57 protein-coding genes, 2 tRNA genes and 4 pseudogenes (2 of these 63 running past the window's edge) are annotated in these 57,671 nt (G+C 34.6%); 37 read left to right on the top strand and 26 right to left on the bottom strand.

Annotated features, from left to right (window positions below; all coding sequences use genetic code 11):
- On the bottom strand, positions 1-176 hold the start of the coding sequence (gene miaA / locus AAGD90_RS06020; protein WP_264329657.1) for a tRNA (adenosine(37)-N6)-dimethylallyltransferase MiaA. Its footprint begins 718 nt before the window's first position; only the first 176 of its 894 coding nucleotides appear in the window; its start codon is at positions 174-176; its stop codon lies off the left edge, out of view.
- 75 nt (positions 177-251) lie between these two features.
- Between miaA and AAGD90_RS06015 the strand changes: the two genes are divergently transcribed.
- From AAGD90_RS06015 to AAGD90_RS05980, 8 genes and pseudogenes are all read left to right on the top strand, one after another.
- Entirely contained in the window at positions 252-722 is a 471-nt protein-coding gene (locus tag AAGD90_RS06015; RefSeq protein ID WP_341821822.1) for a hypothetical protein, read from the top strand.
- Between the two features lie 122 nt (positions 723-844).
- A protein-coding gene (locus AAGD90_RS06010; protein WP_156518142.1) for an IS630 family transposase occupies positions 845-1,704 on the top strand; the annotation gives its coding sequence in 2 pieces (ribosomal slippage) (positions 845-1,169 and positions 1,169-1,704; 861 coding nt in all).
- A gap of 89 nt (positions 1,705-1,793) precedes the next feature.
- Positions 1,794-2,381, top strand: a complete 588-nt coding sequence (locus AAGD90_RS06005) for an L-threonylcarbamoyladenylate synthase (RefSeq protein WP_006280292.1) — start codon at positions 1,794-1,796, stop codon at positions 2,379-2,381.
- 17 nt (positions 2,382-2,398) lie between these two features.
- Complete coding sequence (locus AAGD90_RS06000) at positions 2,399-3,220, top strand: AAA family ATPase (RefSeq protein WP_038199127.1); 822 nt, start codon at positions 2,399-2,401, stop codon at positions 3,218-3,220.
- 73 nt (positions 3,221-3,293) lie between these two features.
- Positions 3,294-3,923: pseudogene (locus AAGD90_RS05995) on the top strand (hypothetical protein); the annotation flags it as partial.
- A 61-nt stretch (positions 3,924-3,984) separates the two neighbouring features.
- Positions 3,985-4,817, top strand: a protein-coding gene (locus AAGD90_RS05990; protein ID WP_341821644.1) for an IS5-like element ISWpi1 family transposase whose coding sequence is annotated in 2 segments (ribosomal slippage) — positions 3,985-4,354 and positions 4,354-4,817 — 834 coding nt in all. Because the reading frame shifts where the segments join, the coding sequence is not laid out codon by codon here.
- Positions 4,810-5,007, top strand: coding sequence for a hypothetical protein (locus AAGD90_RS05985; RefSeq protein WP_138264771.1), 198 nt, complete (start codon positions 4,810-4,812; stop codon positions 5,005-5,007). Before AAGD90_RS05990 ends, AAGD90_RS05985 begins: the two co-directional genes overlap by 8 nt.
- Positions 5,008-5,075: 68 nt before the next feature.
- Positions 5,076-5,738, top strand: coding sequence for a hypothetical protein (locus tag AAGD90_RS05980; RefSeq protein WP_010082435.1), 663 nt, complete (start codon positions 5,076-5,078; stop codon positions 5,736-5,738).
- Here the strand turns inward: AAGD90_RS05980 and AAGD90_RS05975 are convergent.
- The 6 genes from AAGD90_RS05975 to AAGD90_RS05950 all read right to left on the bottom strand — a co-directional run bounded on the left by AAGD90_RS05975 (position 5,735) and on the right by AAGD90_RS05950 (position 11,638).
- Positions 5,735-7,231, bottom strand: coding sequence for a proton-conducting transporter membrane subunit (locus AAGD90_RS05975; protein WP_341822192.1), 1,497 nt, complete (start codon positions 7,229-7,231; stop codon positions 5,735-5,737). The two genes, AAGD90_RS05980 and AAGD90_RS05975, sit on opposite strands and share 4 nt — an antisense overlap.
- 114 nt (positions 7,232-7,345) lie before the next feature.
- On the bottom strand, positions 7,346-7,531 hold the full coding sequence (locus tag AAGD90_RS05970) for a hypothetical protein (RefSeq protein ID WP_187470113.1): 186 nt from the start codon (positions 7,529-7,531) through the stop codon (positions 7,346-7,348).
- 80 nt (positions 7,532-7,611) lie between these two features.
- Positions 7,612-7,989, bottom strand: a complete 378-nt coding sequence (locus tag AAGD90_RS05965; protein ID WP_341820479.1) for a holo-[acyl-carrier-protein] synthase — start codon at positions 7,987-7,989, stop codon at positions 7,612-7,614.
- Entirely contained in the window at positions 7,986-9,254 is a 1,269-nt protein-coding gene (gene proS / locus AAGD90_RS05960) for a proline--tRNA ligase (protein WP_341821820.1), read from the bottom strand. Before proS ends, AAGD90_RS05965 begins: the two co-directional genes overlap by 4 nt.
- A gap of 102 nt (positions 9,255-9,356) precedes the next feature.
- Complete coding sequence (locus tag AAGD90_RS05955; RefSeq protein WP_341821819.1) at positions 9,357-11,051, bottom strand: hypothetical protein; 1,695 nt, start codon at positions 11,049-11,051, stop codon at positions 9,357-9,359.
- A gap of 452 nt (positions 11,052-11,503) precedes the next feature.
- On the bottom strand, positions 11,504-11,638 hold the full coding sequence (locus tag AAGD90_RS05950) for a hypothetical protein (protein ID WP_010962846.1): 135 nt from the start codon (positions 11,636-11,638) through the stop codon (positions 11,504-11,506).
- Positions 11,639-11,849: 211 nt separating this feature from the next.
- On the opposite strand from AAGD90_RS05950, the pseudogene AAGD90_RS05945 reads away from it, so the two are divergent.
- The 3 genes and pseudogenes from AAGD90_RS05945 to AAGD90_RS05935 all read left to right on the top strand — a co-directional run bounded on the left by AAGD90_RS05945 (position 11,850) and on the right by AAGD90_RS05935 (position 14,836).
- A pseudogene (locus tag AAGD90_RS05945) lies at positions 11,850-13,105 on the top strand (IS4 family transposase).
- Positions 13,106-13,545: 440 nt separating this feature from the next.
- On the top strand, positions 13,546-14,073 hold the full coding sequence (locus AAGD90_RS05940; RefSeq protein WP_010082469.1) for a c-type cytochrome: 528 nt from the start codon (positions 13,546-13,548) through the stop codon (positions 14,071-14,073).
- Between the two features lies 1 nt (position 14,074).
- Positions 14,075-14,836, top strand: a complete 762-nt coding sequence (locus AAGD90_RS05935; protein WP_012673268.1) for an alpha/beta hydrolase — start codon at positions 14,075-14,077, stop codon at positions 14,834-14,836.
- 175 nt (positions 14,837-15,011) lie between these two features.
- Here the strand turns inward: AAGD90_RS05935 and trpS are convergent, their stop codons facing one another.
- The 5 genes from trpS to AAGD90_RS05910 all read right to left on the bottom strand — a co-directional run bounded on the left by trpS (position 15,012) and on the right by AAGD90_RS05910 (position 20,186).
- On the bottom strand, positions 15,012-16,010 hold the full coding sequence (trpS, locus tag AAGD90_RS05930; RefSeq protein WP_006280207.1) for a tryptophan--tRNA ligase: 999 nt from the start codon (positions 16,008-16,010) through the stop codon (positions 15,012-15,014).
- A gap of 17 nt (positions 16,011-16,027) precedes the next feature.
- Positions 16,028-16,597 carry a nucleotide exchange factor GrpE gene (locus tag AAGD90_RS05925; RefSeq protein WP_012673267.1) on the bottom strand — a complete coding sequence of 190 codons (570 nt, stop codon included), beginning with the start codon at positions 16,595-16,597 and terminating at the stop codon, positions 16,028-16,030.
- A 61-nt stretch (positions 16,598-16,658) separates the two neighbouring features.
- On the bottom strand, positions 16,659-17,645 hold the full coding sequence (locus AAGD90_RS05920; protein ID WP_341821818.1) for a polyprenyl synthetase family protein: 987 nt from the start codon (positions 17,643-17,645) through the stop codon (positions 16,659-16,661).
- Between the two features lie 10 nt (positions 17,646-17,655).
- On the bottom strand, positions 17,656-17,976 hold the full coding sequence (gene rpsP, locus AAGD90_RS05915; RefSeq protein ID WP_006279266.1) for a 30S ribosomal protein S16: 321 nt from the start codon (positions 17,974-17,976) through the stop codon (positions 17,656-17,658).
- A 401-nt stretch (positions 17,977-18,377) separates the two neighbouring features.
- On the bottom strand, positions 18,378-20,186 hold the full coding sequence (locus tag AAGD90_RS05910) for a peptidylprolyl isomerase (protein ID WP_095742751.1): 1,809 nt from the start codon (positions 20,184-20,186) through the stop codon (positions 18,378-18,380).
- Between the two features lie 331 nt (positions 20,187-20,517).
- On the opposite strand from AAGD90_RS05910, the gene AAGD90_RS05905 reads away from it, so the two are divergent.
- Both AAGD90_RS05905 and rho read left to right on the top strand, forming a co-directional pair.
- On the top strand, positions 20,518-21,120 hold the full coding sequence (locus tag AAGD90_RS05905; RefSeq protein ID WP_010082495.1) for a cell cycle transcriptional regulator TrcR: 603 nt from the start codon (positions 20,518-20,520) through the stop codon (positions 21,118-21,120).
- Between the two features lie 199 nt (positions 21,121-21,319).
- A complete protein-coding gene (gene rho / locus AAGD90_RS05900) occupies positions 21,320-22,723 on the top strand; it encodes a transcription termination factor Rho (RefSeq protein ID WP_341821817.1) in 1,404 nt (467 codons plus the stop codon).
- Positions 22,724-22,889: 166 nt separating this feature from the next.
- On the opposite strand, the gene AAGD90_RS05895 is transcribed toward rho, so the two are convergent.
- Together AAGD90_RS05895 and AAGD90_RS05890 are read right to left on the bottom strand one after the other, a co-directional pair.
- Positions 22,890-23,366 (bottom strand): RDD family protein, encoded by a 477-nt coding sequence (locus AAGD90_RS05895; protein ID WP_006279800.1) that lies wholly within the window; start codon positions 23,364-23,366, stop codon positions 22,890-22,892.
- 22 nt (positions 23,367-23,388) lie between these two features.
- A complete protein-coding gene (locus AAGD90_RS05890) occupies positions 23,389-23,931 on the bottom strand; it encodes an RDD family protein (protein ID WP_155969099.1) in 543 nt (180 codons plus the stop codon).
- 145 nt (positions 23,932-24,076) lie between these two features.
- Here AAGD90_RS05890 and icd point away from each other — a divergent pair, with 145 nt between their 5' ends.
- Both icd and AAGD90_RS05880 read left to right on the top strand, forming a co-directional pair.
- Entirely contained in the window at positions 24,077-25,495 is a 1,419-nt protein-coding gene (icd, locus tag AAGD90_RS05885; protein ID WP_010082497.1) for an isocitrate dehydrogenase, read from the top strand.
- A 166-nt stretch (positions 25,496-25,661) separates the two neighbouring features.
- A protein-coding gene (locus tag AAGD90_RS05880) for an IS630 family transposase (protein ID WP_156518142.1) occupies positions 25,662-26,521 on the top strand; the annotation gives its coding sequence in 2 pieces (ribosomal slippage) (positions 25,662-25,986 and positions 25,986-26,521; 861 coding nt in all).
- A 55-nt stretch (positions 26,522-26,576) separates the two neighbouring features.
- On the opposite strand, the pseudogene AAGD90_RS05875 reads toward AAGD90_RS05880, so the two are convergent.
- A pseudogene (locus AAGD90_RS05875) lies at positions 26,577-27,409 on the bottom strand (IS5 family transposase).
- A 58-nt stretch (positions 27,410-27,467) separates the two neighbouring features.
- Here AAGD90_RS05875 and AAGD90_RS05870 point away from each other — a divergent pair.
- Both AAGD90_RS05870 and AAGD90_RS05865 read left to right on the top strand, forming a co-directional pair.
- A pseudogene (locus AAGD90_RS05870) lies at positions 27,468-27,755 on the top strand (phage BR0599 family protein); the annotation flags it as partial.
- A gap of 31 nt (positions 27,756-27,786) precedes the next feature.
- Positions 27,787-27,873 (top strand) — tRNA-Ser (locus AAGD90_RS05865).
- Between the two features lie 106 nt (positions 27,874-27,979).
- On the opposite strand, the gene AAGD90_RS05860 is transcribed toward AAGD90_RS05865, so the two are convergent.
- From AAGD90_RS05860 to AAGD90_RS05850, 3 genes are all read right to left on the bottom strand, one after another.
- The gene (locus AAGD90_RS05860) at positions 27,980-28,231 is read right to left on the bottom strand and encodes a hypothetical protein (RefSeq protein ID WP_022626339.1); all 252 of its coding nucleotides are present in this window, start codon (positions 28,229-28,231) and stop codon (positions 27,980-27,982) included.
- Positions 28,201-28,350: a hypothetical protein gene (locus AAGD90_RS05855; protein ID WP_285520262.1), complete on the bottom strand. Its 150-nt coding sequence runs from the start codon at positions 28,348-28,350 to the stop codon at positions 28,201-28,203. Before AAGD90_RS05855 ends, AAGD90_RS05860 begins: the two co-directional genes overlap by 31 nt.
- Before the next feature lie 262 nt (positions 28,351-28,612).
- Positions 28,613-28,906, bottom strand: coding sequence for a transposase (locus tag AAGD90_RS05850; RefSeq protein WP_080717625.1), 294 nt, complete (start codon positions 28,904-28,906; stop codon positions 28,613-28,615).
- Positions 28,907-29,265: 359 nt separating this feature from the next.
- Between AAGD90_RS05850 and AAGD90_RS05845 the strand changes: the two genes are divergently transcribed.
- The 3 genes from AAGD90_RS05845 to AAGD90_RS05835 are packed head-to-tail and all read left to right on the top strand — an operon-like array spanning position 29,266 to position 32,673.
- On the top strand, positions 29,266-30,375 hold the full coding sequence (locus AAGD90_RS05845) for a PQQ-binding-like beta-propeller repeat protein (protein ID WP_264707350.1): 1,110 nt from the start codon (positions 29,266-29,268) through the stop codon (positions 30,373-30,375).
- Entirely contained in the window at positions 30,368-31,747 is a 1,380-nt protein-coding gene (gene lpdA, locus AAGD90_RS05840) for a dihydrolipoyl dehydrogenase (RefSeq protein WP_341821815.1), read from the top strand. Before AAGD90_RS05845 ends, lpdA begins: the two co-directional genes overlap by 8 nt.
- Before the next feature lie 2 nt (positions 31,748-31,749).
- Entirely contained in the window at positions 31,750-32,673 is a 924-nt protein-coding gene (locus AAGD90_RS05835) for a tyrosine recombinase XerC (RefSeq protein ID WP_341821814.1), read from the top strand.
- On the opposite strand, the gene AAGD90_RS05830 is transcribed toward AAGD90_RS05835, so the two are convergent.
- The 5 genes from AAGD90_RS05830 to grxC form a co-directional block, all read right to left on the bottom strand.
- A complete protein-coding gene (locus tag AAGD90_RS05830; RefSeq protein WP_341822191.1) occupies positions 32,618-34,159 on the bottom strand; it encodes an ankyrin repeat domain-containing protein in 1,542 nt (513 codons plus the stop codon). The two genes, AAGD90_RS05835 and AAGD90_RS05830, sit on opposite strands and share 56 nt — an antisense overlap.
- A 323-nt stretch (positions 34,160-34,482) precedes the next feature.
- On the bottom strand, positions 34,483-35,430 hold the full coding sequence (trxB, locus tag AAGD90_RS05825; RefSeq protein ID WP_264329504.1) for a thioredoxin-disulfide reductase: 948 nt from the start codon (positions 35,428-35,430) through the stop codon (positions 34,483-34,485).
- On the bottom strand, positions 35,417-36,016 hold the full coding sequence (locus tag AAGD90_RS05820) for a peroxiredoxin (protein WP_012673206.1): 600 nt from the start codon (positions 36,014-36,016) through the stop codon (positions 35,417-35,419). The genes trxB and AAGD90_RS05820 overlap by 14 nt, the downstream gene beginning before the upstream one ends.
- A gap of 874 nt (positions 36,017-36,890) precedes the next feature.
- A complete protein-coding gene (locus AAGD90_RS05815; RefSeq protein ID WP_341821813.1) occupies positions 36,891-37,763 on the bottom strand; it encodes a hypothetical protein in 873 nt (290 codons plus the stop codon).
- Between the two features lie 115 nt (positions 37,764-37,878).
- Positions 37,879-38,217 (bottom strand): glutaredoxin 3, encoded by a 339-nt coding sequence (gene grxC, locus AAGD90_RS05810; RefSeq protein ID WP_007550037.1) that lies wholly within the window; start codon positions 38,215-38,217, stop codon positions 37,879-37,881.
- A gap of 68 nt (positions 38,218-38,285) precedes the next feature.
- Here grxC and ribF point away from each other — a divergent pair, with 68 nt between their 5' ends.
- Genes ribF through AAGD90_RS05790 form a run of 4 tightly spaced genes read left to right on the top strand, consistent with a single transcriptional unit; the run spans position 38,286 to position 42,367 of the window.
- Complete coding sequence (gene ribF / locus AAGD90_RS05805; protein WP_010082493.1) at positions 38,286-39,218, top strand: riboflavin biosynthesis protein RibF; 933 nt, start codon at positions 38,286-38,288, stop codon at positions 39,216-39,218.
- On the top strand, positions 39,215-39,691 hold the full coding sequence (lspA, locus tag AAGD90_RS05800) for a signal peptidase II (protein ID WP_006279329.1): 477 nt from the start codon (positions 39,215-39,217) through the stop codon (positions 39,689-39,691). The genes ribF and lspA overlap by 4 nt, the downstream gene beginning before the upstream one ends.
- A 29-nt stretch (positions 39,692-39,720) precedes the next feature.
- Positions 39,721-41,061, top strand: coding sequence for a pitrilysin family protein (locus AAGD90_RS05795; RefSeq protein WP_341821812.1), 1,341 nt, complete (start codon positions 39,721-39,723; stop codon positions 41,059-41,061).
- Positions 41,048-42,367, top strand: a complete 1,320-nt coding sequence (locus tag AAGD90_RS05790) for a pitrilysin family protein (RefSeq protein WP_341821811.1) — start codon at positions 41,048-41,050, stop codon at positions 42,365-42,367. The genes AAGD90_RS05795 and AAGD90_RS05790 overlap by 14 nt, the downstream gene beginning before the upstream one ends.
- On the opposite strand, the gene purN is transcribed toward AAGD90_RS05790, so the two are convergent.
- Positions 42,361-42,927, bottom strand: coding sequence for a phosphoribosylglycinamide formyltransferase (purN, locus tag AAGD90_RS05785; RefSeq protein WP_341821810.1), 567 nt, complete (start codon positions 42,925-42,927; stop codon positions 42,361-42,363). The genes AAGD90_RS05790 and purN overlap by 7 nt on opposite strands.
- Positions 42,928-43,231: 304 nt before the next feature.
- Between purN and AAGD90_RS05780 the strand changes: the two genes are divergently transcribed.
- Positions 43,232-43,648 carry a hypothetical protein gene (locus AAGD90_RS05780; protein WP_006279382.1) on the top strand — a complete coding sequence of 139 codons (417 nt, stop codon included), beginning with the start codon at positions 43,232-43,234 and terminating at the stop codon, positions 43,646-43,648.
- Here AAGD90_RS05780 and AAGD90_RS05775 read toward each other — a convergent pair.
- Positions 43,641-44,171 carry a Na+/H+ antiporter subunit E gene (locus tag AAGD90_RS05775; protein ID WP_006280659.1) on the bottom strand — a complete coding sequence of 177 codons (531 nt, stop codon included), beginning with the start codon at positions 44,169-44,171 and terminating at the stop codon, positions 43,641-43,643. The two genes, AAGD90_RS05780 and AAGD90_RS05775, sit on opposite strands and share 8 nt — an antisense overlap.
- A gap of 68 nt (positions 44,172-44,239) precedes the next feature.
- On the opposite strand from AAGD90_RS05775, the gene AAGD90_RS07255 reads away from it, so the two are divergent.
- The 11 genes from AAGD90_RS07255 to dapA all read left to right on the top strand — a co-directional run bounded on the left by AAGD90_RS07255 (position 44,240) and on the right by dapA (position 54,455).
- Positions 44,240-44,776: an ankyrin repeat domain-containing protein gene (locus tag AAGD90_RS07255; protein ID WP_410529977.1), complete on the top strand. Its 537-nt coding sequence runs from the start codon at positions 44,240-44,242 to the stop codon at positions 44,774-44,776.
- The gene (locus AAGD90_RS05770; RefSeq protein WP_410529976.1) at positions 44,718-45,794 is read left to right on the top strand and encodes an ankyrin repeat domain-containing protein; all 1,077 of its coding nucleotides are present in this window, start codon (positions 44,718-44,720) and stop codon (positions 45,792-45,794) included. Before AAGD90_RS07255 ends, AAGD90_RS05770 begins: the two co-directional genes overlap by 59 nt.
- 120 nt (positions 45,795-45,914) lie before the next feature.
- Positions 45,915-46,364 (top strand): SsrA-binding protein SmpB, encoded by a 450-nt coding sequence (gene smpB / locus AAGD90_RS05765; protein ID WP_007548863.1) that lies wholly within the window; start codon positions 45,915-45,917, stop codon positions 46,362-46,364.
- 6 nt (positions 46,365-46,370) lie between these two features.
- Positions 46,371-47,162, top strand: a complete 792-nt coding sequence (lgt, locus tag AAGD90_RS05760; protein WP_010962823.1) for a prolipoprotein diacylglyceryl transferase — start codon at positions 46,371-46,373, stop codon at positions 47,160-47,162.
- A gap of 794 nt (positions 47,163-47,956) precedes the next feature.
- Positions 47,957-49,702 carry a type I secretion system permease/ATPase gene (locus tag AAGD90_RS05755; protein WP_015589192.1) on the top strand — a complete coding sequence of 582 codons (1,746 nt, stop codon included), beginning with the start codon at positions 47,957-47,959 and terminating at the stop codon, positions 49,700-49,702.
- A 361-nt stretch (positions 49,703-50,063) separates the two neighbouring features.
- Entirely contained in the window at positions 50,064-51,503 is a 1,440-nt protein-coding gene (locus tag AAGD90_RS05750) for a hypothetical protein (RefSeq protein ID WP_341821809.1), read from the top strand.
- 4 nt (positions 51,504-51,507) lie between these two features.
- The gene (locus AAGD90_RS05745) at positions 51,508-52,116 is read left to right on the top strand and encodes a hypothetical protein (protein ID WP_065094800.1); all 609 of its coding nucleotides are present in this window, start codon (positions 51,508-51,510) and stop codon (positions 52,114-52,116) included.
- 4 nt (positions 52,117-52,120) lie between these two features.
- Entirely contained in the window at positions 52,121-52,927 is an 807-nt protein-coding gene (locus AAGD90_RS05740) for a hypothetical protein (protein WP_264329850.1), read from the top strand.
- Between the two features lie 13 nt (positions 52,928-52,940).
- Positions 52,941-53,014: transfer RNA gene (locus AAGD90_RS05735), tRNA-Arg, on the top strand.
- A gap of 67 nt (positions 53,015-53,081) precedes the next feature.
- The gene (ssb, locus tag AAGD90_RS05730; protein WP_155969077.1) at positions 53,082-53,564 is read left to right on the top strand and encodes a single-stranded DNA-binding protein; all 483 of its coding nucleotides are present in this window, start codon (positions 53,082-53,084) and stop codon (positions 53,562-53,564) included.
- Positions 53,565-53,573: 9 nt separating this feature from the next.
- Complete coding sequence (gene dapA / locus AAGD90_RS05725; RefSeq protein ID WP_341821808.1) at positions 53,574-54,455, top strand: 4-hydroxy-tetrahydrodipicolinate synthase; 882 nt, start codon at positions 53,574-53,576, stop codon at positions 54,453-54,455.
- 38 nt (positions 54,456-54,493) lie between these two features.
- On the opposite strand, the gene ligA is transcribed toward dapA, so the two are convergent.
- Complete coding sequence (gene ligA, locus AAGD90_RS05720; RefSeq protein WP_341821807.1) at positions 54,494-56,482, bottom strand: NAD-dependent DNA ligase LigA; 1,989 nt, start codon at positions 56,480-56,482, stop codon at positions 54,494-54,496.
- 214 nt (positions 56,483-56,696) lie between these two features.
- Between ligA and gltX the strand changes: the two genes are divergently transcribed.
- A protein-coding gene (gltX, locus tag AAGD90_RS05715; protein WP_015589198.1) for a glutamate--tRNA ligase crosses the window boundary here: on the top strand, positions 56,697-57,671 show its 5' portion. 348 nt of this gene lie beyond the right edge of the window; 975 of the gene's 1,323 nt are visible here — the first part of the coding sequence; the start codon lies at positions 56,697-56,699; the stop codon falls past the right edge of the window.

Below are 57,671 nucleotides of genomic sequence, written 5' to 3'. Positions count from 1 at the left end.
TTATAAAATTCTTCTTGCTTTAGTGGTTGAGCAGTAATTATGGGAATTTCTTTGTATACCTGCTTTGAATCACAATTTATTATACTAATATTTCCATATTTTTCTCTCAGGTTATCGCATAATTCTGATTTACCTGAGGCCGTAATTCCTGTAATAATTACTATATTATTTTTCATTTATATTAATTTAATTAACATATGATAAAGTGTAGTAAAAGTTTGGATTCTACAATCTAAAGTTTGGAGATTTTTATGGCAGAAAACAACGACAATAATTCATTTACTAAGCGTTTCACAAACAGGACTCCTGGCGGTACAGGGGAAGGTTTTTCCAGTAAGTATTCGTCTCAAAACACCAAAGAACGGGCATTAGGGGAAAAAGGAAAAATTTCTGAATTAGCAGGCAAAAAAACCGAATCCAAGGAAGCTTTTTCTGAAAGTGGCGGCATAAAAAGTAAAAGCAGAACTGTCAATGAAAGATCTTTTGCTGATGCAACAAAAAGAAGTAGGTCAGATCTTATATACTTAGTCCGTGGTAAAGATCGTGGAAAATCAGCGTGGCATTATGTATTAGTTGATAAAGAGAAAAGAGGAATGTTTCTAGCAAAAAGCAGAACTGGCTCTATAGATGTTGGAGACTATGGAGAGATTTTGTATTCAGGATGGGGAGAGGATCCACCACAGGCAATAATTGATAAAGTCAATGAAGAGTTTGGGTTGTAGCAAATCTGCATAACAAATGGTAAGCTGCGTTGCATTACGTTTACAAAAACTAGCAGTTATAGCTCTTTCCACAGAAGTCCGGATATGATAAGATTAAGGATAGATGGCGATAAGGAGGTTGGATGCCGGCAGCATATAGTTATGATTTAAGAAAAAAAGCAATGGAAGCACTAGACGAAGGGGAAAGCAGAGAAGCAGTGGCAGCAAGATTTAAAATTGGACGAACTACTTTGTGGGAGTGGCAGCAAAGAAAAAAAGAAACAGGCGACTTTCAGTCAAAAAAACTCGGTAATGGAGGTTACAATCAGAAAATTATCGACTGGAATAAGTTTATCGAATTTGCTAAAAAACACGGTAGAAAAACTCTGTCGGAAATGGCTAAACTTTGGGGCAACGTTAGTATCCAAACGATCCACCGAGCTCTCAGAAAAATTGGATTTACGCGCAAAAAAAGACATATGGATACAAGGAAAGGAACGAAGAAAAACGTGCTGAATTCTTAAAAATTATAGCAACAAAAGAACCAGAAAACTTAGTGTATATAGATGAGTCTGGGATTGATAACACGGAGGACTATCCATATGGGTATTGCCAGAAAGGACAGCGATTTTATGCCCTAAAATCTGGAAAAAAAACTCAACGAATCAGCATGGTTGCAGCCTTAAGTAGAAGAAAGATAGTTGCTCCATTAACATTTGAAGGCCACTGTAATATGGATATTTTTAATGGATGGTTTGAGCAATTTTTGGCACCGATCTTAGAACCTGGACAAACTGTCATTCTTGATAATGCTACTTTTCATAAGTCTGATAAGCTTATCAAGCTCGCTAAAGGAGTCGGTGCAGAAATTTTGTATCTGCCGCCTTATTCTCCAGATTTTAACAAAATTGAGCATCATTGGTTTGCTATAAAAAACAGAGCCAGGAAAAACATTCCTCTATTCGAATCCTTTCGTCGTGCTGTTGATTCTGCCTTCCTATGACCTATTCGGACTATTATGAGAAATGCTATACTATATAAGATACAGTGCAACAAAACTGATCTAGTTGTTATGAATAAGTTTTTAGCTATATGGTATCTAAAATAATAAATGCAATACAGAACAATTTATTAGTGTGTTTTCCAACAGAAACAGTGTATGCTCTTGCTTGTAATGCACTAGATAATGAATCTATAGGAAAAATATATCAGATAAAGAAACGCTCTCAAAATAAACCACTGTCTATATTTGTTAGTGATATTTACAATTTGACAAAAATAGCAAAGGTAAAGGAAAGATATATTGATTTAATAAACCACTTTTCTCCTGGACCAATTACCTATATTTTACCACTTAAAAACAACAACATATTGCCAAACGAATTCTTTAAAGATAGTATAGGTATCAGAATTCCTGAGCATCCTATTGCAATTTCAATACTAAACAAACTGAAAGTTCCAATAGTTGCAACTAGTACAAATATTTCAGGAAAAGAAAGTGTATGTAAGGCAAACGATATACCACAATCCATTAAGCAACATTTATCTGTAGTGATTGAAGATGACGAACTAGTTTCTGGTATAGAATCTACTATTATTGACTTAACCGAAGATAAGATTAAGGTTTTAAGGGAAGGTGCAATTTCATTACAAACAGTAAACAACGCATTTTCAAACTAAAATCTATAGGAGAAAGAATGAAAAAAGTAATAGGCCACAACCAAGCCAAAAAAAAAATAATGAACAACTTATCTGTTCAGTCTTGGCTGATCTGTGGTAAAAAAGGTATAGGAAAAGCAACACTTGCAAAATCCTTCTCTAATTGGTTACTCATAAAAAACTATAATGAAGTAGCATTGGACTTACACATTGTTGAAGGTGATACTATCGGAATAGAAAAAGTCAGAGAAATGAAAAACTTTCTACACTTAAGTCCCATTCAATCAGAACACAAAATAGCTATAATAGATAGCTTAGAGGCAATGACTAATAACGCTAAAAACGCAATATTGAAAATATTAGAAGAGCCGCCAAAAAATTCTAAGATATTTATAATTAGCCATAAGCCATATGATATACAAACCACTATCCGGTGTAGGTGCTTTCAGCTAAATTTACTCCCATTAACTTATGATGAAACAAAGCAAGTTGCTTCATCTCAATGTAAATTTGATAATCAAACGTTTGACGAAATGATTACTTTATTTCCTGGAATGCCAGGAATGATAATAAATACAATAAGTAGTGATGCTTATGAAGCATACAAATGCTTTTATAAATTTCTTCATGATTTAAAGAATCCCAATATGATTAATAAAGTAATTAATAGCGAAATCGAACTAGAACTAGCATCATATATAATTCAGGCCTTCATTTTAGAAAGCATAAAGAGAGAAGTAAATGGTGTTGAAATTCTGCTAAGTCAGTGGAAAAAAATAGATGAACTTTTCGTTGCCGCAAAGCAACTCCACTTAGATAAAAAGCATGTTTTAGCTAATGTAGTTAATATCATGACATAAGTTTACAAAGTATAATACTTTTAACATAAATTCATGATAAAATTCTGTTAATTTAATACTCGAAGTATATAATTTGACTGATAATAAATTAACTGTATGGCAATCAATAGAAGTTTTGACGAAAGCCATATTGAACATGCAGAAAAAATTAAGCTTAATTAAGAATATAGCTTCAGATCAAGACATAACCCTAGAAAAAGGAAAGGAGTTGTTAAGTGGCATTTATGAAGCAAATTTTAAGCTAAACAAGACAATCAATATAGCTACTTTGCCAAAAATTGGCTATCATATGCTAAATGGTGAGCTTGTTGTACGTAATCATATTACGGAAGAGGAAGTAAAGATTCCTGGAGATTTTCATTACCTTAAAGTCGTAAAATCCTATCATGATAATTATAAATTAACGTTTTGTAATTTTTTAGGTAATGAGTTTTTTGAATATAAAAAGTATGATCCACAATATTCTGGTATTTCAGATGAATATAAATTTGTGGATTTTGGTAGTGTAAAAAAGACTCATAATCTAAAATTTAAGGAATACATTGGTCATGCACCTAAATTTTTTGCTGCAGAAGGGCCTATTGAGCCTGGATCCCAAAACCATGTAATTGATCTATTTGAGCTAGTCAAAAGTGGTAAAGGTAGAAAAGTGGGAACCTTTGCTGATGAATTTGGTTATTTTGATGATCAAAATAAATTACATTAGAGGTTGTCCGGAAACAAGTAAAAGGCTATAATATCTGAAATTTTAGTACGGGGTAAAGATGAGAAAAAAGTATCCAACAGATCTAAGCGAAAGGGAATGGGCAAGAATAGAAAAACACTTCAGAGTATCATACAAGAAAGGAGGAAGGCCGCAAAAGTATAGCAAAAAAGAAATATTAGAAGCAATTTTCTATGTATTGCGTACAGGGTGTCAATGGCGGTATTTACCAAATGATTTTCCGCTATGGAAGACTGTGTATGAGCAGTTCAGGCAATGGAAGAAGCAGGGAATTTTTGAGAAAATGAATTATGAAATTACAAAATATAGTAGAAGAAAAATAGGAAGGAATGAGCAGCCGAGTGCCTGTATAGTAGATAGTCAATCTGTAAAGACTACAGAAAAGGGGGGATCAAAGGCTATGATGGAAGTAAAAAAGTAAAGGGTAGAAAAAGGCATATAATTACAGACACTCAGGGTTTTATACTAGGTTGTTACGTAGGCGCTGCTAACGAAAATGATAGAGATGGTATTAAAATAGCATTAAACAATATGAGAACAAAATATACTAAAGTTAAAAAAATGTGGGCTGACATGGGATACCAAGGAAGAAATTTAAAGAATCACATAAAGGAAGAATATGACATAGATATTGAAATTGTTAAAAGGCCTCCATGTAGATTTTGGGTGCACAAAGATACGCCACCTGAGCTACTACCAACAAGAGAACAAGGGTTTAAAGTACAGCCAAGAAGATGGGTTGTAGAAAGGACTTTTGCTTGGGTTAATAGGAATAGAAGGCTATCGAAGGAGTATGATTTACTCACAACATCCACTGAGAATTTCATATACCTAGCTATGAGTAGGGTTATGTTAAAGAGGGAATATGCTTGAATTTACTAGTTTCCGGACAACCTCTTATTATAATTATCACAAAAGTGTAGAAAGTAATACTTATGATCCTGAAAATTTCAGTGTAAAAATGATAAATATAGATGTGAGCAAAATCGATAAATTCTACCTCATTGCAGAACAAGGTGATATAATCATTCATCCTATTTGGGAAAATTTAGACATATTTTAAAGTTTTTTTTAGAGTATCTAAGCTTATTGTTATTATAATGATCCGATTAGGTCTGGTAGTATTGTGTTATGGAAGATAAATTGCTTGAATCAGTAAAAAACAAAAGTTATTTCAGTAAAGCAGTCGAATGGTACTGCCATAGGTATCTGTTTTGTGTAGCAGAAAGATCTTGGATGGCATTAATAGTATCGCTTCTCCTAGTATGCTTATGTTTATTAACATTAAACATATACCTGTTATTTCCTATTAAAAAAGATTTAAATTTTGTGAAGTATATGAACCACACAGAAGATGAGTTCTCTGCAATGCATAAGCTTAGTTTCAGTAAAAAGGAAGATGAATACACTTCCACAGCGAGGTACTTAATAAGTAAATACATTGAAATATACGAGTCCATTAAGATCGTTGAACCGAAGTACCAAGAAAATTTTATAAGAAACAATTCTATACATAAAATCTATCAAGGCTTTCAGGAAAAAACGAATAATGAAGCTGGTAATTTGTCTTTATCTAAAAGAAAAATCGCCAACATAAATGTAATAACATTATCTATTGATCGATCGACCAAGGACTTAGTTACATTTGCTGGAAATGCTACTGTAGTTTTTACAACCGAGCAAAATAAGGAGGATACTGTGGAGATTAGCTTCACTTTGTCGAATATAAAAGCAACTCTGGCTGGTATAATACCATTTAAATTTATTGTTAATGGTTATAAATACAGATTTTAAAATATTACTTGGTAGCTAAAAAAAATAACCAAAGTGCACATAGCAGTAATAACTGGAGGTAAAACTAGAAGAATTGGTGTTTTCTTAATAAAGTAATTCTGAGAAGGTTTTAAGAAAAAGGCGTTGTAAATTATCGGTAAAAAGTACAGAGCGTTGAGTATAGTACTAACAATTAACACTAGAGTTACAAACACAGAAAGTATTACATTGCCAGAGTTGAAAACAGCTTGAAAAATGAGAAATTTACCCCAAAAAGTCGGAGCAGGCGGCACCCCTATCATAGACAATGCACCTATAGCAAATGCTGTCATGCTAATTGGCATACTGCGTCCTATACCGTAAATCTTATCTATATATTTCTCACCTGCTCTCGTTATTATTGCTCCGGCAACGAAAAACAAAGTGATTTTTGCAAATGCGTGGCAAACTAATTGAAAAATTGCAACCCTCATGCTGAGATCACTAAAAATTGAAGCGAATAATATAATATACGACAATTGAGAGATGGTAGAGTAAGCAAGCAATTTCTTTAATTCTTTTTGCTTTAGTGCAATCAATGATGCAGTAATAATAGTAAATCCAGCAGCGTACGGAAGCCACCCTCCAGCAAACCAATTTTGCTGCACAAAACGTTGCATATTATCGACGCCGAAAGTGTATAATATAACTTTTATGATGATGAAAACTCCGGATTTCACAACAGCAACAGCGTGCAGTAGTGCACTCACAGGAGTTGGTGCAACCATTGCTTTTGGTAACCAAAAATGCATTGGCATTAATGCAGCTTTTCCTATTCCGTAAATCAGCATAGCAAAACACACTGCAATGAAAGTGATGGGTGAAGTATCAAATTTGAATATTCCACCGCTTACAAAGTCTAAAGTATGAAATTCATGATATAAAAGGCCTATTGCAGGAAAAAATAATACCAAAGAAGAGAAAAATAGCACGCCAAAGTAATAGCGTCCTGCAATCATTGATTCATTTGTTGAGTTGTAAGTAACCAGAGGGTATGTACTAATAGTTAGAAGCTCATAAAAGACAAATGTAGTGAGCAAGTCTCCAGAAAAAGCAATAAACATTGCACAGCCAATCGATATTGAAAAAAAGCATAGAAAACTTGAGTGATTGCTATCAGCATAGTTATTCTGCATATAACATATTGCATATATACTGGTCAGCACCCATAAAAACGATATTAATAAACTGAATATTACTCCGGTAGACTCTAGCTTTAAACTAATGTGCAAATTATTACCAAAATCCATGAGAATAAATTGAGAATGATCACCATATACCCAATATAAAGTGCACAGACACGTATACGTAAACAGAAGTACAGAAGAAGTGACAGTAATACTATTGTTCACTCCGGGCCATTTACCAGTAAAAAAAATAACTAACGCACTTAAAAGTGGAATCAACGCAGTAATTAATAAATAATTCTCAGTAATTGAAAATGGTAAGGAAAGAGACGTTAAAACACAGTCCATTAAATAATTCATCTTTTTGTTTAGGTAAAGCTAGAATTATACTAAAATCATAGAAAAACCGCTATGTTTTTTTGGCAAACTAGTCGTTTGTGTATGCTATAGCTATACTGCGATTCATTCCACAACTGTACGAACATTTGTTTTTGTTAAACACAACAAAGATGTCATCCCAGTGCCCTGACTACTTGGATCCAGGAAAGTTTGCTTGTGAGCAAGCAAACTAGCATAGAAAAACGTTTTCGATGAGATTGCAGAAAACCAGTGTCTGGGCACTGGGATGACAAAGGAGGACAGTGTCAAGCACTGACCATTTGCTGTGCAGTTTACCTTTAAAAATGAATGTTCATACAGTAAGCCATAAGATGACAAAAGAGTAAACTTTATCTGTGTGAGCTATAGACGCAAATTACAACAAATGCAGTAGCGTAATCTCCATCGTCACTTAAAGAAAGATGAATTTTGGAGATAAAATCCTTGCTAACGGTAAGATATGGCTTGCCTCTCACATCATTGTATATTTCTATATCTTTCATTGTAATGCCCTGACTAAATCCAGTACCTCGTGCTTTAACAAAAGCTTCTTTTGCTGCAAAGCGTTTAGCAAAATACCTTGCTCGCATTTCTTGACTATTATACTTTCTACTTAGCTCTATTTCCTTTTCAGTGTAGATTCTATTGAGAAATTTTTCCCCGTATTTTTGTAATATTCTCAATACTCTTGGTATATATACTATGTCAGTGCCGATACCGTGTATCATTTTGTGCTAAAGTGATTTATTGCTTCTTCAATCTGCATTTCCTTTACCTCTCCAGTTGCTCTATTTTTTACTTCAACTATCTTTTCATCTATTGCCTTTTTTCCGACAATTATTTGCCACGGCAAGCCTATCAGATCCATTCTAGAAAATTTTACTCCTACACTTCCTTCCGTATCATCGTAAAGCACTTCATCGCTCTTCAAAGCTTTGTATATTTTATCTGCAGCCTCCGTTACTTTCGTTTGTAAATTGATTAAACCAATTCTGAAAGGAGCCACCGATTCTGGCCAGATAATTCCCTTATCATCATGAAAAGCTTCTATTATTGCACCAACAAGCCTTGAAACCCCAATGCCATAAGAACCCATATGTATATTGACATTTTTTCCATCTTGAGAAGTAACACTTGCCTTCATAGGCTTTGAGTATTTGTCGCCAAAATAAAAAATATGCCCTATTTCAATACCTTTACTAACATTTAACTGCTCTTGTGATATAGGGCAAGTCTCAGGATCATGCATATCATCTGCAACTGCGTATATACTCTTTAAACTTTCAATATTTTCACTCTCTAGTAGTTCAGAAAATTTGTTGTCGTAATATAAAGTGCTTTCACCAGTGTTTGCCAATATATGAAACTCGTGGCTCAAATTTCCTCCAATTGGCCCCGTATCAGCTCTCACTCCAATTGGGGTAAGTCCCATGCGTTTGAAGATTTTTATGTAAGTTTTGTACATCAAATTATATGAATTCAGTGCACCTTCGTAATCTACATCAAAACTGTACGCATCCTTCATCAAAAATTCCCTGCCCCTCATAACACCATAACGTGGTCTTACCTCATCACGAAACTTCCATTGAATTTGGTATAAACAAAGTGGCAAATCTTTGTAACTTTTTACCACATCTCTAATTAAATCAGTTGCTACCTCCTCGTACGTTGGACCAAAAAGCATATCTTCCTCATGCCTATCCTTTATACGCAACATTTCCTTACCGTAATCATCATAACGTCCCGATTCTCGCCAAAGATTTGCTGGTTGGACACAAGGCATCAACACTTCAATTGCACCAGATTTATTCACTTCATCTCTGATAATGTTTTCAATATTTTTAAGCACTAAGAGACCAAGTGGTAACCAAGAATAGATGCCAGATGCTACCTGTTTTACTAAACCTGCACGTAAAGAATATTGATGGGAGATAATTTTAGCATGAGCAGGCTTTTCCTTTAAAGTTGGTAAGTAATACTTGGATAAACGCATATAATAGATCTGATTGTATTAAGTAATCTTAATACAATCAGACCTGTAGGTAAACTTATTTTGAAAAGGAAGGGAAGTGCATGGCTGACCATTTCATAGTTATCATAGTCTTTGTACAACATTTTCCTTTTGGCATCGCAACGCTTCTCCACCAAACTTTTTTATGTGATTCTTAACAGAAAGAGTAGATGGATCTTTCATCTCACTGCTTACTGGACTCTCTTCTTTTACAGGAGGAGCTTCAGGTTTCGTTTGTAAACCAGCAGGCTTAGGCGTTATCGGTGGCTTCCCTGCCTCTGGTGCAGGATGTGACGGAGATGTGGGTTCAGGTTTTGCATCATCACCAGATACATGCCCACTGTCAGGACTCTTGTTTCTTTCTTTATGGAACGATTGGGGGTTTGAAGGCATAGATTTTTTCCTGTGTTTTGTCAGCATCTTTTGTTTCGGTCCTACTTCTTCCTGTTCGCCTTCATCAGACCAACCTGACCCTCTACTAGAACTCTCACTTTCACTATCTGAGCATTCCATGGCTACTCTCCTTGCAAGAATAACAGCTATATTACACTCTGTTTTTGGAGTACTCTTCTCAGGGCTTTGTTGATTTTTATTAACTGATTTCAATTTAAAACCTCCTATTATTTCTGCAAGTAAAGCATTTCTTAAATCTGTTTGCTCACCTTCACTATTCTTTTCTCGTTTTTCCCTATTTTGTTTTAATTTTTCATCGCGTGCTTTTTTCTGTTCTTTGCTCATAACTGGCTTACCGCCAGCTTTTTTTATACTATTAAGTAAATCATTACTACCCTGTTGAGTTGATGAATTTTGAGGAGGAGGTGGTGGAGGTACTGCACCACTTGTTTGATTCAATTGCTCAGGAGTTGGCATAGGAGGAGGTGGTGGAGGTACTGCACCACTTGTTTGATTCAATTGCTCAGGAGTTGGCATAGGAGGAGGTGGTGGAGGTACTGCACCACTTGTTTGATTCAATTGCTCAGGAGTTGGCATAGGAGGAGGTGGTGGAGGTACTGCACCACTTGTTTGATTCAATTGCTCAGGAGTTGGCATAGGAGGAGGTGGTGGAGGTACTGCACCACTTGTTTGATTCAATTGCTCAGGAGTTGGCATAGGAGGAGGTGGTGGAGGTACTGCACCACTTGTTTGATTCAATTGCTCAGGAGTTGGCATAGGAGGAGGTGGTGGAGGTACTGCACCACTTGTTTGATTCAATTGCTCAGGAGTTGGCATAGGAGGAGGTGGTGGAGGTACTGCACCACTTGTTTGATTCAATTGCTCAGGAGTTGGCATAGGAGGAGGTGGTGGTGATGCACAGCTTGATAGAGGAGGAGGCGGCGGCTGTAGCATATTGGCACTTGGATTTGGTTGTGTTCCAAACGTTACTGGAGGTGATTGAGGAGTAGGTACATTTGATTTATTCTCCAGATTAGTACAATTTTTACACACAAATTTTTGTGGTTCTTGAGATGGAGTATGGCCGAATTCCTGTCCATTAAGACCTGCTTCTTTCTTATTATCATCTCTAGAAATAGCCAGTTTAACAAGATATGTCACTGAAATAAGTGCAACAACCGCAGAAACAGCAAAGATTGCTAAAGGAACTGCTGCAATGGCACCAGAACCAGACACTGCTATAATAACATAAGGAAGATATTGACCAGCTGTAAAACTAAATACAGATAATAATGAAACAGAAATTAAAGGTTTCCATATAGTCCCCTTAGTTTTAGTAAGCTCCTGACTATCTTTTAGCAATGAAGAATTATTGGATGTCACCATTTCTTTGCCTCACTTGTTAACGATAATTTAATAATAACCCAATTAATAATTTCTGTCAATAATGAATTATGAAAAATAAAGTCAAAATTTGAATAGATAAGCTATAAGTAATATACGATCAGCAATAGCTATACAATAGACTTCTTGTATAACCCACACTAAGTAGAAAAAAGGTGTCATCCAAGTAGCTGACACTGCTCTCCTTTGTCATTCCAGTGCTTGACACTGGTTTCCATCCAAAATGGTGTCATTCCAGTGCTTGACACTGGAATGACACCGAAGGGGCTACTGCCGTCTTGGATGGAAACCAGTGTCAGAACTAGTTAACCATGGGGCTTCTTTTGCCTTTTTTTCCATTTGGTAAATTTCTTAAATATTTATGGCTAACATGAAGCTAAGTACGAACTTTGTTAAACATAACAAATGGTGCCATTCCAGTGCTCCTTTTTTTGTCATCCCAGTGCTTGACACTGGGATCCAGTTTTCCATATAATCTCATCGAAAATGTTGTAACCACTTTCTGTGCTAGTTTGCTTGCTTACAAGCAAACTTTCCTGGATCCCAGTGTCTGGGCACTGGGATGACATCATAGGGACACTGGGATTACACCCTGACAATCGTCATCCAGCTACTTGTTAGCGGCTAAGAGATACCGCGAATGAATCGCGGTATGACGGTTCGTGGCGGCATGACGATAACCTCGTCACACTGCCATTAAGTTAAGGAAAAAAGATAGATTTTATGGGATAATGATGTATACCAATAAGTTTAAAGGTAGTATGAGTAAAAAAGGCAGTAATAAAATTTATTCAAAATGAATTGGCAAGTCTAGAATTTATAGAATCCCATAAATCATCTTCAAAAGATTTTATGAGAAAGAGGAAGTTATCTTTTATTGACATATTTATCTTAATTTTAAGAAAAAGTGTAAAGTCGCTGCAAGTAATACTAAACGAATTTATTTTATATAGGAAAAAAGACTATACCGTTACTGCTAGTGCTTTTAGTCAAGCAAGAAAAAAAATGAAACACAGTGCATTTTCAGAAATTAACGAAGGTGTGGTTTCCTTGTACTACCAAGACCAAAAATTTAAAACTTGTTTTGGCTTTAGAGTGTTAGCTCTTGATGCCTCCAAAATCATTTTACCAACAAGCGTTGAAATAAAAAATGAATTTGGCTCAAGAAAAATACGTAACCAAAAACCAAAAGATTTAGGTGATTATGCAAGTGCAACCTTTGCGGTTTGTTAAGATGTGCTAAATAATGTTGCCATAAGGTCAGTGTTAGATAGAGGTAACACTCATGAAATTAACTTAGCAGATGAAATGCTTAAAGTTGTAAATACTAATGACTTACTGATTTGTATATTTATCTTATAAATTTCTTTCTAGCCTTACAAAAAGAAAAATTGCTTATGTCATTCGATGTCCCAGATCATCTTTTAATGAAGTGAATGCTATGTTTGAAGAAAAAAGCCCATCTAGTGTTGAGGTTACCATATGTGCTCAGCGTAAGATAAAACAAGAAAATAGTGGAATAACGCTTCAAAGTGGTACTGCCATCTGGTGAAATTGAAGTGTTAGCTACATCATTAATGGATGAACAAAAGTTTCAAACTGGAGGATTTAAGGAGTTATATTTTTTACGCTGGGGAGTTGAGACATTTTTTGCAAAACTCAAAGGAAGACTAAGTCTAGAAAATTTTACAGGAAAAAGTGTTGAGTCTGTTAAACAGGATTTTTGGTCAGCTATCTTTATTAGCAACCTAGAAAGTGTTATGACAGAAGATGTAGAAGAAGCGTTGAATATGGACTTAACCGATGATAAGCTTAAGAGGAGCATTAACAAATCTGTCTCATTTAACGCGATCAAAAACTTGGCTTTCGACATTTTTGCTACGGAATCAGATACTGACTGCATTATGGATCAATTATCAAAGCTATTTTTGATGAACACTTTGGCGGTAAGAAAGGGAAGGAAAGTTGATCGTCATAAGGTACTTTATCTTCGTTCGTTCAATTACCAAAAAAGGGTTAGAAAACACATATTTTGACTAGAGGTAGTATTCATATCTTCTGATAATAACTGGGTAGCTTATTGCCATAGCTCCTGTAAAATGACTTCTAAACAAACTATTTCTTAAGTAATTTACACTTCAGAGTTTATCTGCTTTAAAGTTTACTCTATTCTGTTTCAGTATTTGTCATAAATCCTTAATTATTTCTGACTTTTTAGTTCAGTTTTTAACCATTCTTTCCTTAACTTAATGGCAGTGAACCTCGTCATCCCGCTACTTGTTAGCGGGATCTCTTGTTAGCGGCTGAGATACCGCGAATGAATCGCGGTATGACGGTTCGCGGCGGTATGGACGTAGGAAAACCTTTCTTGGGTCAGCTATAGAGACTCTCATCTTTAGCGAGCTTCAAGGTAATTGGTTGCTATTTGCGAAAATATTCGCATAATTTAAGTAACATTACTTAATAAAAATTAACTATGGAGCTTAATAAGATTGCAGCATCGATTTTACTTTCTGGGCTAATCATTATGATAGTTAGTAATGTAGTTGATATGCTTTACAGTCCAGAAGAATATAAGATTGAACACCAAACGATAGTAGCTGCTGGCAGCAATGAGTTCCAGCAAAAAATCGAGCAAGTGGCGCTTGATATTGGAGCGCTCATGCAGAATGCTAGCTTTGAGAAAGGTAAATCAGCAGCAAAAAAATGTATAGCCTGCCATAGTTTTGAGAAAGGTGGAATGAATAAAGTAGGACCAAACTTATGGAACATAGTTGGAAATAAAAAGGCCCATCTTGGTAACTCATTCAATTACTCAAAAGCAGTGCTTGAAAGAGGTGGAAAATGGGGGTATGAGGAGCTATTTGCCTTTTTAAAGAACCCAAAAGCCTATATAAAAGGTACACGTATGGCATTTGCAGGTATTTCCAATCCACAAGAAATTGCAGATCTAGTTAGTTATTTGCATCAATTGAGTGATAGCCCGGTTGCTTTGCCAAAGTAGTATGGATTATTGTAAATTGTTTGATGGAAATAATGGTCACATAGCATATCGAAAGCTACAAGGAAAGAAAGCTTCTGTAGTTTTTTTCGGTGGATTTGCATCCAATATGGATGGAACTAAAGCAACTGCTATTTACAAATTTTGCCAAGAAAATGACGTAGCACTTGTGCTATTTGATTATTTTGGTCACGGTCATTCAAGTGGTAATTTTATTGATTACACGATAAGTGATTGGCAAAAAAATTGTGCTAAAGTAATGAGTGAATTAACTAGCGATAAACAAATAATTATAGGTTCAAGTATGGGAGGATGGCTGATGTTGCTCACTGCCCTTCAATTTCCAGAAAAAATTGCAGCACTAATTGGTATATCGTCTGCTCCCGATTTTACTGAAGATTTGATATTCAAGCAATTGTCAGGCAAGCAAAAAGAAGAACTAGATTCTAAAGGTGTAATAGATTTTACTTCAGAGCATTGTACATACAAAATAACTAAAAATTTGATCGAAGATGGCAGAAAGAACCTTCTTTTAAACAAAAAGACAATAGATATAAACTGTCCTGTGCGCTTGCTGCATAGCATTAATGATAAAGATGTTCCTTATCAAACTTCATTGAATTTAGCTGAAAAAATTAAGTCAACCGATGTTGAAGTACACTTAATAAAATCAGCAGAGCACAATATGTCTGACAATCATTCACTGGAAGTTTTATTTAAGACCATTAGAGAATTTTGTAACCAGACTGCATTCTGTGATTTTTAGCAAAACACGATTTTTCATTTGAGCTTTCTTCAACTTAAAATAAATACAGAAAATTGCTGCCTATAGCTAAACTGACTTAGATTTACCGACAATTTGAAAAACCGTCATCTCGCTACGTGTTAGCGGCTGAGATACCGCGGCGGTATGACGGTTCGCACCATCACACTTTGGAACCTTACAGATATTGAGCAAATCCAATAATATCCTTGATTTCTTTTATATTATGGGTTGCAATTTCTGCTGCTTTCTTTGTGCCTTTTTTTAATATTTCATGTAAATGGAATTGGTCTTTTAAAAGATCATTCATTTTCTCACGTATGGGTGATATAACACTGATAATTAAATCAGCTAACTCTTTTTTGAAGTGCTTCATGTCATGTTTGTTCACTTCTTCACATACTTTTTCTGCATTTACATTACTAAGCACTGAATAAATGTTTATCAAATTGCTTATTTCTGGTCGGCACTTTAAAGTAGCAAAGCCTAGAATTGAATCTGTTTTTGCTTTTTCTATTTTTTTGACAATTAAGTCATCCGTATCATCAAGGTTAATGCACGAATGTTCTGAAGGATCAGATTTACTCATCTTGCTTGTGCCATCCCTTAAGCTCATTATCCTTGATGTGCAATCCAAAGTTAAGATTTCAGGTACGATGAAATAATCCAGCTTATAATGATTGTTAAAAGCTGATGCAATATCACGTGCAAGCTCCAAATGCTGTTTTTGATCATCACCAACAGGAACGTATTTAGTTTGATACAACAATATATCTGCAGCCATAAGTACTGGATAACTATATAATCCAAGAGAGGCTTTTTGTTTATCGCTGCCAGCTTTATCTTTAAATTGAGTCATGCGATTAAGCCAACCAATTGGTGTATAGCATCCAAGCAGCCAGCCCAGTTCTGCATGACCACTAACTGTGGACTGACTAAAAATAATGGACTTTTCTGTATCTATTCCGCATGCAATATAAGCTGCTGCTGTTTTGAAAATATTACTTTTTAATTCACTTGCGGGAAGCTTATTTGCTGTGATTGCGTGTAGGTCGACAATACAAAAAAGAGATTTGTATTTATCCTGTAAGTCTATCCACTGTTTGATTGCACCAAGATAATTACCTAAATGTAATACGCCACTTGGCTGGATACCTGAAAAGACAATACTTGTCATTATACATTTACCTCATGCTAATCGCTTCCACAATCAGCAGATTTCTTAGAAAGAATAACCATTGCAGGACGGAGCAACCTATTTTTGATAGTATAACCAGTTTGTAGTACTTCTACAATGGTGCCAGGCTTTTTTTCATTGTCTTCTCTTTCCACAACAGCTTGGTGTAAATTACTATCAAAAAGCTCACCAAGTGGATCTACTTCCTCTATTCCATGTTTTTTTAGATCATTTATAATTTTTTGATAAGCTACTTTAATCCCCTCATGAACAGGATCACCGTCTTTCAAAATTTCCATTACTCTTTTTAAATTGTCGCACGAGTCGATCATATCACGTGCAAGTTTTGTGACTGCGTAGTCACTTGCATCGCTAATTTGCTTTTGCATTATACGTTTGACGTTTTCATTATCTGCAACAGCACGGCGTAAATGATCTTCAAGCTGAACTGCACGTTCTTTTAATGTATTGAGATCTTCATTTAAATCATCAGTTTGCTTATGGTTATCACTTTGTTGGTCGTCACCTTTCTGCCTACTTACCATATCAGCAAACTTCTTCTTTTTCTCCTTACTGCTATCTGACATATCATTACCCTTAAGAATCTAATAAATATATAACAATTAATCTGAAAATATCAAGCGCCAGCTACATTCGTCTTTCTATGCTCGCATTTAAAAAGTTAATTAAAGTAGTTTTATAAAAAGAATCAGAAAAAGTACTAATATCATTTTGTGCCATATTAATGTAGTGTCTAGCTTTTTCCATAGAAAGCTGAATGGCATTATGGTGATTAATATAGTGTAATGCTTGGTCAAAATTGTTTCTAGCTGAAGAAAAGCATTTTTCCCAGAATTTTTGCTCTGCTGGACTGCCCTTTTCGTATGCTATAATAGCAGGTAAGGTGACTTTACCTTCGAAAAAGTCTTTTCCGACTTGCTTTCCAGAAGTGCCTTGATTAGCAGTATAATCGAGCATATCATCAACTATTTGAAATGCCATACCAAAATTAAAACCAAAATTCTTTAGCCTCTCTGTTTCGTCATTTGTTGCACCAGATACTGTTGATGCAGCTTCACAGCATGCAGAAAATAAAGATGCTGTCTTTTCTCCAATGATATCAAAATAATTTTCCCTGACTGTGTGGGGGTCAAAGCGTGCTGTCATCTGCTTTATTTCACCCTTCACAAGTAAATGCGATGCTTTAGATAAAATAGAGAGAATATTTAAATTTCCACACTCTATAAGCCATCTAAATGCTAGAGTCAACAATAGATCACCAACTAAAATGCTTGATTTATTTCCCCAAATCTTATTCGCTGTTTTAACTCCATGGCGTGCCTCACTTTCATCGAGCACATCATCATGAAGTAAAGTAGCATTGTGTATAAACTCTACCGATGCAGCAACGTTGATCCTATTCTCCCCAGAATAGTTTAGCATTTTACATATAATAAAAACTAGTTTAGGCCTTATTTTTTTTCCACCTGACCTAACAAGATGAGATATAATATCAGTAGCAAGCTTAGCATCTTCATCATTGACATTTTTGAAGACAAAGTCATTCATAGCTGACAAATCAGAAGATACAATATCGTCTAATTTATCGCTGTTTGTTAAATCAGTATTTAGCATTTTAAGAGACTTATGCCTCTTGCCCTTGTGCTTTCTCGTTCTCTACTTTCTTCTTTTCTGTTTTCTTTGGTTCTGTTTCTAAAGTTACTATGCCTTTTTTGATAAACCACAGTACTCTTTCAGTTGCCTGCGCGCCTACACTTAGCCAATGTTTTAATCTATCAGCTTTCACCACAACACGATTTTTATTGTCTTTTGGTAACATTGGATCATATTGTCCTATTTTCTCAATAAAACGCCCATCTCTTGGTGCTCGTGAATCAGCTACAACTATCCTATAAAAAGGGCGTTTCTTTGCGCCAAACCTCGCCAACCTTATTTTAACTGCCATGTTAACCTTTATTCATATATTAGCCACAATTTTATACAATGAGCCGTTTTAAGTCAAATGAATTATACAGCTTTTGCACCTTATAATATAATTACCAATAATGTAGGGCAGTGCCGGGCGCACAGCTATACGAACATTCATTTTTGAAGGTAAATTGCACAGCAAATGGTGTCATTCCAGTGCTTGATACTGGAATCCAGCCTTTTTTTAATCATTAAAACGTTGTATTTTAACATAAAACGGCTACTTTTATGCTTACCAACTTAATAAAATTCCTGGATCCCAGTGTCTGGGCACTGGGATGACATCCTTTCTAGTGAAGATTGCTCTCAAATCGCAATGTTCGTACAGTTGTGTGTCTGGGCACTGGATGCGTTTGAAGCAGCTTATAAGATTTTTGATTATATATCATCAAGTATAGCGTGATTAACTTCGACTTTATACTTTGATTCCAGATAGCTAATTAATTGCTCTTTTAGCGATATCATCACACGTTTTCCGGTGTCAAGCGTGTTTAATTTGCCATTTGATGAATGCATTTCTTTTAGAACACCTATTATAATTTCATTATTGTATTGAATAGGATCTGTCACTGAACCAGTTGTTTTCATATTGAAAATCTCTTCTACAAAAGAAAAGGGGTAGTTTTGTTGATCCACTTTATTGCGGTGCATCTGCTGACCTTTAACTAATTCCACACCTTGAATTTCTTCCAAATCTGTTTTTTCTCTTAGTTGAACTGCAACCTCTTGCCCGAATTTAAACATTCTTTCTTTTATAAACTCACTACGCCAAAGCTCTACCGCTAATGCCTTGCCTTCTTCAAAACTTTGCAATTTGGGTGGAAAGATATCGACGATTTTTACACTAACAACGGCGTCCCCAACGCCCTTAAAATAACCTTTCTGATCCTTTTCTCGCGAAAAAATGAAAGAAATCAAATCACCAGAATCTCCTACGTTATTACCGCTTTGATCTTTTCCACTCGCATCTACTGGACCAATAGTTTGTATAGGTAAATTATATTCACTCAATATTTCTTCAATTTCTGAACCATTGTATATCTTATAGTTCACTTGGTTTATGAAATCATTGACTCTTTCAAAAGACTTTTGGTTAGTTAGAACTGACTTTATGTCTTTTTTTAAATCAACTAAGTCTTCATCAGAGATTTGATGCGCACTTTCCACTTTTACTATGTGCCAACCAAAACTGCTTGCTAAAACTTCACTTACTTCACCTACTTTAAGAGCAAATACCTTCTCTCTCACGTCTTCTGGTAAAAAATCCTTAGTTATATTATTTACTCTAGTTTCCTCAAGTTTTGCTTTGCCAAACTCTTCTACTATCTGTTCAAAGCTTGTTTTACCCTCCTCAAATGCTCTTCTTGCTGTCTCAGCTTCTTCTTTGGTAGAAAATATTGCATTGAATATATCTCTTTGATTTTTAAGTTCTTGTTGTTCTATTATACCATCAACTTCTTCATCTGAGATCTTGATTTGATCTTCAAAATACTTTTGGCCTAGGGAAATATATTGCGCAGTTCGATACTCAGGATAATAAAAATGGGATTTATTTCTTTCGTACAAATCAAGTAAGGCTTGATCATCTGGTTCAGGAATGTTTGTAACTGCATCTTCAGTTATTTTAACAATATCAACTACTCTAGTTTGGTAGCGACTTTTGTATATCTGCTCATCAATTTTCTCGCCAAAAGTTACTGGATAATTATCTTTAAATAATGAAGTCATGAACATCATTGCAGGCAGGACTTTCTCTAGCTTTGCTATATACTCTTTCTCTGTCATATGCAGGTCATTTAGCGTTTCATAGAATTTATTTTTGTCAAATTCACCTTTATCATTTTGAAAGTATTTGGTGTTTTTAATATGGTTTTTTATAGATTCTTCTCCAACTGTCAACCCCAGCTCACTAGTTAGGTTAAACAATAGTTTTTGCTCTATAAGTGCGTTAAGCAAATCATATTTCAGCTTTTTTACTTGTTCTCTACTCGCATCAGATCCAGAAATTTGTTTTCCATAATTTTGATATAGCGACTTATACTCATCTGACGTTATAACTTCTTTTCCAACCCTAGCTACCTCTTCTTTTTCATCATCACCTGATAAAAGGTTGCCAATTCCCATGAAGATTAACAAGCAAGCTAAAAGGACAACGGTTACTTTAGTGAAAAAATTTTTAACATTCATTTTAAACCCAGTTAATTAATGATTAATTATAGAATAGTGATAATTTAATGCTTGTAAACCTGTTGCTTTATTAGCTAATATATATAATATTACAATATATTAACTTAAAATTTAACTCTCTAATCTTAAATAGGAACATATGTTTAACTGAGTTATACTATACCTTAGGAAGGGGAAATATTTTGTTTGAAATATGCTTAAAGGTAAGCGCATTTAATTAACTTAAGAGGTGGGAAGTGACAAACAAAAAGTTATTGAATGACAAAATTAATGCTTTTTTAGTTTTAATAGTTTATATTTTAGCTCTGTATAACAGTAAGGGATACTTTAAATGGGAGATGCTTTTTTGATGTCAATGGAATCTTCTAAGGGCAATAACGATAGAAATAAACAGTTTCTAGTGCAAATAGCTGCTTGGTTAGTAGACAACACTGGTTTAACTTTTAATCAAATAGCACAATGTTGCAGATTGGCCCTTGAAGAAGTACAAGACATAGCTGATGAGGAAATAGAAGTAGAAAAATATAACCCTATTATTTCTGGAATAATTACTGAAAAAGAAATCGATGATTGCAAAAAAAATCCAAATCGTGTACCAAATTTGATTATAAAAAATATAAAAAAAAGGAGTAAAGCGATTGGTAGCATTCTTGGCTTTGCCTCTACGGCAAGACGTAGAGATAAACCTGATGCGATTTATTATTTAGTAAAAAAATTTCCTATCTTGGACAATAACGTTATAGCTAAATTAATTAGTACAACAAATTACACAGTTGAGCAGGTAAGAGATGGATCTCATCATAACATGCAAAATATAAAACCCCAAGATCCTGTACTACTCGGCTTATGTAGTCAAGAAAATTTAGAAGCAGAAGTGGAAAAAGCAAAAGTAGAAGAGGAGAAGCAAGAAAGGTTAAAAAAATATAAAGAATAGCTATTGAAAATCCTCAAATTTTTGTGTTTTGTTAACATTAAATTAACTTGACTTGCTAGTGTTTATTAGTATAATGTAAGTAAAGTACGGGGTTTAATGATAATTAAGCTTAATACGCACTGAAACTAACTCAGCCTAATTTATTATCTTATAGTCACATTTTAGGTTAGTAAGCATCAATTAAAATTTTTGGAGGATTATGACAACAATCAATGAAGATGTTTTGGCAAAAGGAAAGGTTACAGCTCAACCTGAAAAAAGTGAGCAAATTTACAATAACGATACAGTAAAACAGATGGTCAATGAAGGTACTGAGAAAAACAGAAAAACATTAGATCTGAGCGAATTAAAAGAGAAAACAGCAGAAGAATTGTTAGAGTTAGCTGAAGAAAGAAAAATTTCAACTAACGGTAAAAGCAATGGTAGAATGCTAAAGCAGGAAATAATATTCAGCTTAATGAAAAAAATGAGTGAAGAAGGAGGCATAACCACAGGGAGTGGAATAGTGGAAATATTGCCTGATGGTTTTGGTTTCTTACGTTCAGCAAGTGCAAATTATGCCCCAAGTACCGATGATGTTTATATTTCTAACGGGCAAATAAAGAAGTTTAATTTACGTACAGGAGATATGGCATATGGAGAAATAAGGCCACCTGGTGATAAAGAGAGATATTTTACTTTAACTAAGGTTCAAAGTATAAACTCTACTGAAGTAAGTGAATTAAGAAAGTACGTCCATTTTGATAATTTGCTTCCTCTTTATCCTGAGGAAAGAATAGTACTTGAGTGTAATAATGGTGATGATAAAAAAGGCTTAAGCATGCGTGCTATAGATATAGTAGCTCCTCTTGGAAAAGGGCAAAGAGCGTTAGTAGTTGCTCCACCTCGCACAGGAAAAACTGTATTGCTTCAGCAAATGGCTAACTCTATAGCTATAAATCACCCTGAAGTAGAATTAATAGTGTTACTTATAGATGAAAGACCTGAAGAAGTAACAGATATGATACGTTCTGTAAAAGGTGAGGTAGTAAGTTCTACATTCGATGAGCCTGCTTACCGTCACGTACAGCTTGCTGAAATAGTAATAGAAAAAGCTAAAAGAATGGTTGAGCATAAAAAAGATGTGGTAATTCTACTTGACAATATTACTAGACTTGCACGTGCTTATAATGCGGTTATTCCTTCGTCTGGGAAAGTTCTAACTGGTGGTGTAGATTCAAACGCACTGCAGAGACCAAAACGCTTTTTTGGAGCAGCTCGTAATATTGAGAATGGGGGTTCTTTAACTATAATCGCCACAGCTCTTATAGAGACTGGTTCAAAAATGGATGAAGTTATTTTTGAAGAGTTTAAAGGTACAGGAAATGCTGAGATCATACTTGATAGAAAACTTTCTGATAAACGTATATTTCCAGCTATTGATATTACAAAATCCGGAACAAGGAAGGAAGAGCTATTAGTTGATAAGGCTATACTAAATAAAATATGGGTGGTGCGTAGGATACTCAATCCTATGGGACCCGTTGAAGCAATGGAATTTTTACGTGACAAACTACTTTTAACAAAGAGCAATGCTGACTTTTTTAACTCCATGAATCACTAAAAGTAAGCCAGTTATGATGGATATGCTGAGCAAAAAGTAAAACGCTCTTATAGCTAAAATAATTTGGATTTACCAAAATATATTTATAGTTAAGTTGGCAATTTACCTTAAGTTAGCGCGTGACACTGGAATGACACCCTTGGTGGCAGACAGCTAAAGGAAAATATCAACTAGGTTTATAATCTATCACTACCGTGTTTGCAATTTTGTCGTGAAAAGCTTGTTTATGTTCATCACCTACTGCACATACTAAAACTAAGATTAGTATAGCTAAGAATAAAATGGGATTACAAAGTGATATGCAATAAATTATAAAAAGAGCTATAGTCCTTTTCATTGCTTGCATTGTAGTGATTGACTCAAATGTATCTTTGTCTTTTACACGCATGCTAAATAACAAGTGTCCTGGAGTGCCGCCAAATTTTACTAGCATGAATATATGAAATATACATGGTATCATTAAAAATAAAGAAAATACAATCGTGGTGATTACAATTATTGCACCCATGATCCCTTGTATTGCGTGTGTAAGTGAGAAACCCACCGCCATTAAACCAAATGGTATTGCGATAAATAAAATACAATCAACTATAAATGCTAGAGTACGTCTTGTCATCGTTGAGTAGTTTACTTTTTTATCCATGTACTACCTATAAAGAAAAATATCAACTAGATTTATAGTCTATCACTACTGTTTTTGCAATTTTATCGTAAAAAGTCTGTTTGCGTTGATCAAATACTGCAAACAAAAATAAAATTAGCACAATTAAAAGATATAGAAAAGTATAACCATGATAATGCAGATGAAGCAAAAAGCGAAAAATAATCCAGATGCTTCCCTTAGAAATACATCTTATTGTTGCTTGCATAAGGGTAACATTTGTAAATGTATTAGCATCTTTAATATGCATACCACACAATAGTTTTCCTGGGGTACCACCAAGTTTTGTTACCATTAATATTTTGGATATTGTTAGTACTAATGTTGCGACCACTGTAGAAACTATAAATGGTATTTCTGTTGCTAGTTGTGCAAGTTCCTGAAAAGAGTCTTTATCTTTATCTTGATCTTGTAATGATACGATGAATACACCATAGATAAAACCGAAGATAAAATGAGGGGAAAATATGATGAGGTCAAGTATTTCTGCTACAATACGCCTTGTAAATCCTACATAATTTACTTTAACATTTATTTCAGTATTCATAACCCCACCTATATTTCATAATATCATCATATGATATAAAAATACGTTATTAAATAACCGTAAATATACTAACTTGGGTAATATTAGCTACTTGTGCCACTCTATTATTTAAATTAATATTAAATCATTTATAACTAGGGAAGTTATGTCAACACTAATCACAGTTGCATATGGCGACGGTATCGGACCAGAAATCATGGAAGCGGTGCTGTCGATATTGCGCGAAGCAGAAGCGGAAATCTCAATAGATATTATTGAAATAGGGGAGCGTGTTTACAGTAAAGAATGGTCTCACGGAATTTCTCCAAGTGGTTGGGAATCAATTGAAAGGACAAAAATATTATTAAAATCTCCGACAACAACTCCTCAAGGTAAAGGGCACAAAAGCTTAAACGTTGCACTCAGAAAAAATCTAGGGTTGTATGCAAATATCAGACCATGCATTTCATATCATCCTGTTATAGAAAATAAATTCGATAAGTTTGATATCGTAGTGATACGTGAAAATGAAGAGGACGTTTACACCGGAATAGAGCATAGGCTCACTGGTGACTCTTACCAATGCACTAAAATTATTACTAGATCTGGCTCAGAGAAGATATGCAGGTACGCTTTTGAATATGCAAAAAAACACAACAGAAAAAAAGTAACTTGCCTGACTAAAGATAACATCATGAAAATGACTGACGGAACTTTCCATGCCGCGTTTGATCGCATTGCAAAGGAATACCCAGATATAAAGGCAGAACATTATATAGTTGATATTGGAATGGCGCGTGTTGCAACAGAACCGGAGAATTTTGATGTTATAGTAACCGAGAACTTATATGGCGACATATTATCAGATATAGTCGCACAAACCTCTGGATCTGTGGGGCTTGCCGGAAGTAGCAACATCGGGAATGAATACGCAATGTTTGAAGCAGTGCACGGTTCTGCCCCTGATATTGCAGGAAAAAACATAGCCAATCCTTCTGGTCTTTTAAATGCTGCAGTGCATATGCTAATTTACATAGGTCAAGTGGGTACTGCAAAACTAATCTACGATGCATGGCTCAAGACTTTGGAGGATGGAATACACACTGCCGATTTATATAAGGAGAAAAGAAGTAAACAGAAAGTTGGTACAAAAGAATTTGCAGAAGCTGTTATAGACAATCTAGGAAAAAAACCGAAAACATTATCTGAGCTTATAATTGGCAGTGATCCAAATAGTAAAGTGGATAAAATACAGGATAATTATGAACAGGATTATAAGATTAAAAAACTAGTGGGTAGCGATATAACGCTTGCCTGGAGTAAGCCGGCTGACTTTGACCAAATAGTGAAGTTGTTTGAAACAAGTAATCCGCAGATTATAGCAATATATTCAAAAGGCCTTGCGATTTGGCCAGGAAGTTCAAAGTCTTCAAGTGACCAAATAACCTGCAGGTTCATTGCAAATAATGAAATTACAAATAGTGATGTGAATAACTTGCTAATCAAATTTGAGGAACATAATTTTGATGTGGTGAGAATGGATAAGTTGTATTTGTATGATGGGAAAGAGGGTTTCTTCTCTTAGTGGTTGCTTGATATTTTTATGCTTGTGTGAAACATTAAATATATTATACTAATAGTATCGTGTATTTATGTGAGGTGTAGTAATGAGTCAACATTTTAAGTTATAGCTCTTTCCACAGAAGTCCGGATATGATAAGATTAAGGATAGATGGCGATAAGGAGGTTGGATGCCGGCAGCATATAGTTATGATTTAAGAAAAAAAGCAATGGAAGCACTAGACGAAGGGGAAAGCAGAGAAGCAGTGGCAGCAAGATTTAAAATTGGACGAACTACTTTGTGGGAGTGGCAGCAAAGAAAAAAAGAAACAGGCGACTTTCAGTCAAAAAAACTCGGTAATGGAGGTTACAATCAGAAAATTATCGACTGGAATAAGTTTATCGAATTTGCTAAAAAACACGGTAGAAAAACTCTGTCGGAAATGGCTAAACTTTGGGGCAACGTTAGTATCCAAACGATCCACCGAGCTCTCAGAAAAATTGGATTTACGCGCAAAAAAAGACATATGGATACAAGGAAAGGAACGAAGAAAAACGTGCTGAATTCTTAAAAATTATAGCAACAAAAGAACCAGAAAACTTAGTGTATATAGATGAGTCTGGGATTGATAACACGGAGGACTATCCATATGGGTATTGCCAGAAAGGACAGCGATTTTATGCCCTAAAATCTGGAAAAAAAACTCAACGAATCAGCATGGTTGCAGCCTTAAGTAGAAGAAAGATAGTTGCTCCATTAACATTTGAAGGCCACTGTAATATGGATATTTTTAATGGATGGTTTGAGCAATTTTTGGCACCGATCTTAGAACCTGGACAAACTGTCATTCTTGATAATGCTACTTTTCATAAGTCTGATAAGCTTATCAAGCTCGCTAAAGGAGTCGGTGCAGAAATTTTGTATCTGCCGCCTTATTCTCCAGATTTTAACAAAATTGAGCATCATTGGTTTGCTATAAAAAACAGAGCCAGGAAAAACATTCCTCTATTCGAATCCTTTCGTCGTGCTGTTGATTCTGCCTTCCTATGACCTATTCGGACTATTATGAGAAATGCTATAAGAGGTTGTCGGGAAACTAGTAAATTCAAGCATATTCCCTCTTTAACATAACCCTACTCATAGCTAGGTATATGAAATTCTCAGTGGATGTTGTGAGTAAATCATACTCCTTCGATAGCCTTCTATTCCTATTAACCCAAGCAAAAGTCCTTTCTACAACCCATCTTCTTGGCTGTACTTTAAACCCTTGTTCTCTTGTTGGTAGTAGCTCAGGTGGCGTATCTTTGTGCACCCAAAATCTACATGGAGGCCTTTTAACAATTTCAATATCTATGTCATATTCTTCCTTTATGTGATTCTTTAAATTTCTTCCTTGGTATCCCATGTCAGCCCACATTTTTTTAACTTTAGTATATTTTGTTCTCATATTGTTTAATGCTATTTTAATACCATCTCTATCATTTTCGTTAGCAGCGCCTACGTAACAACCTAGTATAAAACCCTGAGTGTCTGTAATTATATGCCTTTTTCTACCCTTTACTTTTTTACTTCCATCATAGCCTTTGATCCCCCCTTTTCTGTAGTCTTTACAGATTGACTATCTACTATACAGGCACTCGGCTGCTCATTCCTTCCTATTTTTCTTCTACTATATTTTGTAATTTCATAATTCATTTTCTCAAAAATTCCCTGCTTCTTCCATTGCCTGAACTGCTCATACACAGTCTTCCATAGCGGAAAATCATTTGGTAAATACCGCCATTGACACCCTGTACGCAATACATAGAAAATTGCTTCTAATATTTCTTTTTTGCTATACTTTTGCGGCCTTCCTCCTTTCTTGTATGATACTCTGAAGTGTTTTTCTATTCTTGCCCATTCCCTTTCGCTTAGATCTGTTGGATACTTTTTTCTCATCTTTACCCCGTACTAAAATTTCAGATATTATAGCCTTTTACTTGTTTCCGGACAACCTCTAATAGACGAAAGAAGATTTGAAGACACGAATTTAACTGAGAGTGATGAATATTATAAGCACGGAGTAGTAAAATTCTTTGGCTCAATAGCGTTTGAAGGTGTAGTAAAAGAATATAAAAATAAAGTAGTTACGTTGTTTACTTCGCCTCCATACCAAATTTTTGCTGGAGATAAATATTCAATACTCGCAGGTTGCGATAAAACATTTCCAACTTGCAGAAGCAAGTTTAACAATACTGTGAATTTTCGTGGTGAACCCTATATACCAGGTTTTTATATTGTTTAGCAGTACAATTTTCAATATTATGAATAAGCATGGAAAGGTGGCTGAGTGGTCTAAAGCACACGCTTGGAAAGCGTGCACATATGAAAATATGTCGGGGGTTCGAATCCCCCCTTTTCCGTATGTTACTTCTAGAATAGTATAAAACCCCCGGTCGCGCACACAACTGTACGAACATTGTAATATGGTACAATGTTACAACTATGCGGTGGTAATTTACGATAAATTCATGTAGCCATTTCAAATTTAGCCATACCAATGTCAGTAAATTGATTAAGCAAATAACACTTGAGTAGCAGTTCCTTCCCACGATTAATTTCAGATTTGTTCCGAAAATTAAACCCGAATGTTTGTTTCAGTCGCGAGAAAAAACTTTCTACATAAGATCTTTTTCCGTAGTTTGTTTGCCTTTTCCACCTCTTCATTCCATCTTCGCTGTATGACTTTATTAGTCTAATTGCAGCATTTCTCTCTGCCATACTTTGGATGCTCTGCTGCATTGTTTTTTTGGAGGAATTTTTGTCTTTATGCCGCATTCATCACACAATTTATAGAGTTTATGTCTGTCATATGCTCTGTCTGCATATAGTGCTTTTATGGCATGCTGAAAATTAACTCCTTTAAGTAAATCGCAAGCTCCATAGTGATCAGACCGTTACTGTATTCTGCAGCTATGGCTTTTTTGCTGTTTATATTCAACATTACATGCAATTTTCTTGTCTGTTCATAGCCACGATATTTTCTGTCAGCGCTATTTTCCTTGCTGTGTGTTGTTATAAATGCTGATGCTTGTGCTATCTATGGCAATTTCGATATCTTCCATATTATTTTTATCAATTCTGCAATCATTGATCTTAATATTAAGTTTTTTTTGAAGCTTGCGAATAGCTGATAACTGCCAAATCTCTTCCTATTTGTTGCAAATATCCTTTTATAAACCCGACTGTTTGTCTTAAGCCAATTCTAAAAAGATTAACGATTATATGCACTAAAATCACAACTTTATCACTATAAATATAGTTGCCGCCCTGCATTTTTGGACTATTTTCATACCAATTTTCGATAGCTTTATCGATGTAACGAAAAATATTTCCTCTTTTTTCTAGAAATTTGTTATATTCATGGCAGTTACTAACTCTCATTTTTTGTGGCATATTTTTCCTTAAGCGGTTAAATGGCTATTTTATAATGAATTTTGTCAGTAGCCACCAGATTTTTTCAGTTGCGATGCAACAGAGCCATCCCAGTGTCAAGCACTGGGATGACAGGAAAAGAGGCTATTTGGATGACATCTTTCTTCTTGGTATAAATTACTTTTATATCTCAATGTTCGTACAGCTATGCACGTTGCCGCATAGTGGATGAGGTGTACTACCTCTAAGAGTATACATTATCTCACATAATAATATAATATTTCGTTCATAAATCAACGTTTTTAACATGCAGCAAGAACATTTCCGTTGTAATTAAGGTTCTTAAGATGTATATTAATGAATCTTGTTTTCAATAAATAATGAAAGTAATAATTGTCATGATAATGTTATTGTGTAGCAGTTACACAATGGCAAGCGAGAGAATAAGTCTAGTGGATAAAAAACTATCTCAAGGATATGTAGCTCCAGTGCTTACAGAAAATAGCGTTATTTTATCAGACAAGCACGGCGCTTTATATTCCTTTGATATTGATAACTCAAAGGCTATGAATTGGAAATTACACCTCTCACACAGAAAAAAAATTAGTAACATGAGCCTATTGCGTCACAGAGGAAACGTTTTCTTTATAGTGGATAACGTTCTACACACAATAGATGCAAAAACCGGCGAGATTCAGTGGGAAAAAGAATTGAGAGCTCCAGTAAGAGGGAAAGCAGCAGTAATAAACAATAAATTGGTAGTATTGACTATTGATAATTATCTGTACGTGTTTGATATAAAAGATGGCAGCTTCGTTTGGACTTATCAAAACGGCATCAATGAGGTTCGAGGTTTGTATTCCATATCGCCAGCAATTTCTAATGATAAAATAATAGCACCATTTTCAAATGGTGAGTTAATAGCTTTTAATGAAGACGGTAAAAAATTGTGGAGCCAAAAATTGGCTACAAACCTTTTGGATACACAGCTCACAGATGTAACTACTACACCGAGAGTGCTTGGCGATACTTTAATAGCTACAAATAATTCTTATATTTATGGTATTGACGTAAAATCAGGAAATATTTTATGGTCAAAGTCACTGCAAGTAAAAAGTGTATCAGACATTGAATCATATTACAGTCCTCTTATTCCTCCAAAGGAGCAAAAAGAAGGCGGAAGAATTTTTATAGTTACTAAAGACGATAAAATAATTGGCCTGGATATAAAAAATGGAGAAACAGTCTGGGCATCTGATTTAATAGAAAATACGCAATTGTTTGCTCCAATTATGCATGCCCATACACTGTGGGTGACAAGCAATAAAGGTTCAATGTTTGCTTTTCCGGGATCTGAAAATGCAGGAAAGGTAGTCAAAGTACCTGGCAATGTGTTTCACACTCCAGTGTTTACTCACGATAAAATATATGTAACAACTGAGGGAAAAGGTGTTTATTCTTTAGAAAATAGGTTTGTTCTTTATGATTGATTATGACCTGATTGTTATAGGTGGTGGTCCAGGTGGTTATAAGTGTGCTATCGCTGCTGCAAAACTTGGATTGAAAGTTGCCTGCATAGATAAAAATAGCATTTTTGGTGGTACGTGCCTGCGGGTTGGGTGCATACCCTCCAAAGCATTGCTCCATTCTTCCTATCAGTATGCTCACACGAAAAATGATCTGTCGAAGTTTGGCATAAAAATTAAGGACGCAAGTTTCGATTTAAAAGAAATGCTAGGTTATAAGGACGCCAGAGTTCAGGAACTTGGAAAAGGTATAGAATATCTGTTTAACCTTCACAAAATCACTAAAATCAATGGGCTTGCTTCTTTTGACCAAGGTAATCTTGAAGTTTCAGTTGAAGGTAAGGTGCTGAAGACAAAAAATATAGTAATTGCAACCGGTTCTGATGTTATTTCTTTGCCAGGAATTAATATCGATGAGAAAGACATTATTTCTTCCACCGGTGCACTATCTTTAACTGAAGTACCAAAAAAACTTGTCGTAATCGGAGCCGGGGCAATAGGGCTTGAAATGTCTTCTGTATGGAGGAGGCTAGGGTCTGAAGTCACTGTAGTAGAATTTTTTGATAGAATCGCTGCAGCAATGGATGGAGAATTAAGTAAGTCTCTACTTTCTAGTCTACAAAAACAAGGAATAAAATTTTTACTTAGCACTAAAGTTGAGGAGATAAAACAAAGTAGTAATTCTTTGAGTGTGAAAGTTTGCTCTGTAAAAGATAATCAAACAAACACTATAGAGGCGGATAAGGTATTGGTGGCAGCAGGACGCAAACCATGCACTGAGAATCTTGGTATTGATGAAAAAATAGAAAAAGATAATCGCGGTTTCGTTCAAGTTAACAACAGATATGAAACTAATGTGAAAGGAATATTTGCTATTGGTGATGTGATCGGTGGAGCAATGCTTGCTCATAAGGCAGAAGAAGAAGGAGTGGCAGTTGCAGAGATAATCGCTGGGCAAGTACCTCACGTTGATTATGAAATTATACCATCTGTCATTTACACTCACCCTGCGGTTTCTTCAATCGGTAAAACTGAAGAGGAACTCAAAAATGCTGGCCGTAAGTACAAAGTTGGTAAATGTCAATTTGCTGCAAACGGCAGAGCAAAAATCACTGATGATGCTGAAGGATTCGTGAAAGTGCTGACTTGTAGCAGAGCAGATACAATACTAGGTGTGCATATCATAGGAGCATACGCTGATACGCTAATCAATGAAGCAGCGGTTGCAATGGCATATGGCGCAGCAGCAGAGGATATATACAGAATTTGTCACTCTCATCCTGATATAAATGAAGCCTTTCGAGATGCGTGCATCGATGCTTTCTTTAAAAAATAATTGTGGACCTCGGTTCGATCATTGAAAAATGGTATGAGTGGCTGAGGTGCAACAGATCTTATTCACCAAACACTTTGGAATCATACATGAGGGACTTGAAGGATCTTATAAGTTTCCTAAATACTCACATTGGTGGAGAAGTAAATGTTGGTACTCTGAAAAATTTAAGCATACCTGAGTTAAGAAGTTGGCTTACCTCTCGTTACGCAAGAGGTGTAAACGCAAGATCCAACACTCGAGCACTCTCAGTAATCAGAAATTTCTTCAAGTACATAAAAAATAACCACAATATAGACAATGAAGCTGTATTTTCCTTATCAAGGCCAATTCAGAGAAGAACTCTGCCCAAAGCATTATCAATACCTAATATAAAAACTTTATTGAAAGAAATGAAACTATCCGACCTGGGTGAACCTTGGGTGGTAAAAAGAGAAATTGCAATTATCGTCCTGCTATATGGTACAGGCTTAAGAATCAGTGAAGCGTTGAACCTTAGGGTTAGTGATATTAACAATGAAAGTTTAATAGTAACAGGTAAGGGAGATAAACAAAGGCAGGTATTCATTCTCCCAGTAGTAAAAAAATGTATACAAGAATATGTAAAAGCCTGTCCTTACCTTGATGAAGCACAACATCTTTTTGTGGGAGTAAGAGGAAAAAAATTGGGAAGAACTTATGTGGCCAATCGTTTGCAGAAAATAAGGAGAATATTAAATCTGCCAGAAATTTTATCTCCACATGCATTTCGTCATAGTTTTGCTACTCATTTGCTTCAGGAAGATATTGATATAAGATCAATACAACAACTGCTTGGTCATTCGAGTCTTGAGACCACTCAAGTTTACACTCACCTCAATTATCAAGATGTTTTTAATATGTATAAGAATTTCCAACAGAGTTTGGAGAAGAAGCCAAAACCCTTGTAACTTGAGGATTATCTGTGGCACTACCAGGTCCTATGTCTTTTTCATCTCCTTTGTATAAAAAATATCCTACTAAAAGAAGAACAAGTGCAACTACTGCAAGACAAGCACCTATTACTGGATAACCGTATAAAACTGCTAAACATGCACCAACAGCAAACGCTCCAGACAACACAAAAGAAGCAGAAGCGTAGTTGCTTTGTTTTTTACCAGGAGAAATTGCTTGCGAGGATTTTTCGTTTTTATTACTACGGAGCAGTCTATTTTCTGATGAAAGCCTATCTCTTTCTTCCCTTACTTGTTTCAAATCTCTTTTTAATCGTGAAATTTCGACAGTGTCGCTTGCTCTTCCATACACAATTCTATTAAGTCGAGTTACTTCACTATTTAGATCATTGATTTTTGTTTTTTGAGCCGATTTTTCCTGCCTTAAATCTTCTTCTAACTGTGAAATTTTGTTAATGCCTCTCGTTCTTTCGCGTACGACCCTATCCAGCTCTCGTTCTTTTTCTATGAGTTGAGCTTTCGTTCTTTCAAGTTCACCTTTAAGTTCTTGTATAACTTGCTCAGAACCTACCGGTATATCATTCGTACTTGCCAAAGGTTGTAATGTATTTGCAGGAAATTTTTCATTTAGATAATTTGTAATAGATTCGATTGGATTATTAACACCCCTCAATGCAGCAGTAACAATTGCATGACTCATGAAGCAATTATCTTCTACTAATTTTTTTACATCATCTAAATCTTTTTTATTAATAGTAGCGGTTAATCGCTCTGTAATGGCTTGTTCAATTATTTGCTTCACCCACGAATTTTGCTCTATAGCTTGTATTGGCTTTATTTGACTAAAATCTAGCTCTTTATGTTTTAAAAGTTTTGTCAATACTTCTTTGTTATCTGATGTTATTCCTTGTAAACATGATTGAATAATTAAGCTAAGCGGCGTTTCTATTTCTTCATTTCGGCTTCTTTTCCAGCAATTAGGGTTAAACTCTTGATTTAATGGTCTTTTCGCTTGGTAAATGTTTCTGCTAGAAAGAGCACCTAACAACTCGTTTGCTTTTTGTGCTTTTTTAAATTCTAATTTTATTACGCGCTCAAATCCTCTTGCAATACAATCTTCAGGGCTTTTATATTCATAATTTTTGATATCAGTTTTTATATCTGGGTGCGTGAGCAATATTTTTACCACATCTTTAGCCCCAACTTGACAAGCAATATGTAAAGCTGTGTCTTTGCGCATATTAGATGTTGTTATAAATTCTGATATTTCACTTTGTGTACTAGGATCATATCTCGTCCGTGTTGTAGACACAGATTGCTTACTCTGAGCATTAATATTGATACTTCTGTTTTGTATAAGCAATTTAGCCATTTTCTCTAACGTAGCCTGTCCATCACCGCTGACAGCGCAGACATTGACAATAGACATCAAAGGTGTCATGCCCTCCTTATCAAACGCATTAACATCCGCACCTTCTTTCAGAGCTTGTTTAAAAGCTTCCGGGTTTTCGTTATCAATAGCCTTAAATAACTTTTGTGTTGGTTCATCGGCTGTCTTGAAGTTGTCTGATTATATCTATAACCATTAGTATTTATCCCATCCCCTCCATAAAGCATATTAAACCTACCTAATAATTTACTAATATAATTATGAAAAAGAAAAGGAAAATTGCAAGCGATTTATTCAAAATCCTAGAATTATAGCCTTTCTTATAATAGTCCGAATGCGATAAGATATGTGTTTATGGCTATAGCAGGCCAGTAGCATATTACGGTCTGTTCGGATTATTGTAAAAAGAGCTATAACTACGACTCTAAAAACTTTTCTGCATCAAGCGCAGCCATGCATCCTGTTCCTGCTGCAACTACTGCCTGACGATATACCTTATCTTGAACATCACCTGCAGCAAACACTCCTGCCCTACTAGTTAAAGTTGTTCCAGGTTTTGTAATGATGTAACCCTGCTCATCCATTTCAACAAAGCCTTTAAAAATACCCGTATTTGGTGCATGCCCGATTGCAATGAACACTCCATCCACTTTTAATTCTTGGGTTTTATCGATCTCTGCTGATTTAATCGCAATACCAGCAACCCTTTTTGGATTTTCTTCTCCAAGAATCTGCTCTACGGTATGGTTCCACATTACTTTTATTTTATCATTTTTAAAGAGCCTATCTTGCATTACTTTTTCCGCTCTTAATTTATCACGCCTGTGTATTAATATCACTTCTTTGGCAAATCGAGTTAAAAATATTGCTTCTTCAACAGCAGTGTTTCCACCACCAATCACAGCTACAACTTTATTCCTAAAAAATGCACCATCGCAAGTCGCACAAGCTGAAACCCCATAACCCTGAAATTTCTTTTCACTTTCTAAACCAAGCCACTTCGCTTGCGCACCAGATGCAATGATAATTGCATCTGAATAGTAGTCATTGATATTACCAGAAGATCTAAATCTATACTCATTAAAGTCCTCAAGTTGTTCAACGCTTTTTATCTCATCATCTATTATTTTTGCTCCAACCTTTTCTGCATGCAACCTCATTTGCTCCATTAGTTCTGGACCCTGTACTGAAACAAAACCAGGATAATTTTCAACATCTGTAGTAATTGTAAGCTGACCACCAGGCTGCATTCCCGTTACTACAATTGGCTCTAAGTTTGCACGTGCTGCATATATAGCAGCAGCATAACCCGCTGCCCCGGATCCAATAATAAGAACTTTTGTACTAAACTTATAATTCTTCACTATATGAGTTTAGATAATCAGCTACTCCTTCATCGCTTGCCTGCATTGCTGGCTTACCTTTTTTCCACCCTGCTGGACACACCTCACCATGCTCTTCATTATGTTTAATTGCATCAACGATTCTAACGAATTCATCGATATTACGCCCTAAAGGCAAATCATTTATCGATTGATGACGTACAATAAATTTATCATCAATAACGAAAGTTGCTCTCAGCGCAATTGAGTCATCATATAAGACCCCATAGTCTCTTGATATAGACTTTTTGATATCAGACACTAAAGTGTAGCTAATCTCTCCAATACCACCATCATTAACTGGAGTGTTTCGCCATTTATAATGTGAAAATTTTGAATCTACACTTATTCCTATCACTTCAACACCACGCTTTGCAAACTCATTTATTCTATTATTGAGCGATATCAATTCAGTTGGGCAAACAAAAGTAAAATCAAGTGGATAGAAAAAAAGGACAGCATACTTATTTTTTATGCGCTTACTCAGACAGAAATCATCAACAATTTCTCCGTCAGAGAGAACAGATGAAGCAGTAAAATCGATAGCAGATTTTGTTACAAGATTCATAATTAACCTATTCTTTTAAAATAACTTTAATTTTACATCTTGATAAACTTATATGCAAGTTTTCTTTGGTTTTAGTCCTATAAAAACTTCCTAAAATAGCTCTTCTTTTTTACCGATAAGATACAATCCAGGTTGGAATACTGAGTTGGTGAGTATAAAATTCTACGTCATGCCACCGCGAACCGTCATACCGCCACGAACCGTCATACCGCGATTCATTCGCGGTATCTCTAGATCCCGCTAACAAGTAGTGGGATGACGGTTGTCGTTTAGCTATAAATGTTAAAAAATTTACCAAACAAAAAAAAGGCAAAAGAAGCCCCGTGGTTGGCTAATTACTTACATTATACTTTCAAGTATGGCGTTTTTTTATTCTAAACGTTTAATAACCGCGATTCAGTTGCTTTTAAGCCGCAACTAATCTAAATTATAAACATTAAGAAATTTACTAAACAGAAAAAAAGGCAAAAGAAACCCTAGGGTAGCTAGTTATTCACTATCCATTTTTTAAGTTGGCGTTTTTTTATGTTTTAAATGCTTTATAAGCGCATTTTAGCTTATATTAGGTAAAAACCTAGAAGTTTTGTAAAGACATAAGGTGCACATAGTGCAAAAAATTAAACATGAGACGCCAGATACGTGAGTTTTTTTGTCATTTAATCTGTACAGAGAAGATAAATAAATAGCTTCAGTTTCATGATAAGGGAGTTGGCGGAGTTTGTCAAGTAAGTTTTTCGCTTCTGCGGGCTACTTGAATAACGGCTACAATGTTCATACAGCTATGTACATAGCTGGAACCCAAAAAAAGAACCAAGTAGCCAAGCTACTTGGATGACAGAAGGTAATATAAGAAGTCTATTGGCTCTCGTATACCTTAGTAAAACTTAACAAGTTTATCTATAGTTTTAGTGATGATTCTTGGAGTATCCGGAGAAACTGCTGAGCTCAGCCTATTTAGTCGCTCTATAGCAAACTCGCTGTTCTCATTTGTTATGAAATCACATAAAATATTTTCTATATCCTTAGTAACACTTTCATGCTTCCTCAGAGGATGATTATGTGGATACCTATTGATGGTTCTGATGCTAGAATACTCAACAAAAGCTTGATCCTTAAAAGCAAGTTGTCTCAATTTCTCTTTGAATTTTCCTTCTTCCTCTTTTGCTAAAAGGCGAGACTTTATCAGTGATTTTATAATCAAATTTATAGCTTGATGCATTTCAGAATGCACTATAACTTTAATGGTATTTTCTTCTGCTATACAATCATAAATACTTTTTTCGCTCTTTAGTGACTCTATAAGCGTTCTGCTATTTTGTGAATTCAATTCCAAATTCTCTTCACTCATAGGAGTTATTATGAAGGTGTTCTTATTTACTCTGATGTTAAATTGTGGAAATCCTTCAGAAAAGGAAAATGCTACATCCTTAGATTCAAGTGCGTGATTGCATGCAGAAAAAAGGGTATGTGCTATGATGCTGCTGGGCACTTCCATTCCGTGTTTACTCAGGTGATTCAATACATTTTCAATATCATGATATGTAAAGCCTGTATCTTTTAGCAATTCAACAACTTCTTTGCCGTTGTGCTGCTTGTACTCTATTTTCACTTCTTCTGTAAAAAGTGTTTTAGCTGCTATATGTTTATCAAGCACTGTGAAAATCTTGATGAAATTCTCTAAATCTTGTTTGTTAACTAATTCGATACTAATTAAGTTTCTGCTAATAATTGAAATATTTTTTGTCATTTTTTCCCACTAAAAAAACTCACTGAATGAATTGTATTTTTAATTCATTAAGAATTGTTTAAAGTGAGCATACTAGTTTTCATTTACGTATTACACGACAAAACAAGATAAAAAGTTACATAAAATCATCATGTGGTATAACACACTCTCCACATTCATCATTGCTGTTTGTGTAGGTTGTGACATCAGTGTGATTGTCATTATTATTTAGCATATCATCCAACTTTCCTTCTTTTTCAAGATCCATCAATTTGTCACACCCCCCAATGTGCTTATCGTTGATAAAAATCTGTGGAACTGTTCTAACGTTATACTTTGATTTTATGTCGTTAAATAGATCTGAGTTTTTGAGCACATCAATTTCTTCATACTTCACACCTTTTTTATCTAGTAAATCCTTTGCCCTTATGCAGTATGGACAGCCCTTCTTTACATATATCACAACATTTTTCACAATTTATCTCCGTAGCTTACTAAAATATAGTTATTATATATAAGAAACATGTAAAAACATCAAATTGTATGAAAATTATTTATAATTGTGAGCAAGGAATAGAAAATAATATAGCACTAACCTTCGGAAATTTCGATGGCATTCATTTAGGACACGAGTTTGCAATTTCTACTCTAAAGAAGGTAGCACAAGAAAGAGGATTACCCTCTGCAGTTTTAACTTTTGAGCCTCACCCATCAACTGTTTTATTTGGTAGAAACAATTTTAGGTTAATAGACCAAGAACAAAAAAAGGAACTAATCAGCAGCTATGGTATAGATTACTTATATATTATTAATTTTAATAGAGGTTTTTCTGAGGTTAGCTGCGATGACTTTATCAGTGAGATTTTAATAGATAAATATGGCGCTAAACACATAATTGTCGGAGAAAATTGCACTTTTGGTCATAAACGATTGGGTAATATATTAACTCTAGAGAAATATTCTGAAATATATGGATACTCTTTGACTAAATTAGAGCCATTAACAATTGACGGCAAAATTTGCTCTTCTTCTTCAATAAGGGAGTATGTACAAAGGGGCGAAATAGAAATTGCTAATAAATTGCTCGGCAGGCCTTATCAAGTTTCTGGTGTTGTGACAAAAGGTGCATGTAGAGGTAGAGAAATAGGATTTCCAACCATAAATATTCCTATAGAAGATTGCATGATAAAACCTAAGTTTGGCACATATTACGCTAGAGTGACTTTTCCTGATAGTAATCCAAATTGGTTATATGGAGTAGTCAATATTGGTATGAGACCTACTTTTAAGGATCTGAAAAAGCCTATAATAGAAATGCACATATTCGATTTTGATGAAGACGTATATAGTCATAAAGTCAATATACAACTTTTAAAATTCATAAGGTCAGAAAAAAAATTCCATAGTATTGAGGAGTTAACAAAACAGATAAATTATGATATACTTAAAGTTTATAGGTTAAAGGCAAATTTATGAAAAAGTTATGCTTAGTTGTTATATTAATTATAGTATTGATTGACCAAACGAGCAAATTGTACATAAACTCATTGATTGATGAAGGAGAATCAATTGAGATCGCTAGTTTTATAAAACTAGTTGAAGTTTGGAATTCAGGTATTAGTTTTGGAATGTGTAGCGCTTTACCACATGGCGGTTTCTTTTTTTCAGCATTTTCAATACTAATAATTGGTATACTTGCATATTTGATATACAAGTCTGACGATCAGTCAACTTACCTTGGTTTTTCTCTGATGATTGGTGGAGCAATCGGAAACGTAGTTGATAGGATCTATTGGGGAGCTGTATATGATTTCATATATTTTCATATTGATGATTGGTATTGGCCAGCCTTTAATTTAGCAGATTTATCTATAGTTTGTGGAATGTTTACATTGTTATATAAGTGGTATATATACGATATGCTTATTTCTAAACAAAATGAGGAATAAAATAATTGTTTTTATATTAGGTCGAAATAATGCTTCATAAGTTTTTTAGTTTTCTTATACTACCTGTACTTTTTTTTACTTACCCAATTTCTTCGAATGCTTTAAACATAGAGCACAACATAAAATATACTAAACTCAGTAACGAACTAGATGTTTATGTTGTTTCTAATCATCGGATTCCAGCCGTTTTACATGCAGTAATATACAAAGTTGGGGGAATGGATGATCCAATCGGCAAAGCAGGATTGGCTCACTACTTTGAACATTTAATGTTTGAAACTACAGGAAAGTTCACAGATATAGAAGCCACTATGAGTAGCATTGGGGCTAAATTTAACGCGTTTACCACTAAAGAATATACCTGTTATTATGAGTTGGTCCCCAAAAAAGATTTACCACTGGCAATGGAAGTTGAAGCAGATAGAATGGGAAACTTTAATGTTACTCAAGACAAAATAGATAGAGAAAAAAACATTGTACTGGAAGAAAGAAAAATGAGATTTGATAACCAACCTCATAACTTGTTGTGGGAAGAAATGGATAGTGCATTTTACCGTAATGGCTATGGTAGATCTGTTATTGGCTGGGAGAGCGATATCAAAACTTACAATCAGGATGACATAGTGAGGTTTCACGATAGTTATTATCACCCTGGTAATGCAATATTACTGATTGTGGGTGATGTGGAACTTGATGAAGTAGTGAAATTAGCAGAAGAAAAATATGGCGAAATTAAAGCTAAGCCTGTAATGAGAAATTACCCAAATCAGGATCCAGTGCATAATGCAGGTCTATCGGTGACCTTAGAGAGCACTGAAGTAAAAGAATCAGTTTTATATTTTCGTTATCGTGTTCCCTTATTTGATCACATAAATGAAGCCTCTGCTGCTCATTTAGCGGTTGACATTTTAGGTGGCGGCAAATCCAGCAAACTGTATAAAGATTTGGTTTTAGATAAAGATGTGGCAGTATCAGTGTTTGCTTATTATAATAGCCTAGCTTTTAGTGATGGCTACATTGATATTATGATAATTCCAAAAAGTGGCGCTAATTTAGATATTGTTGAAAGAGAGTTAGATAATACTATTAATGGCTTCGTATCTAAAGGGGTGACGAGCGAGGAATTACAAAGCTCAAAATATAGATACAAAGCAGCACAGTTTGATAATCTATCTGACTTAACTCATATAGCAATGTTTTATGTGCCGCACCTAGCACTTGGCATTCCACTTGATGAAATAGATATTTCATATAGCAAGATTAATGATGTCAATCTAGAGGATGTAAATAATAAAATCCGTGCTATTTTTTCTGCTAATAAGTTAATTGGTCGTTTATTACCAAAAGGAGATAATAATGAGAATAAGTAAAATTATATTTCTATTTTTTTTCTGTCTAGGCTTTAATTTACAAGCAAGTGGTAACCTAAATATAGAGGAGGTCACTACCCGTAAAGGATTTAAGTTTTTATTTGTAGAAAATCATGCTTTACCAAAAGTTTCACTGAATATATCATTTAAAGATGCAGGTTATGTGTATGAGAGTGCAGAAAAACAGGGGCTTGCTTGGTTTACTTCTCTTGTAATCCAAGAAGGGGCAGAAGAAAATGACGCTAAGGATTTTGCAAAAAAACTGAAGATCAAAGGAATAAATTTACTTTTTTACCCCGATTTAGAAAGTTTCGGAGTGTCATTAGAAACTTTGTCTGAAAATTTAGAAGAAAGTATTTCACTACTTAGCGATGCTATAATACGTCCTAAAGTTGACTCTGAAGGGTTGAATAGAGTTTTCGAGAAAGCCAAAGTTGATTTTAATAATCTTGAAAAAAATCCTTATTTTGTTGCTGGAAAAGAATTAGATACGTTATTGTTTAAAAAACATCCTTACTCAAAAAGTGTGTACGGTACTCTTGATACTATAATGAGCATTACTAGAGACGATGTTTTAACATACATAAAGCGTAATTTTGCTAAAGATAACATAGTTATCAGTGTTGCTGGTTGTACAAAAAAAGAAGAAATTATTACGCTATTAGATAAATATTTATCTAAATTGCCGTCAAAAAGATCAAAAGTTAGAAAAATACCTGTGAAAAATGATTTTGGTTCTGCAGAAAGTAAGAACATTTTTATGGATATACCACAAAGTGTGATACTTTTTGCTCAAAAAGGTATAGCTTATGAAGATCCAGACTACTATAATGCTCAAGTTTTGGTTAATGCGCTTGGTGGTATGGGGCTGAATTCAGTGCTGATGAAAGAGCTAAGGCAAAATTTTGGAATTACTTATGGTATTAGTGCCTCTATGGCTAGTTATACGCATGCAAATATTATAGCCGGAGGTTTAAGTACTGATAGCTCTACTGCCAGTCAATCCATATCTGCAATAAGAGATACATTGAGCAGGATAAAAAAGGAAGGAATTGATGAACAATTATTTAAAGATACAAAAATTAGTATGGTAAATAATTTTATCTTTTCCCTATCTAATAACGCAAACACAGCAGTGTTCTTGGCTAGTATGCAGGTACGTAATCGCGATATTAATCGTCTAAATAATTTTGTAAGTCTCATTAATGACGTAAAGCTAGAAAAAGTAAACGAGCTGGCAAGTTCTTTACTGGAACCCGAAAATTTATTTTTCGTTGAAGTTGGAAAAAACGCTCAGGGTCAATAATTAATACTTTCTGCTATTGATCTTACTGCTTCTACATAGCACTTATGCTCCTCAGCTAGAATGCGTTCTGAGAGGCTTTGAATATCATCAGCTAGTAACACTGGTACAACAACTTGAGCAATTATGGCTCCAGCATCAACTTCAGGAGTGACATAATGTACAGTACAACCTGTAATTTTTACACCTGCTTTTAGAGCTTGCTCTTGAGCGTTTAGGCCTTTAAAAGACGGAAGTAAAGAGGGATGAATATTTATCACCTTGTTATGCCATTTACTCAGAAAATCAGCTTTGAGAATTCTCATAAACCCTGCAAGGCAAATTAAATCAACCTTATGTTGAACAAGTATTTCGTGAATTTTACCAGCATCAAGCGGTTTATCTTTAACAATAAACGCTGAGATTCCTGCTTGCTCTGCTATTTTCAGACCAGCAGCTTCGCTATTATTTGTGATAACACATGCAACTTCTGCGGAAAAATTCTGATCTTGACATGCTTCTATTAAGGCCTGCATATTCGACCCCCTACCTGAAATTAGTATTCCGAGTTTTATCTTTTTCATTATAGCACAGTTAGTTTAGAATTTAGTTAATACTAACAAAACAGCTCAAAAGGAAAACTTATTTTATAGCAAAGAAGGCAGACTAAACTCTTTATATAAGTGGACCTCTAATTTTGAACCTCACTGGACAACACAAAATAACGAATAGCCCCATGTACCCAGCTAAAACTAGCTTTAATGCTTAGATATTGTGCTATTTTTGTATAATATACTACTATAAGTATATATTTTTGTAATCGCGTTATTATTTATTTAACAAAGTATTAGTATAATTTATTACACTGGATTAAATGGAGAAAGTTCAATGAGTAAATTACCGAACAATGCAAAAATAGGTAAATCTCAGGTTACTCAGTGGGAGGTAATAAAAAATTGTGAATATGCTGATAATTGCTTGTCAAAAATAGTAACTTTGTACGTTATTAGAATAACTCAGCTATCAGATTTTTATACGAGTGACGAACCTGAAATTAACACTGTTTTAGCAAGAATAAGCGTGACAAGTGAAAATGTATTTTTAAACAAGGCTACTACTATTGAAGTTATGGAAGGTATTTTTCCGTATAAATTCAACAGCAAGAAGAGAAATAACATATTAAGGTTAGAAGATTTGTATAATTATTTATGTTCTATTGTTAACAATAGCCTTCCAAAAGAAATGCTTGAAAGTCTTGTAAGGGAATATAAGGATGCTGTTAACTTATTTAAAGCAATTACTTAACTGAACGTAGTATTTTTAAGATTTTATTTTCTATTTCAGAAATGCCGCTTTCAAGATCTTTATCTATCAAATACATGGTAGAGAAATATGTTTTCTGCTTACTTTCAACATTGATAGTTAAAGTTCCGGGAGTGATTGTGACTGAATTGGCAAATAACGCAATGCTTTCGTCATTATGCCCTTTGCATTTTCTTAGGATAATAATCGGTTCAAGCTTAGATTTGAGTTGTAGCACCTTTTTTGTTACATAAACACTTGATAAAATGATTTGGTACATTAACCATGGTATATAACTTACTAACTTATAAAACGACAGTCTACTCGTACTATTTAAAATCTGGCTAAGAGCTCTTTCAGCGTTTATCAACCTTCTAAAGATAAACGATGTGAATATACAGGAAAACACTCCACAAAAAATAAAAAACGGCTCAAAATAACCAGACAATACAGTCCATAGAACAAATAAAATTATAAATGACAGAGAAAAAAACTTGATTTCCTTCCTAAAGTTGAGGTTTTTCATAGTCTGTAATATAACTAAAATGACTCTTTAAGGAAAGATAATAACGAATATTTAGGTTCTTGACTTCTATGTTAAAAGATATAACAACTAAGTTATGTATTTTAAGTGAGGAAGTTATGGAATATGATAAATTTATGGAAATATTAAAAAAAATAAATGACCCTTCAGATTTGAGCAAGGACAATATAGTTGAAAAAATAAAAGCTAAGTTACAAGAAGAAGATCCAGATTTATGTCAAGAGTGGGAAAAGAGTAAACCTGACAATGATAGTGGATCTGGCATAAATTACATATTTACTATATCTCGTGGTCAAAATTCTAAGGAAGTCAAATTGTTACATCTTGCTTCTTATTGGAACTGTGCAAATGTAGCAAAAGCTCTGATTGAAAACGGAGCAGATATTAATGCAGAACATGATAATAAAATTACTCCTTTACATATTGCTGCTCACTATGGCCACGAAGATGTAGTAACCATTCTAACTGGAAAAGGAGCAATTGTTGATGCAAAAAATGGTGATGGATGGACTTCTTTACATTTTGCTGTTGAAAAGGAACCACAAAAATGTAGTAAACACTCTAATTGGAAAAGGAGCAAATGTTAATGCAGAAAATGATAAAGGATGGGCTCCTTTACATCTTGCTATTACAAATGGCCACAAAGAGATAGTACAAGTTCTATCAAAAGCAGAAGGAATCAACGTTGATGCAAAAAATAGTGATGGGTGGACTTCTTTACATCTTGCTGCTGCAAATGGCCGCAAAGATATAGTAGAAACTCTAATTGAAAAAGGAGCAGATGTTAATGCGAAAGACCATTATAAATGGACTCCTTTAACATTTGCTTCTCAAAAAGGCCATAAAGCGGTAAAAGAAGCTCTATTAAAGGCACAAGAGAACATCAAAGCTTTGCATTCAGCTGTTAAACATAATAATGAGGAGAAGGTGAAAAACCTATTAAATAAAGGAGTAAACGTTAATGCAAAAGATGATGATGGATGTACTCCTTTACATCTTGCAGCCAGAGAGGGCCATAAAGATGTAGTAGACATTCTAATCGCAAAAGGAGCAAAGGTTAATGCAAAAAATGGTGATAGACGTACTCCTTTACATCTTGCTGCTGAAAATGGCAAAATAAAAGTGGTGGAAGTTCTGCTACACACTGAAGCAGACCCTTCATTAAAAGATGTTGATGGAAAAACGCCAAGAGACCTTACTAAATATCAAGGTATAATTCAGCTTTTAGAGGAAGCGGAAAAAAAGCAAACGTTAAAAAATGAGAATAAAAAAACGCCAAAGGATCTTACCGAAAATAAAGATGTAATGCAGCTTCCAGAGAAAAAGGAAGAAAAACAAATTGGAAAAAATGCAATTGTGAAAGAAAAAGAACAATCTGCAAAAAATGCAATTGTAAAAGGTGTTATTGTGTGTTTTGTAACTGCAGTGATAGTTGGTGTTGCACTTGCATTTGCTACTGCCCTATCTGTACCAGCAATAATTGGACTAGCTGCAGGATCTGCGCTCATAGTTGGTGCTGGTCAATATATAATGTCAAAGCCTAAAACTGAAATGAAAGAAGTAAAGGAACTTGTGCCTAGAGAGACAGAAAAAGCACTTACTTGATTTTTGTTATCCTGTTGCTATCAGACTAGCCTGGCACCTTATATTTATTGGGATAACTGTTTTATTATGAATTAAGTCAAAAACTCTGTAATATATTGAAGCTTAAAGATATCTTTAGATATGGAAGTTATTGCAGAAAATAGGAAAGCAAGGTTTGAATATTTCATCTTAGAAGAATTTGAAGCGGGTATGGTCTTATTAAGCAGTGAAGTTAAATCGCTAAGAGAAAGAAAAGTAAATATTTCCGACGCCTACGTTGTTGAAAAGAATAGCGAAGTATGGCTGCACAATATGCATATTGCAGAATATAAAGCTGCGAACCGAAAAAATCATAAACCAAAAAGGGAACGTAAATTACTCTTGCATAAAAAGGAGATAAATAAACTAATTGGTCAAATCAAGACTGCTGGGATAACTGTTGTGCCGCTTTCGGTCTATTTTAACGATAAAGGATTTGCAAAAACTAAAATTGCCATTGTAAAAGGAAAAAAACTCTACGATAAGAGAGCAACCATAAAACAGAGAGAGTGGGATCGTGAAAAAAGTAGATTGTCTAAGAATAATTTATAGCAAAATATGTCTTTAAATCCAGTAATTTTCAGCATCGGTCCTGTTTCTATATATTGGTATTCCTTAGCCTACGTTTTGGGTATAGTGTTTGCATATTGGTATTTACATAAGCTAGATGACCAAAAAATATTTACTAAGAATTTTTACGATTCGTTATTAACAGCCACTATTGTAGGTATTATCCTTGGAGGTAGACTTGGCTACGTATTGATATATGATCCAGTTCTTTATATAAGCAACCCTATTGAGATATTGAAGACCTGGGAAGGAGGGATGTCATTTCATGGTGGTGCTATAGGAGTTTTGCTTGCAGTAATAATTTCGTGTAAAAGACATAATATCCCTACATTTTATGCACTGGACCTAGTTTCTTGCGGAGTTCCCATAGGTTTATTTTTAGGTCGCATAGGCAATTTTATAAACGGAGAGTTATTTGGCAGAGTTACAACTATGCCATGGGGTATGGTATTTCCAGAGAGTGGTGATAATTTGCTGCATCATCCAAGCCAGCTTTATGAGGCACTTTTTGAAGGACTGCTACTTTTTGCAGTTGCAAATTCACTGTTTTTCTTAACTAGAATAAGACTGTATCACGGTGCGTTAACTGGTATTGCAGTTATGTGGTATGGAATAGCACGTTTTTTCGTTGAGTTTTTTCGCGAACCAGACTATCAAATTGGCTATTTGTGGCTTGATTTAACTATGGGGCAGTTGCTTTCTATACCTATGGTTTTGCTAGGAATGCTTGTATATCTAGGCGCATTAAATTTAAAATTTAATACGAAATCTGTCACATAGAGAAAAGGTGAGTTCAATAGAAAAATGTAGCCAGAAGCCCCACATTATGCACAATTGTACGAATTTTCTGCGTTGCAGTAGAATGAATCGGTGGGCTTTGTTGCATCGCTAGCTATGATGGATTAAAGATAAAAAAGGTGGAGAATATCAGTAGCTTATTATTCTGGTATTTATAACAAGAACGGTCAGTGAATACCTAAATTTGAGTAAAAGAAATTTCACTACCACTCACTAATCTGGCTAAAATTCAAGAATTTCAATGCTTTAGCTATTTTCAATAGAATTAAATTTATTAATATAAATAACAAATTATAGCTCTTTTTACAATAATCCGAACAGACCGTAATATGCTACTGGCCTGCTATAGCCATAAACACATATCTTATCGCATTCGGACTATTATAAGAAAGGCTATACTATTCTTAAATTTGATCAGATTGATTGCAAAAAAACAAGATTTTCAATAAGTTGCTTATAATCCTAATTATAGTTAGCCTTTCATAAGTAGCGATGCAACAAAGCCATCCCAGTGTCAGCTACTTTCATGACACCATTTGCTGTGCAGTTTACCTTCAAAAATGAATGTTCGTACAGCTATGGAATGAATCGCGGTATGACGTAGCTTCGCTATAGGCAATGAAGGAAATATTAACTATACTTCTTTTTACCATTGTTTATATTTCCTATTCACATATATTAATATTTTACTCACTTAAAGTAAGCTAACTACCGTTATTAATATTTTTGTAATAAAAATTGTATATGGTGCATGTAATCAAATTAAGAGGAAGATTGTGGAAATTACGCCATCAATAAAAAAAGAATTGAAGCAAAGTACTCTATATGTTTGCCTAGAAAAATGCAAAAGTGCATTTTGGTTTATCTTTTGGTTTAGTGCGGGAATCAATTTATTAATGTTATTCCTACCACTTTATACCTCTCAAGTGCTTGATCGGGTGATATCGAGCGAAAGTGTATCAACACTAACTATGCTGACAATTATCACTTTATCTGCATTTGCATGTTCTGCAATGCTTGAAACTTGTCGATATTTAGCCATGGCAAAAATAGGTGATTGGATCGATAAAACTGCAACACCAGATCTGATAGTAAGGTCAATCAGGCTAACGTCAGTGCAGAGCTCAACTTCAAGTGGTGAAGCAATACGAGATCTCGGAGTGATAAAAAATTTCATTACAGGAAATGGTATATTCTCACTGTTTGATACTCCATGGTCGTTAATTTACCTTGTTGTGATTTTCATGATACATACCTCCACGGGGTTTATAGCTATTACTGGAATTATTATATTAGTCTCTATGGCAATATGGAATGAACTTGCCACTAAACGAATATTACAAGAAACCAACGAAGAAACTATACGGAATATCAATGCTATAGATGTTGCAACAAGAAATGCAGAAGTGGTTGAAGCTATGGGCATGTCAGAATTCATAGTCTCTGATTGGTGTAAACGAAATGATCAGAATCGAGCAATGCAAATTAAAGCACAAAATCGCTCTAATGTAATTACTGGAATCACTAAGTTTTTGCGCTCAACTCTGCAAATATCAGTAATTGGAACAGGTGCATTACTTGCAATCACAGCTCATAAGACTGCCGGTAGCATCATCGCTGCTTCAATTTTAATGGGTAGAGTATTAGCACCATTTGACGCTGCGGTTCATACTTGGAAGTTTTTAAATCAGGCTAGAATGTCATATGGAAGGCTACAAAGACTTATATTAACATCGCCAAAAAGAGAGCAAACGATGGCTCTACCAGAACCTGAAGGAAAATTGGAATTTGATAGAGTATTTTTTACTCCTTATGGAAGCAATAAGCCGACAGTAAAAGGAATATCATTCATTATAGATCCTGGAGATGTAGTTGGTGTTATTGGTGCAAGTGCTTCTGGTAAATCCACTATCGCAAAATTAACTGTTGGTGTATGGAAGCCAATATCTGGTGTAGTCAGACTAGATGGCGCTGATGTATATACTTGGAATCGAGAAAATTTTGGTAATTATGTTGGCTACTTACCTCAGGATATTGAGTTATTTAACACTAGTGTCAAAGCTAATATTGCTCGCATGAGGCCAGATCCAAATCCTGAAGAAATAATCAAAGCAGCAAAAATTGCAGGAATACATGAACTAATACTAAGCTTACCAAATGGATATGATACAACAATAGGAGGTCCTGGAGGAGTAACGCTCTCTGGCGGCCAAAAACAGCTTCTTGGACTTGCCAGAGCTTTTTATGGTCACACAAAACTTTTAGTACTTGATGAACCAAACGCTAACTTAGATAGCAATGGAGAGGCATGCTTAATTAATGCAATTGGCATTGCAAGAAAACAAAATACTACTACTGTTATCATCACTCACAAGCTACCGTTATTGTCCGTAGTTGATAAGGTGATCCTCATGTCAGATGGTGTCATTTACGCTATGGGACCAAAAGATGAGATTTTGAGCAAATTAGTTGCTCCATCATCAAGTACCACAGAAGATGAGCGCTCTTCAGCAAATGGTTAGTTTACTTACAATAAATTCTGTATCTGAAATAACAACTGTTCCAGAAAAATATATATTTCTTTACCATTAGAAATAATATTACAAGAATAGTAAATAGATTAATAACTCTTATTAATTAAAGTCAATCGGCAGATATAGCTAAAGTGGCTTAGGTTTACCTACAATTTGAAAAACAACAAATTCGTCTTAATGAATTTTCTTAATTTGTTATCTAAATAACTTAATATTAGTGGTAATTTTATAAAAAAATTATAATATAAATAATGTTGCTGCGAAAATTTATAACAATATTTCCCTCTAACGTTTAATGAATTTCAATAAATTGCCTTTTTAATTCTAGATAAGTATATGCTTTGTTAATATGTTTAGTTCAAAATCCAAAAGTAAGTTTATGCTTTCTATTGGAGAAGAAGGCATAATGTTACTATATTTTAAAAATAATACTTTAAATAAAAGGTATTTTGTTAAGGGCAAAAACGATAAAGCAGTTTCCGATTTAATTTCATGTCTTTCGTCAGATAAAAAAGCACCTTTATACCTGCTGCTTAATCATGCAGATCAAAATTACTCGCTACAGTTTATTACAAGGGCAAACAAGATTAGTGCCTATCTATCAGCAAAAACAAAGATGGAGCATTTTTCTCGTAATAATGACATAAGTTCAGTTTTTTTGGTTGAGAAGCCAAACAAATTCAATCAAAACTGGTGCTATCTTCTTGTTTCATCAAAAGCAAAGCATTTAGTAGAATATTGGTTGAATGTGTTTATTGAGATAGGCTCCAACTTTAAGGGAATATTAATGTTTCCTATAGAAATAAGTAATATAACAAAAAAGATTCTACATAAAGATCCTAATAATTGGAAAATTATAGTTGCTGCAACTAAAACGGGAGGCTATAGACAAGTGGTTCTTAAAGAGAATAAAATGGTATTTACGCGCTTAACATCATTTACTAATGATAATTTACCAGGAATTATCGCTGGTGGAATATATCAGGAAGTGCAAGATACTATTCGATCCTTAACTAAGTTTGGGTTTGAAAAAAATAACCCTATCGACCTTTGTATCATAGTGTCAGAAGATATCAAAGCTAGTTTATCAGTCATAAATTTTTCAGAGAACAGTGTGAACATATTAACTCCATATGAGTTAGGCAAACTATTAGGAGCAGAACTAGCTATAAGTGAAAAAGATAACTTTTGCGATACCATAATTTTGTTTCATAGCTTTAAGAATAAATTAGCAGCTATTTTTAATACAAAGGAAACTAAAGAATTTTATCTATTCAATTACCTTTATTTAAACTCTCCTCGAATTTTTCTATACTTCGCCCTGGTTTTAGTTATAACAAACACCCTTTGTTTACTAAATTTGTATTCAAATTTCAATGTCGCTGATAATTTATCAGCAAAGCAGAACACCTTAAATAACCAATTAACAAAACTTAGCCAAAGCTATAATGTAAAAAAAATAGATGAAATTTATGATTTTATTAATATCAATAATATTTTATCAAAAATAGAATACTCTCCTCTTACACAAGTTAAGTATGTAGAAAAGTTAAAAATACCAGGTATAGAGCTTCGATCATTTGAATGGAATTATAATGAGGCAAAAAGTTATATTACCACAACTTTAAAGTTTAATTTTCAATCCGGTAAAAATATTTCTCATCAATACGAGAAACTACGAAAAAATTTAAACGATAATTTTCGTACCTATGACATTAATATTTCTAGCTTACCTGCTGCTAAAGAGCAAAATCTATCTATTGATGTTGAAATAGGAGAGGCAATGTAGATTAATGACTATCTCTCAATTAAAAAGAAAAGCTACAATTCAGTTTATATCGTATTTGTTATTATCTGTTGGATTAATAGGGTTATTAACATATGTTGTTATCTATAACGAAAAGATTTATAATAAAAACCAAATTGCGATTGATAAAATACGTTCTATTAATTTACAGATTACTGGAATTCAAAAAAAGGAAGTTGTTCTAAATAAAAACCTAGATTTATGGAAAAAAATTTCTTCTTCAAATTTACATAGTAGCAGATACATTGCAAATTTAAATTTCGAGCTTAGCAAGTTATATAAAAAGTACTATATATTAGAACCTGAAATATCAATTTCTATACCCGAAGAAGTTGAGCTCCACAACAAAAGTGAACGCACAAAAGTAATAAAAAGTGAAGTGGTCCTAAATTTAAGCTCAATCAGCGATAAGCATATTTTTTTATTTCTACAGTCTATTCCAAATCTGCCCGGTTATGTTATGATCAAATCTCTTATTTTAAATAAGCAGAGAAATATTGATGCTGCAACTATGAATCAGATTTTGAATGGTAATATGATAGAGATAGTGAGAGCTAATATAGTCTTTGATTGGTATACTATATTAAGTAGATAAGGTGATGAACATAAAGCTGTTTTTTATTTTTACGCTACTCATTTCCAATGTTAATGCATATTGCAGTTGTGAAGATATCATAGAAAGCATAGAAATTTGTAAGGAGTATTCTTGCCGACAATATATTGGCAATGAAGATTTTATTGAGCATAAAATATTAGGATTAAATAGTGGAAATTTATGCGTATATATAGAAAAACAAGGTAATGATGAAATGGTTTGTCATCATTCTCAGTATGGAATGATGATAGAAAAAAGATATTTTGAAAGTATTCTTAAAGTTGGCAATCAAGAAATCGACGATTTTATTGATATAGCAAATTTGCGTGCAAAAGAGTGTTTCTTTATCAACAATCAAAAACTAAGCTATACAGATCGGGACGATATAATAAGAGAAGCAGTGGAAAGTGACTTTGACGTTTTGTCACAATATAGTAACGTAAAAAGCATTTTTTTTGATGAAGAGCCAGTTAATAAAATGGTTCATGAAATGGAAAAGTTCAATTTATGGTCTTCAAAAGCTGCGAAAGAGGAGAATTTCAACTGTAAGGTAGTGAGTTTAGACTCAATTTTATATCTTTCTCTCGATACATGGAAAATATGGGTAAATGGAAAGTTGTTTATAAACACTAAGGATTTAAAAGTGCACTCAGTCACTGAAAATTATGTAACTTTTGTATGGACCGTAGATCAAAAAGCAATAAAAAAGCATGCGAATGATTCTCAAAATGTATATTTTGGATATGGGAGTATTATGTTTACGCTTTATCCAAAACAAAAATTTGACTTGGATGGCTTATCTATTAAATAACTTAAATATATATGCGCTTGTAGCTCAGTTGGATAGAGCGTTGCCCTCCGGAGGCAAAGGCCGTGGGTTCGAATCCCTCCAAGCGCACTTTTAATTAAATTTGACAATAGTATTTTCACATAAGATAATAAAAGGATTTATTTAGAGCATAATTATGTCTGGTGGTACCATAAACAAAGTCATACTAGTTGGTAATTTAGGAAAAGATCCTGAAATTAGGACTACACAAAATGGAAAAGAAATGGCAAGTTTTTCAATAGCCACGTCTGAAAGTTGGACTGACAAACTTTCCGGTATGCGCTCTGAAAAGACAGAGTGGCATAATATCGTAATTTTTAGTGAAGGATTAGTAAAAATCGTCAAAGATTTTGCACGTAAAGGCAGTAAAGTTTATGTTGAAGGTTCTTTGAGAACTAGAAAATGGACTGACCAAAACGGTGGTGAAAGATACACAACAGAGGTGGTTCTATATAATTTTAATAGCGCTCTTACTCTCTTGGATTCACGAAATAGTGCGCCAAATCCTGATTACAAGCCAAGTGAATACAAACAAGGTGAAACAGGACAAAAAGATAAACACGAAAGTTTTGACAACGATATAAAAGATGAACTACTCGATGATGAAATACCATTTTAACAATTTAAATTGAAATCTACATTTTTATGGACTGCTTGTGTTACTCCTTTTAATTGCAATGGAGATAGTATAGATTATAGCAGTTTGCAGCGTTTACTGACAATGCAAGTTAAAGCTGAAAATGGCGTAGTGTTGCTGGGTAGCACAGGTGAAGGCCTATCGCTTACTGATTCTGAAAAACGCGAGTTAGTTGAATTTGTATGTGAGCTAAAATTAAATACAAAAATTATAATTGGCGTACCAGGAGTGAATCTATATCAGACTCTTGAATGGCTTGATTTTTGCAAGGGTATGCCTATTCATGGCTATCTAATGACAACTCCCATTTATGCAAAGCCCGGAATTATGGGGCAGACTTTATGGTTTGAAAAGCTGCTTGAGAAAGCACATGTGCCGGTTATGTTTTACAATATTCCATCAAGAGCAGGAATAAATCTTCACGCTGAAACTGTACGCAACTTATCCAGCCACGAAAAATTTTGGGCTATCAAAGATTCAAGTGGCACTGTTGATACTTTAGCTCAGTATAAGAAAGTTGCACCAAATATTGAGGTCTTTTGTGGAGATGATAATATGATATCCGATATGGCCGCTTATGGTGCGCCTGGCCTGGTTTCCGTTGCTTCCAATGTTTGGCCATATGTAGCACATGAATATGTTAAGAAGTGCCTCAATGGCAGGAACCCTCAGGCAGATATCTGGCAACAGGCTTGCGAAGCGTTATTTACTGCCAGCAACCCAATACCTACTAAAGCACTTTTGCATGATATTGGTCTTATAGAACATCAAACTGTCCGCCTACCGCTCAGCACAGAAGACTTGCCTTCTGTTGAAAAATTGAGGCAAGTCAATAAAATGATTCTTGGATGGAAAGAATTGGCTACTCTCTAAATAGTCTTGCAACTTTGATTTAATATACAATCCAAGTTTCATTTGAACACTCCCAAACTTATCACTTTATGCCACTGGTCTTCATCTAAAATTTCTACACCTAATTCCACTGCCTTTTTATATTTGGATCCTGGTTTTTCTCCTGCAATTAGGTAGTCAGTTTTAGCAGAAAGATGTGAGCTGACCTTTGCTCCTAGAGTTTTGGCTCTTACTTTTGCCTCTCCTCTACTCATAGCAAGTAGCTTACCAGTAAACACTATAATTTTATTATTTAAAACAGAGTCACTAGAGTTGGAGCTCACAGGAAGAATTTGAAGACAAGCAGTAAGATCATTTAACATTTTGATGTTATGTTCCTTAGAAAAAAATGATTCCAAAGATTCAGCTACTTTTTTTCCTATGCCGTCTATACCTACTAGCTCAGTATTATCTGATGACAGTTCAATCATCGAATTATACCAATTATCATAAGAAACATAATAATCTGCAAGCAATTCTGCTGCAACTTGGCCAATAAATCTAATACCTAAAGAAAATATAAACCTATCTAGAGTTATTACCCTTCTGCTTTGTATAGCATTTAATAAATGAGCTATTGATTTCTTGCCCCAACCAGACTGTTCTTCCAGATTAAATTCATCCAATTTTTCTTCTAAAGTAAAAATATCATGGATTTGTTTTATCAGACCAAGGTCGTAAAAAAACTCTATCTGCTTATCACCAAGGCCAACAATGTCAAATGCATCTTTCGATACAAAATGCTTTAGTTTTTCTATCATTTGAGCTTTACAGGCAAATTCCTCAGGACACCTTACTGCCGCCTCTCCCTCAACCTGACGTACTTTACTACCACATTCAGGGCATACTTCAGGAAACACAAATTCAGGTGTATTTGGAAGACGAGAATCTCTGCTTACTTCAACGATCTGGGGAATTACATCCCCTGCCCTTTTGATTGTTACAATATCTCCCTCTCTTATGTCTTTACGTTTTATCTCATCTTGGTTATGCAGACTTGCTCTACTAACTAGCACCCCACCAACATTGACTGGCACTAAATCTGCAACTGGAGTTAAAACCCCTGTTCTGCCCACCTGTATAAATATCTTGTTTAACTTTGTTTTTGCATAAACCGCAGAAAACTTGTATGCAAGTGCTGAGCGCGGTGCTTTGTGAGTATTCCCTAGACGATTTTGTAGTACCAAATCATTTACTTTATAGACTATTCCATCAATATCATAATCCAAGTTATAGCGACAGTTATAGACTTCATTATAGAACTTCAGCATTCCATCTAAACTACTCGTTAAGGACTGATGCTCATTTACGCAAAAACCAAGTGCCTCAAGCTTATTTAGTACCTCACTTTGACTTTTCTCTGCTCCACCAATCAAAGAATAAGCAAAATATCTAAGAGGTCTGCTTGCTGTAATGTTTGCATCCAATTGCTTTAGAGAACCAGCGGCTGCATTTCGAGGATTGGCAAATTCATCGTTTTCATTTAACTTTAAAAAGTCGCTGTTACTGATGTATATTTCACCTCTGACTTCTAGTCTTCCTTGCACACCTTGCAAAAACTTAGGAAAGCCTTTTATTGTTGCAACATTGTGAGTGACATCTTCCCCTACAAAACCATCACCTCGAGTTGCAGCTTTAACAAATCTTCCATCCTCATAAATTGCAGAAAACGACAACCCATCAATTTTTGGTTCACATAATATCTCTATTTTGTCCTCAATTAAAAACCTCTTTATTTTAGACAAAAATTTCTCTACACCTTGTTCATCATAAGCATTCTCAAGGGAAAGCATAGGTTCTTGATGTTCCACCTTAGAAAACCTCTCATCAGGTGGAGCACCAACACTATCTTGTGTCGCATAAATTTCTGGCTCTATTTCAGCTAACTTTTTCTTCAGTTCATCATATTCAGCATCACTTATTTCTGGCTTATTTTTTTGGTGATACAAAACATTATGATAATTTATTTGATCTTGCAGTTTTTCTCTCATCTTTTCTAAGTTAGTCATGATACCAATATAATGCTACATTAGCCTTTGCCGTCAAGCTGTGAATTTTCTTGAATTTATCATATGGTCTTAATCCATCAAATATCAAAGGTGCCACAATGCTATAGCCATACTTATTCTTCTCTTGCTCAATTGTATTAGCAGACCTCGCTTGCTCTAGCCATATATTTATATAAAATTAAAATAAATTAGAGTAAACAATATTGCTATTTAAATGCTAACAAGATTCGCTCCAAGCCCAACTGGCTACCTCCACGTAGGAAACGTACGAACTGCCTTGGTTTGTTGGATGTACACACGCAATCAAAATGGAAAATTTTTACTCCGTTTTGATGATACTGACCTTCAGCGTTCAGATGTCAAATATATAAATGATATCATACAAGATTTGAAATGGATTGGTATCAATTGGGATGCAAGTTTCAAGCAATCAGAGCGCTTTGAGCGTTACAATGAGGTGTTTTTGCAGTTAATAAAAGAAGGGCATATTTATGCATGCTATGAAACAAGAGAAGAGTTAGACATTAAACGAAAATTGCAGTTAAAACAAGGACTTCCCCCTGTATATGACAGAAGCGCGTTACTTCTAACTGAGCAAGAGAAAATTAGTTATGAGCAAGAAGGAAGAAGACCACATTTTAGATTTAAGTTGGATAGAAATGAGGTTGTTAAATGGAATGATGAAGTTAAAGGTGAAATAAATATTGCAACCAGTAGCATAAGTGACCCTGTGGTAAAAAGAGAAGATGGAATTTACACATACATGTTACCTTCTGTTATTGATGATGTTGACTTTAATGTAACCCATGTTGTACGAGGGGAAGATCATGTAACTAATACCGCAGTTCAGCTCCAAATGATTAAAGCATTAAAAGCGAAAATCCCTACATTTGCTCACCTTTCTCTGCTACATTTTGATGATAGCAAGATATCCAAGCGAGCCGGCGTGCTAGATATCAAATCTATAAAAGAAGATGAAATTGAACCGATGGCACTAGTTAGTTATTTAGTGAAGCTCGGAACATCCAATCCAATTGAAGCTTGCGCCTGTATGCAATCTTTGATTGATTCATTTAATATTAAAAAATTTAGCTCAGCATCTGTACAATTCAGCTTGAGTGAAATATATAAGCTAAATAGCAAAGTTCTGCAACAAATGCCATTTGAAATGGTGCAAGACCGTTTAAAT

It is taken from the genome of Wolbachia endosymbiont (group A) of Ischnus inquisitorius (assembly GCF_964026985.1).
Lineage (GTDB): Bacteria > Pseudomonadota > Alphaproteobacteria > Rickettsiales > Anaplasmataceae > Wolbachia > Wolbachia pipientis.
The sequence above is the reverse complement of the archived record's forward strand: the minus strand, read 5'-3'. Positions and strand labels throughout refer to the sequence as shown.

Bases quoted from the DNA above. Each gene is read 5' to 3' on its own strand.
- AAGD90_RS06015 (WP_341821822.1), top strand. From the start codon at position 252: ATGGCAGAAAACAACGACAATAATTCATTTACTAAGCGTTTCACAAAC.
- AAGD90_RS06005 (WP_006280292.1), top strand. From the start codon at position 1,794: ATGGTATCTAAAATAATAAATGCAATACAGAACAATTTATTAGTGTGT.
- AAGD90_RS06000 (WP_038199127.1), top strand. From the start codon at position 2,399: ATGAAAAAAGTAATAGGCCACAACCAAGCCAAAAAAAAAATAATGAAC.
- AAGD90_RS05985 (WP_138264771.1), top strand. From the start codon at position 4,810: ATGCTTGAATTTACTAGTTTCCGGACAACCTCTTATTATAATTATCAC.
- AAGD90_RS05980 (WP_010082435.1), top strand. From the start codon at position 5,076: ATGGAAGATAAATTGCTTGAATCAGTAAAAAACAAAAGTTATTTCAGT.
- AAGD90_RS05975 (WP_341822192.1), bottom strand. From the start codon at position 7,231: ATGGACTGTGTTTTAACGTCTCTTTCCTTACCATTTTCAATTACTGAG.
- AAGD90_RS05965 (WP_341820479.1), bottom strand. From the start codon at position 7,989: ATGATACACGGTATCGGCACTGACATAGTATATATACCAAGAGTATTG.
- proS (WP_341821820.1), bottom strand. From the start codon at position 9,254: ATGCGTTTATCCAAGTATTACTTACCAACTTTAAAGGAAAAGCCTGCT.
- AAGD90_RS05955 (WP_341821819.1), bottom strand. From the start codon at position 11,051: ATGGTGACATCCAATAATTCTTCATTGCTAAAAGATAGTCAGGAGCTT.
- AAGD90_RS05950 (WP_010962846.1), bottom strand. From the start codon at position 11,638: ATGTCATCCCAGTGCCCAGACACTGGGATCCAGGAAAGTTTGCTTGTA.
- AAGD90_RS05940 (WP_010082469.1), top strand. From the start codon at position 13,546: ATGGAGCTTAATAAGATTGCAGCATCGATTTTACTTTCTGGGCTAATC.
- AAGD90_RS05935 (WP_012673268.1), top strand. From the start codon at position 14,075: ATGGATTATTGTAAATTGTTTGATGGAAATAATGGTCACATAGCATAT.
- trpS (WP_006280207.1), bottom strand. From the start codon at position 16,010: ATGACAAGTATTGTCTTTTCAGGTATCCAGCCAAGTGGCGTATTACAT.
- AAGD90_RS05925 (WP_012673267.1), bottom strand. From the start codon at position 16,597: ATGTCAGATAGCAGTAAGGAGAAAAAGAAGAAGTTTGCTGATATGGTA.
- AAGD90_RS05920 (WP_341821818.1), bottom strand. From the start codon at position 17,645: ATGCTAAATACTGATTTAACAAACAGCGATAAATTAGACGATATTGTA.
- rpsP (WP_006279266.1), bottom strand. From the start codon at position 17,976: ATGGCAGTTAAAATAAGGTTGGCGAGGTTTGGCGCAAAGAAACGCCCT.
- AAGD90_RS05910 (WP_095742751.1), bottom strand. From the start codon at position 20,186: ATGAATGTTAAAAATTTTTTCACTAAAGTAACCGTTGTCCTTTTAGCT.
- AAGD90_RS05905 (WP_010082495.1), top strand. From the start codon at position 20,518: ATGGGAGATGCTTTTTTGATGTCAATGGAATCTTCTAAGGGCAATAAC.
- rho (WP_341821817.1), top strand. From the start codon at position 21,320: ATGACAACAATCAATGAAGATGTTTTGGCAAAAGGAAAGGTTACAGCT.
- AAGD90_RS05895 (WP_006279800.1), bottom strand. From the start codon at position 23,366: ATGGATAAAAAAGTAAACTACTCAACGATGACAAGACGTACTCTAGCA.
- AAGD90_RS05890 (WP_155969099.1), bottom strand. From the start codon at position 23,931: ATGAATACTGAAATAAATGTTAAAGTAAATTATGTAGGATTTACAAGG.
- icd (WP_010082497.1), top strand. From the start codon at position 24,077: ATGTCAACACTAATCACAGTTGCATATGGCGACGGTATCGGACCAGAA.
- AAGD90_RS05860 (WP_022626339.1), bottom strand. From the start codon at position 28,231: ATGGCAGAGAGAAATGCTGCAATTAGACTAATAAAGTCATACAGCGAA.
- AAGD90_RS05850 (WP_080717625.1), bottom strand. From the start codon at position 28,906: ATGCCACAAAAAATGAGAGTTAGTAACTGCCATGAATATAACAAATTT.
- AAGD90_RS05845 (WP_264707350.1), top strand. From the start codon at position 29,266: ATGAAAGTAATAATTGTCATGATAATGTTATTGTGTAGCAGTTACACA.
- lpdA (WP_341821815.1), top strand. From the start codon at position 30,368: ATGATTGATTATGACCTGATTGTTATAGGTGGTGGTCCAGGTGGTTAT.
- AAGD90_RS05820 (WP_012673206.1), bottom strand. From the start codon at position 36,016: ATGAATCTTGTAACAAAATCTGCTATCGATTTTACTGCTTCATCTGTT.
- AAGD90_RS05815 (WP_341821813.1), bottom strand. From the start codon at position 37,763: ATGACAAAAAATATTTCAATTATTAGCAGAAACTTAATTAGTATCGAA.
- ribF (WP_010082493.1), top strand. From the start codon at position 38,286: ATGAAAATTATTTATAATTGTGAGCAAGGAATAGAAAATAATATAGCA.
- lspA (WP_006279329.1), top strand. From the start codon at position 39,215: ATGAAAAAGTTATGCTTAGTTGTTATATTAATTATAGTATTGATTGAC.
- AAGD90_RS05795 (WP_341821812.1), top strand. From the start codon at position 39,721: ATGCTTCATAAGTTTTTTAGTTTTCTTATACTACCTGTACTTTTTTTT.
- AAGD90_RS05790 (WP_341821811.1), top strand. From the start codon at position 41,048: ATGAGAATAAGTAAAATTATATTTCTATTTTTTTTCTGTCTAGGCTTT.
- purN (WP_341821810.1), bottom strand. From the start codon at position 42,927: ATGAAAAAGATAAAACTCGGAATACTAATTTCAGGTAGGGGGTCGAAT.
- AAGD90_RS05780 (WP_006279382.1), top strand. From the start codon at position 43,232: ATGAGTAAATTACCGAACAATGCAAAAATAGGTAAATCTCAGGTTACT.
- AAGD90_RS05775 (WP_006280659.1), bottom strand. From the start codon at position 44,171: ATGAAAAACCTCAACTTTAGGAAGGAAATCAAGTTTTTTTCTCTGTCA.
- AAGD90_RS07255 (WP_410529977.1), top strand. From the start codon at position 44,240: ATGTTAAAAGATATAACAACTAAGTTATGTATTTTAAGTGAGGAAGTT.
- smpB (WP_007548863.1), top strand. From the start codon at position 45,915: ATGGAAGTTATTGCAGAAAATAGGAAAGCAAGGTTTGAATATTTCATC.
- lgt (WP_010962823.1), top strand. From the start codon at position 46,371: ATGTCTTTAAATCCAGTAATTTTCAGCATCGGTCCTGTTTCTATATAT.
- AAGD90_RS05750 (WP_341821809.1), top strand. From the start codon at position 50,064: ATGTTTAGTTCAAAATCCAAAAGTAAGTTTATGCTTTCTATTGGAGAA.
- AAGD90_RS05745 (WP_065094800.1), top strand. From the start codon at position 51,508: ATGACTATCTCTCAATTAAAAAGAAAAGCTACAATTCAGTTTATATCG.
- AAGD90_RS05740 (WP_264329850.1), top strand. From the start codon at position 52,121: ATGAACATAAAGCTGTTTTTTATTTTTACGCTACTCATTTCCAATGTT.
- ssb (WP_155969077.1), top strand. From the start codon at position 53,082: ATGTCTGGTGGTACCATAAACAAAGTCATACTAGTTGGTAATTTAGGA.
- ligA (WP_341821807.1), bottom strand. From the start codon at position 56,482: ATGACTAACTTAGAAAAGATGAGAGAAAAACTGCAAGATCAAATAAAT.